Genomic DNA, 55,173 nt, shown 5'->3' with positions numbered 1-55,173 from the left:
TCCAGCGCGCGCTGGGCTTCCTGCAGGCTGTTGCGGATATGTTCGATCATCGCGTCTCAGAACCTCAAGGGAGTTCAGGGCTGGAATAGAAGGCGGTCAGCACTTTCACCAGGTGATCCAGATCATGGCTGCCGGCCAGTTCGCGGATCGAGTGCATGGCGAAGGTGGGCAGGCCGATGTCGACCGTGCGCACGCCGAGCTGGCTGGCGGTGATCGGACCAATGGTGGAGCCGCAGCCCATGTCGCTGCGCACCACGAAACTCTGCACCGGCACTTCGTTTTCCAGGCACAGGTGGCGGAAGAAACCGGCGGTCTCGCTGTTGGTGGCGTAGCGCTGGTTGCTGTTGATCTTGATCACCGGGCCAGCGTTGAGCTTGGGCCCGTGGTTGCCGTCGTGCTTGTCAGCGTAGTTGGGGTGTACGCCGTGAGCGTTGTCCGCCGACACCAGCAGCGAGCGCTGGATAGTGCGAACGAAAGCATCGCCGCCAGGTAGTACGCGGCGCAGCACCTGTTCGAGGAAGGGGCCGTCGGCGCCACAGGCGGAGCAGGAGCCGACTTCTTCGTGGTCGGTGCAGACCAGTACGCAGGTTTCCTCGTCATCGGACTCGATCAGTGCCTGCAGGCCGGCGTAACAGGACAGTAGGTTGTCCAGGCGGGCGCTGGCAATGAAATCCTGGTTGAGGCCGACGATGGCAGCGCTCTGGGTGTCATAGAAGCTCAGTTCGTAGTCCAGCACCGCGTCCGGGTTGAAGTCGTGCTCCATGGCCAACTGCTCGGCGAGCAGGGCGCGGAAATCGGCGGTTTCACTGCTGGCGAGTTGGGCCAAGATCGGCGGCAGTTCGTTCTGCGGGTTGATCGCCCAGCCCTGGTTGGCTTCACGATTGAGGTGAATGGCCAGGCTGGGGATCACGGCGATGGGCTGGTAGAAGTCGATCAGTTGGCTTTCGACCTTGCCGTCGCGGCGGTAGGTCACGCGGCCAGCCAGCGACAGGTCGCGGTCGAACCAGGGGGCGAGCAGGGCGCCGCCGTAGACTTCCACGCCGAGTTGGAAGAAGCCCTGGCGCTGTAGTTCCGGATTTGGCTTGACGCGCAGGCAGGGGCTGTCGGTATGGGCACCGACCAGGCGAATGCCGCCATCGACGGCCGGGCGCTTGCCCAGCTTGAAAGCGATGATCGAGGAGTCGTTGCGGGTCACGTAGTAACGGCCGCCGGCTTCGGTCTGCCAGGGCGCGCGTTCGTCTAGATGGCGGTAACCCGCGGCTTCCAGGCGCATGGCCAGGCTGGTGGTGGCATGGAAAGGCGTCGGCGAGGCGTTGAGAAAATCGAGCAAGCCTTGGATCAGTTCTTCGCGCATAGGGACTCCGGGCAACGATGGCGCGAGTGTAACCAATTTGCATCGCGCTGTGCCGGCTGCGCACTTGTTTGGGGGCGATAGTTTCAGACTATCCGCGGGTAGGGTGCGCTGTGCGTTTGCGGTCTGAGATCGCCCCGTCGCCTTTGCTGGTGCGCATTGCGTACCCTACGGGGCGTGGGGGCGGGAGCTATCAGAACGGCGCTGGGCACTCGAAGCGCAGGCGCTCGCCCGTTTGCGGGTGAGTGAGGGCGAGCATGCTGGCGTGCAGGCACAGGCGCTCATGCGCGGCCAGGGCCTGCCCATGGGCGTAGAGACGATCGCCCAGCAGCGGATGACCGATGGACAGCATATGCACGCGCAACTGGTGCGAGCGTCCGGTGATGGGCGTGAGCTCGACCCGGCACCAGTCGCCGCAGCGCTCGATGATGCGCCAGTGGGTCAGGGCGTGTTTACCCTGTTCATGGTCGACGACATGGCGTGGCTTGGTCGGTGGGTCATAGCGCAGCGGTAGATCGATACTACCGCTGTCGGCCTGCGGCTGGCCCCAGCACAGGGCGGTGTAGGCTTTCTCGGTTTCGCGGTCGTGGAACTGGCGCGACAGCTCGCGGTGGCTGTCGGCATCGCGAGCCAGGACGATGATGCCGGAGGTTTCCCAGTCCAGCCGATGGACGATGCGCGCCTCGGGGTAGCCGTTTTCCTGCAGGCGGGTGACCAGGCAATCCTTGTTGTCATCGGCGCGGCCGGGCACCGACAGCAGCAGGGTGGGCTTGTTGATCACCAGCAAGGCGGCGTCCTGGTGGAGAATTTCGATTTGGCTAAGCGGCATGGTGTGTGGGCTGGTGTAGGAGAGGATTTATCCGCGATGCTGTTTGCCTGAAGAAGCTTCGCGGATGAATCCGCTCCTACAGGTGCGTGTTGCTACAAATAAACACGGCGGCCGAAGCCGCCGTGAGCGCAACTGGACTCGATTAACGATCCGGCAGAGTGATGTTCAACTCCAGAATCGAGCAGCTGCCCTGGTTTTCCAGTGCAACCTGTACCTGGTCAGAGTCGATGTTGACGTACTTGCGGATCACTTCCACCAACTCCTGCTGCAGGGCAGGCAGGTAGTCCGGCTGAGTACGCTGGCCGCGTTCGTGGGCAACGATGATCTGCAGGCGCTCTTTGGCGATGGATGCGGTGGTTTCCTTCTTGCGCGAACGCAAGAAGTCAAAAATATTCATTCTCGACCTCCAAACAGGCGCTGCAGGAAGCCCTGCTTCTTCACATCCAGGAAGCGGTGCGCGACTTCCTTGCCAAGCAGGCGATCAACAGCGTCGCTGTAGGCCTGGCCGGCATCGCTTTGGTCATCGAGGATGACCGGGATGCCCTGGTTGGATGCCTTGAGCACGGCCTGGGATTCGGGGATCACGCCGAGCAGGCGGATGGCGAGGATTTCCTCGACGTCTTCGACGCCGAGCATTTCGCCCTTGGTGACTCGCTCGGGGTTGTAGCGGGTCAGCAGCAGGTGTTCCTTGATCGGCTCTTCGCCTTTCTCGGCGCGGCGCGACTTGCTCGCCAGCAGGCCGAGCATGCGGTCGGAGTCACGTACTGAGGACACTTCCGGGTTGGTCACGACGATGGCTTCGTCGGCGAAATACATCGCCAGGTGTGCACCCTTCTCGATACCGGCCGGCGAGTCGCAGACCACGTATTCGAAATTCTGCGACAGCTCGGAGATGACCTTCTCGACGCCTTCCAGGGTCAGGGCGTCCTTGTCACGGGTCTGGCTGGCGGCCAGCACGTAGAGGTTCTCGAGGCGCTTGTCCTTGATCAGGGCCTGGGTCAGGGTGGCTTCGCCGTTGACGACGTTGACGAAGTCGTACACCACGCGGCGTTCGCAGCCCATGATCAGGTCGAGGTTACGCAGGCCGACGTCGAAGTCGACGATGACGGTCTTGTGGCCGCGCAGGGCGAGACCGGTACCGATGGCAGCGCTGGTGGTGGTTTTACCGACGCCACCTTTGCCGGAAGTGACTACGAGGATCTTGGCCAAGGTGATTCACCCCAAAAAATTAAAAAACGCGGGAATCTGAGGCCATTCGAGGCTTCCAGATGCCCTTTTTGTGTCCGTAAAAAGTGGCGGAAGTATCCGTTAAAGGCGGGTGATGTTCAACACGTCACCCGACAGACTGACCTGTATCGCATCGCCCCACAGCGGGTCGCGGCGCAGGTCTTCGGCGACCTTGTAATGGCCGGCGATCGACAGCATTTCGGCGCCCATTTGCTGACAGAAAATCCGTGCCTTGGTGTTGCCCTTGATGCCCGCCAGAGCGCGGCCGCGCATGGGCGCGTAAACATGGATGTTGCCATCGGCGAGAAGTTCCGCCCCGGCGCTGACCGGCGCCAGCACGATCAGATCGCCACCCTGGGCATAGACCTGCTGCCCGCCGCGCACCGGGCTAGTGATGATGCGGCTGGGTTTGTGCTCGGGTTCGGCGGACTTTTCTTCGATTTTTTTCGGCGCAGGATCGAGAGGGCGTTCGCGTGCGCCGGATGGCGGCAGGACTGGCAGATCCATGGCTTCGGCCGCGGCAACGTCGCTTTCACGTGAGGCGCGGATGGCCAGGGTACGCAGGCCGTGGCGGCGGCAGACGGCCATCAGCTCGGCCAGGTCCAGCTCGCCTTCGCCCTCCGGCAATTTGTCCAGCGCCAGCACCAGCGGCGTGTTGCTGAAGAAGGCCGGGGCCTGGGCGACTTTTTCCGTCAGTTGCGCGTCGAGGCGTTCGAGGTCGTTGTGCGCCAGTTCCATCACGGTGATGGCGAGCATACTGCCCTTGAGCTGGAATACGGGGTCTTGGGCGAGGAGGTCGGCTTGGCTCATGGTGGTGCGATGGGCCTTCTGGCGAGTCGAAAGATGCCCGGACTTATAACGAGATAGCCCGCATGCCGCAAGCCACGTGCGTCAGCCAGGCAGGGTCGAGGTGAAAGCTTGGCTGTCGATTCGCTGTCGTGACCTGCTCTGACGGCTGTGATGCCAGCGAGCCGGTCGGGCAAACTGCGTTAGAATGCGCGGCTTTGTAAGTGATCGGAAACCTTTCATGGATCGCCCCCGCTTTCGCGCCTATTTTCTTCATCCGCGCTTCTGGCCGCTGTGGCTTGGCTTTGGGCTGCTGTGGCTGGTGGTGCAGTTGCCTTATGGCTTGCAGTTGAGACTGGGGCGGGCACTGGGCTGGCTGATGTACCGCACGGCCAGCTCGCGTCGGCAGATCGCTGCGCGCAATCTGGAGCTGTGCTTTCCTGGCAAGAGCACCGCTGAGCGCGAGCGTTTGCTCAAGGAAAACTTCGCTTCCACCGGCATCGCCTTCTTCGAGATGGCCATGAGTTGGTGGTGGCCCAAGGCGCGCCTGGCTCGCCTGGCGCACGTCGAAGGCCTCGAGCATCTGCAGCAGGCGCAAGCCGAAGGGCAGGGCGTGATCCTCATGGCGGTGCACTTCACCACCCTGGAGATCGGTGCCGCGCTGCTCGGCCAGTTGCACACCATCGACGGCATGTACCGCGAGCACGACAACCCATTGTTCGACTTCATCCAGCGTCGTGGCCGCGAGCGCCATAACCTCGATGCCACCGCCATCGAGCGCGAGGATATTCGAGCGATGCTCAAGGTGCTGCGTGCCGGTCGCGCCATCTGGTATGCGCCGGATCAGGATTACGGTCGCAAGCAGAGCATTTTCGTGCCGTTGTTCGGCATCCAGGCGGCGACGGTTACCGCCACTACCAAGTTCGCTCGCCTGGGCAAGGCGCGTGTGGTGCCGTTCACTCAGCAGCGTTTGGCCGATGGCAGCGGTTATCGCCTGGTGATCCATCCGCCGCTCGAAGGCTTCCCGGGTGAAAGCGAAGAGGCCGATTGCCTGCGTATCAACCAGTGGGTCGAGCAGGCGATCAGCACCTGTCCGGAGCAGTACCTGTGGGCGCACCGTCGCTTCAAGACGCGTCCCGAGGGCGAGCCGAAGCTGTACGGAAAGCGCGCGTAGTCCATCTATACTGCAACGAAAAACAGGATCGCCTGATGACCGTGATTGCTCGTCCCGATGCGCCCGTTACCGGGTTGATCCTCTCTGGTGGTGGGGCACGGGCGGCCTATCAGGTGGGTGTGCTGTCGGCCATTGCCGACCTGTTGCCGGACGCCTCGCACAACCCCTTTCCTGTGATAGTTGGCACCTCTGCCGGGGCGATCAATGCCGTCAGCCTGGCCTGTGGCGCGCTGCAGTTCGGCGAGGCGGTACGGCGCCTGACCTCGGTCTGGCAGGGCTTTCATACCCACATGGTGTACCGCAGCGACTGGCCGGGCGTGCTTCGCCAGGCGGCACGCTTCGTTGGACACAGCTTGCTTGGTCTGGGGCGCGATGTGCCGGTGGCCTTGCTCGACAGTTCGCCATTGCGCGAGTTGCTGGAGCGCGAGCTGGATTTCTCCGGTATCGCGGCGGCGGTGCGTCATCGCCAGCTGCGTGCCGTGGCGGTGACGGCCTTCGGCTACGAAAGCGGTCAGGCAATGACCTTCTACCAAGGCCGCGCCACCATCGACCCCTGGTTCCGCCACCGCCGTGTGGGTGTGCCGACGCGGTTGCAACTCGACCACCTGCTGGCTAGCGCGTCGATCCCGCTGATCTTCCCGCCGGTAAAGATCAACCGCGAATATTTCGGTGACGGTGCGGTGCGCCAGGCAGCCCCGATCAGCCCCGCGCTGCACCTTGGCGCCAGCCGCGTGCTGGTGATTGGCGTCAGCGGCAACGCGCACGGTGATCCGCAAGTGCCTGCTCCGGTCAACCCTGCCAACCGTCCGCCGAGCCTGGCGCAGATCGGTGGGCATATGCTCAACAGCACCTTCATCGACAACCTGGAAACCGATATCGAGCTGCTCGAACGACTCAACCAGATGAGCGCGCTGGTGCCGCCGGAGCGGCGTCCGCGCAACCTGGGTTTGAATCCGGTGGATGTGCTGGTGATCGCTCCGAGCCAGCCGCTGGATCAGATTGCCGCGCGCCATCAGCGTGAGCTGCCCAGGGCGCTGCGACTGTTTCTGCGCGGGCCGGGTGCGACCAAGGCGGGTGGGGCGGGCGTGCTCAGTTATCTGCTGTTCGAGCCTGGCTATTGCAGTGAACTGATCGAACTAGGCTACCAGGACGCGATGACGCGCAAGGCCGACCTCTGCCGTTTTCTCGGCTTGACCGAGGTCGTCCAGTCCGCCTGATTCAGCTCAGGCCAGTACACCATCGCGAAAATCACGCAATGCCTGCTCGATTTCCTCGCGGCTGTTCATCACGAACGGCCCGTACTGGACGATGGGCTCGTTCAGCGGTGTGCCGGCGATCAGCAGCACTCGCGCACCCTGGGCGCTGGCCAGGTGCAGCTCACCCTCGTCGGACAGGCGCACCAGGTGCCCGGCACTGACCGGTTGAGCGCTGGCCCCAGGCAGCTCCAGCAAACCCTGGTAGACGTAGAGCATCACCCGCTGACCATCGGCCAGGCGCGGTGAAACCTGGCTGCCGGCTGGCAGGTTCAGGTCGAACAGCTGGGGCTGGGTATGCGGGCGTTGCACGGCGCCGGCCTGGCGGGTCTCGCCGTCATCGAACTCACCGGCGATCACCACCACCTCGGCACCGGACGCTGTGTTGATCCGCGGGATCTCGCTGGCTGGAATGTCGCGATAGCCCGCTTCGCCCAGCTTGTCCTTTGCTGGCAGGTTGAGCCACAGCTGGAAGCCGCGCATAGCACCGGACTCCTGCTCGGGCATCTCGCTGTGGATGATGCCGCGCGCAGCTGTCATCCACTGCACGCCGCCGCTGCCGAGCAGACCGACGTTGCCCAGGTGATCCTCATGGCGCATGCGCCCCTCGAGCATGTAAGTGATGGTCTCGAAGCCACGATGCGGGTGCGGCGGGAAGCCGGCGATGTAGTCGTCGGGATTGTCGGTGGAAAACTCGTCGAGCATCAGAAACGGATCGAAGCGCTCCAGGCCGGGGCCGCCGATCACGCGGTTGAGGCGCACACCGGCGCCGTCGGAGGCAGGTTGGCCGGGCTGGATGCTGATGACGCGGCGTTGCGAGGTCATGGCGAGCTCCTTGAAAGGTAGGAATGACGCCATGCTAGTCGCATTGAATCGATATTTGGGTGGAAAATTTACGGGTTATGCATCGATAAAGTCGATGCATAACCCTGGCTCAGTCGGCAATCTTCAACTTGCGCGACTCGTGATAGAAGAAGCGCAGCTTCTCGTACTCGAATGGCGTGTTCAGCTGGCCGTAGCGGAAACCAGTGTTGGCGCGGGTATCGACCACGCGCAGCACGGTAATGCCTGGGTTGCTGCGGCTGGCGTCGGCCACATCGAGGTAGTTGACCGCATTCTCCAGGCTGTAGTCTGCCACCAGGCCACCTGTGTCACGCAGGTTCGACGGGCCGAGCAGCGGCAGCATCAGGTACGGGCCGGCAGGCACGCCGTAGTAACCCAGCGTCTGGCCGAAGTCTTCGCTCAGACGCGGCAGGCCCATCTTCGTCGCTGGGTCCCAGACGCCGCCCACCCCGAGGATGGTGTTGAACAGCAAGCGAGCGGTGCTATTCATCGCCCGCTTGCCCTTGAGCTGCAGCACGCTGTTGACCAGCGTGGGAATCTCGCCGAGGTTGTTGAAGAAGTTGTGCACGCCGGTCTGCACCAGATTGGGCGTGACGTAGCGGTAGCCGTCGACCACGGGCAGGAACACCCACTGATCGAAACGGTAGTTGAAGTGGTAGACGCGGCGGTTCCACGACTCCAGTGGGTCATAGACCTGCAGGGCGTCGCTGGAGGCGCGTTCGAACTCTTGTTGATCCAACCCAGGGTTGAATTGCAGGTTCTGCAGCGGATTGGTGAAGCCGTCTGCGTCGACCTGGCCTTCGGCCAGTGTCTGCCCGCTGGCCAGCAGCAGGGCGAGGATAAGAGTGCTGTGCTTAACCACGGAAGAACTCCAGCATGGCGTCGCTGTTGACGCGATAGTTGAGGTTGCCGCAGTGCCCGCCACGCGGGTAAAGGGTCAGGCGGTCGCCGAAGGTGCGGCGCAGGAAGCCGATATCGCCCGGGCCGAGGATCAGGTCGTCGGCATTGTGCATCACCGAGACCTTGTCGCTGCCTTTGAGGTAGTCCTCCAGGGCGTAGAGGCTGCTCTTGTCGATCAACTGGTTGAGGCTGCCGCCGTCATAGCGCGCACGCCACATGGGCATCAGTTGTTCGGCGATGTAGCAGTCGAAGTCGCAGCGCAGAGCCATCTGGAAGAACGGCGTGAGGCTGGTGCTCTCGGTGATGCGGTAGTCGCGCGGAGTGATCAGGCCACGGCGGTTGAGCAGGTCCGAAGTGAAGACGATATCAGCCGACGAGAAGCGGAACGAGGTGCCGATCAGCATCGCCATCTGCTCGTCGGAGAGTTTTTCCTTGGATTGCTGGAAGTCGTAGAGCATGGCCTCGTTGATATCGAGGTAGCCCTTGTCGTTGAAGTAGCGAGTCAGCTTGCCCAGCACCAGGTCATAGAAATTGGTGCTGTTGTCGATGCCTTGCACCTTGGTCTGCACCAGCTTGTCCAGGTTGCTGACAGAGGTGTAGAGATTGACCGGCGGGTTGAGCAGCAGCACGCGTTTGAAATCGAAGGCACGCCGGGTTTCGTCCAACTGGCTGACGAAGGCGGCATGCAGCGCCCCCAGGCTGTAGCCGGTCAGCAGGAACTCGCTGACCTCCAGCTTTGGATGCTGAGCACGCACGGCCTGCATGGCGCGGTACAGATCGTCGGCATCATCCGGGCTGTAGCCTGGCGTGGCCGAGCGCGAGGCAGCTGCCATGAAGTCGTAGCTGGTCGGTGACGACAGCTGCACGACATGGAAACCAGCGCCGTAGAACAGCTTCTTCAGGTACTCGGTGGTGCCGCTGGCGTAGTGCGCGCCGGTGCCGGAGATGATGAAAATCAGCGGCGCACGACCGTTCTGCTGGGCCAGGCGGTAACGCAGCTTGGTCACTGGCCAGAAGTTGTCCAGCAATTCAAACTCACGATCCGGGCGCAGGCGTACCGAGTAGTCGCGTTGCCGGATGTCGCCATCGGCCGGCAGCGTCGGGCGCAGCTCCGGCGGCGTGGTGGCGATGGTCGCCTCGAAAGGGTTGGCCAGTGGGTAGCCGTAGCTTTCGGCATCCACGTCGGCGGCCATCGCGGAAGCACAGAAGACCAGGCCGCCGAGCAAGGCGGCGAGTCGGGCAAGGCTGGGCATGTATTAAGTCCCTTTGAATAAGAGAACGTCTGGGTTGAGCAGCTGGCTTATGACAGCAGCAAGCGGGGCAAAGTGCCAGACTATCCTGCCTTATCTCAAGGAAACATGCGTAGCCTCCACCAGAGGCGCGCGACGACTGACTTCAGGCTTTTTCATTCAGGCGTGGTGGTGCAGCCAGGCATGCTTTGGGCGCTCTGCCGCAGGCTGACGACGGCGTTCGAAACGCTGCCAGACCTTCTCGTGAAAGTAGAAGCCCACCGAGTTGCACAGGGGCTCGATGGCCGCCACCATGCCGCTGGCTGCGACACTGCCAGTCAGGGCGTAGGTGACGGCGAAGGCGATGCAGAAGTGCATGATGGTGAAGGTCAGGGTCTTGAGCATGATGCACCTCGTTGAGAATCATTTCTTCATGTAAGAGAGGCTAGTCCTGTTCGTCAGTGTCGGGAAATGTGGCCTTTGCATGGTCTTGATAGTGTTGGTCAATTAATTTTTGTTCCTAGAGAGTCTCTTTCTATTTATTTTGCCTCGGGGTGTCTGCGTTAAGGTGGCGCTCTCTTTCGGTGGAGTTGGGCGATGCAGATCAGTGATATTCCCTTTGGCGTAACGGACTGGGCTGCTATACCAGCGACCGAGCATCCGGGTGAGCGTGGCGTTGCACGTTGGCGTACTTGCCAGTTCGGTGCGCTGCGTGTGCGCATGGTCGAGTATTCGCCGGGCTACCTGGCCGACCATTGGTGCCGGAAAGGGCATGTGCTGTTGTGCCTGGAGGGAGAGCTGACCACCGAGCTTGAGGATGGTCGGGTATTCGTGCTCAAGCCTGGTATGAGTTATCAGGTGGCGGATGGGGCCGAGGCTCATCGTTCATCGACGATGTCTGGCGCACGCCTGTTCGTGGTGGACTGAGCCGCAATGCTTTGGCGCATGGCTGCCGATGCCCTGGTGCTGGTGCACCTGGGTTTCATCCTGTTCGTGCTACTGGGTGGCTTGTTGCTGCTGCGCTGGCCGCGTCTGATCTGGCTGCATATACCTGCAGTGGTCTGGGGCATCGTGGTGGAGTGTTTGCATCTGGGTTGTCCGCTGACGCCCTGGGAAAACCAGTTACGCCGCGCGGCCGGGCAGGCTGGCTATGACGGCGGCTTTATCGAGCATTACCTGATACCGCTGATCTATCCGGCCGGGCTCACGCCAAAGATCCAGCTCTATCTGGGCGCGATCGTGGTGTTGGTCAACCTGACCGTATACGGCTGGCTGATCTGGCGCTGGCGCAACAAGGCTTGATCGCGATTTGCCCTGCCTATTCATAAGTCTGATGAAGGCGCGGGTGCTTTATTGCCTTCGCTACACTGCCAATCATTGCAACCAAACATTGAAGGCAGGGCTGCTATGCAAAACCGCATGATGATCACTGGCGCGGGCTCCGGCCTGGGACGCGAAATTGCCCTGCGTTGGGCACGCGAGGGCTGGCGACTGGCGCTGGCCGACGTCAACGAGGCCGGCCTGGCGGAAACATTGAAACTGGTCCGTGAGGCTGGCGGTGATGGCTTCACCCGACGCTGCGACGTGCGTGACTACAGCCAGCTGACCGCTCTGGCGCAGGCCTGCGAGGAGCAGTTCGGTGGTATCGACATCATCGTCAACAACGCCGGTGTCGCCTCTGGCGGCTTTTTCAGCGAGCTGTCGCTGGAGGACTGGGACTGGCAGATCTCGATCAATCTGATGGGCGTGGTCAAGGGTTGCAAGGCATTCCTGCCGCTGCTGGAAAAGAGTAAGGGCAAGATCGTCAACATCGCCTCGATGGCGGCCCTGATGCAGGGGCCGGGCATGAGCAACTACAACGTCGCCAAGGCCGGTGTGGTGGCGCTGTCGGAAAGTCTGCTGGTAGAGCTGCGTCAACTGGAGATCGGCGTGCACGTGGTCTGCCCATCCTTCTTCCAAACCAACCTGCTGGACTCCTTCCGTGGCCCTACTCCGGCGATGAAGGCCCAGGTCGGCAAGCTGCTGGAAAGCTCGCCGATCAGCGCAGCAGATATCGCTACTTACATTCATGACGAAGTGGCCAAGGGCAGCTTCCTGATTCTGCCGCATGAGATGGGCCGTATGGCCTGGGCACTGAAGCAGAAGAATCCGCAGGCGCTGTACGACGAGATGGCCAGCATGGCCGAAAAAATGCGCGGCAAGGTCAAATCGATCAGCTGACCATAGGGTCAGCTATTTTCGCCGGCAGGCTTGCCTGGTGTGGCCTCCGGGGGTAGGGTGGCCGCCCCGGCCTGCCTGCCGTAATGACTTCGGATACCTCGTGAAACCAGTCCCTCGGGCCCTGCTGCTAGTGGCTCTGGTGCTGGCGGCGATCAATTTGCGCCCCGGCATCACTTCCCTTGCACCGCTGATCGAACGCATCGCTGCAGAGCTGTCGCTGAGTCGCAGCTTCATCAGTCTGACCACGGCCTTGCCGGTGTTGTGCATGGGCCTGCTCGCACCGCTGGCGCCGCGCCTGGCCATGCGCTGGGGGCTCGAACGCACCATAGTGCTCTGCCTTGGGCTGATCGGTCTGGCGCTGCTGGCACGTCTGGCCGCGCACCAAAGTGCGGTACTGATCGGCAGCGCCATTGCCCTGGGTGCTGCCATCGCGGTCGCCGGGCCGTTGTTGTCGGGATTCATCAAGCGTCACTTCGCCAGCCAGATGGGGCGCGTGGTGGGCTGGTATTCACTGGGTATGGCCATTGGTGGGGCTGGTGGCGCAGTGCTCACCGCGCCGGCCACCGTGTTGTTCGGTGACGCCTGGCACCTGGGCCTGGCGGTATGGGCTGCACCTGCGCTGTTCGGGGTCATGCTCTGGCTGTGGCTGCCCAACCAGGCGGGTGCTGCCAATGAGCAGGAAAGCGGTGGCCTGCCCTGGCGGCAGCCGCGCGCGTGGCTGATCAGTTGCTTCTTCGCCATTCAAGCGGGCTTGTTCTATGCCATCGCGACCTGGGCCGTGGCGCGTTATCACGAAGCGGGGCTGAGCATGCTGCGCAGCAACTCGCTGCTTAGTCTGGCCATGCTCATGGGGCTGCCCAGCTCGTTCCTGCTGCCCTGGCTGGCGCAGCGCTACAACGCGCGTTATCCGCTACTGTTGGCTTGCGGTGCGGTCACCTGCGGTTGCCTGGCGATGGTCACCTTTATGCCGCGTTTCGTTCCGGAACTGTGGGCGGTGATCCTGGGTTTTTCGCTGGGCGGCTCCTTCGCCCTGTCGCTGGTGCTACCGCTCTACGAAGCCGGCTCGCCGATGGCTGTCAGCCGCTGGACGGCGATGATGCTGTTCACCGGTTACAGCCTGGGTTGCCTGACGCCCATTCTCACCGGCTTGGCGCGCGACATGTCCGGCAGCTACCGTCTGCCGTTTGCAGTGCTCACTGCATTGGCGCTGGTGATGACGCTGGTGGCGTGGTTGCTGGGGCGTAGCAGACGTCAGCCTCGCTGAAGAATTGGCAGCAGTTCCTTTCTTGCCCAGGCGTGCTGTGTTAGAAGGCGTTCTGCTTTTTCAGGAGTGCCGGTGTGGAGTCCGAATCCATCGTCTATGGCTGCATCCGCGACTGGCCCTCGGATGACCCCGAGCAACGTCGCCTGCGCCGTGAAACCAATCATGGCGTGCTGGCCGAATTGCCGGCCGGTGAGCTCTGGCCGTTTCTTGGTCGTGAAATGTTCTCCTTCTGCGATCTACCCGGTGCCGGCTTGTACCAGACCCAGGTGATCCACTTCGGCGCCAGCTATGGCGCGATCGAGTACGAATGGAACCTGTGGATCGAAGCCTTCGAGGCGCTGCTCAAGCGTCTGTACTGGGCCAGCGCGGTGGTGCATCTGGAAACCGAACTCAACGGCATGCATACCTTTCGCTGGGAGTCCGATAGCGGCTTTCATAGTCCGCAGGAAGGTGGGCTACGCGTGCGTTGCGCCTGGGAGCGCGAAGGCGCTTTGCGCGGTTAGGAGGCGAGGATGATCAACTATCTATGGTTTCTGTTGGCGGCCCTGTTCGAGATCGCCGGCTGTTATGCCTTCTGGATGTGGCTGCGGCTTGATCGCAGCGCCTGGTGGATCGCGCCCGGGCTGCTCAGCCTGGCGCTGTTCGCACTGATTCTGACCCGCGTCGAAGCCTCCTTCGCTGGTCGCGCGTATGCCGCCTATGGCGGTGTCTATATCGTCGCTTCGCTGGTGTGGCTGGCCTTGATTGAAAAGACCCGGCCAATGCTCAGCGACTGGTTGGGTGCTGCGCTGTGTCTGTTGGGGGCCTCGATCATCCTGCTGGGGCCAAGGTTGCATCCCTCTTGATGCTGCTTATAAGTATCGGAAGTAAAAAGTTCCGTTGTCATCAAATCTTTATATATCGGCAACTGCGCTGAAATAACCCCTCGCCAAGATTCCCCCCAACACGAACGAGCCTACAGCTCGGGTGTTTTCAACACTTAAAGTCCAACAGGGGAATCCTCGATGATCCGTAAGCACTTCGCCGGTTTCGCAGCCAGCGCCCTGGCTCTGGCCGTCTCCGCCCAGGCTTTTGCCGGCACCGTCACCACTGACGGCGCCGACCTCGTGATCAAGACCAAAGGCGGCCTGGAAGTCGCTACCACCGACAAGGCGTTCAGCTTCAAGCTGAGCGGCAAGCTGCAGTGGGATGCCACTCAGTTCGACGGTCTGATGGCTGCCGACCAGAACAAGCCGTTCGACGATACCTTCAATACCTTCATCCGCCGCGGTGAGTTTGGCCTGGAAGGTACCGCTTACAGCGATTGGGACTGGGGGCTGCGCCTGAGCTACGACGAGTATGACGACACCAGTGTCGACCGCGCTTTCATTGCCTATACCGGTCTGGATATCGGTACCTTCACCGTAGGGCGTTTCGGCGTCGATTACGGTCTGGAAAACACCACCAGTTCTTCCTGGATCACCGCCATCGAACGCCCGTTCATGTACGATTTCCTCAATGGCGATGAGGACACCCAGTTCGGCGTCAACTTCAAGCATTCGGGCGACAACTACGGCCTGATGGCCCAAGTTGCCACCTATGAAGGCGACAACAACTACAAGGGCGAAGAGAACGACGAGCTGTACGGCTACACCCTGCGCGCTCACTGGGCTCCTTACCTCAACGGCACCGACGTTATTCACCTCGCCGCCAACTACCACAACAGCGAGTCCGACGATAACCGTGCCCGTGCCCGTACCCGCATGGGTATTCGCAGCGACAACGATTTCCGCCTGACCTTCGGCGACGTGCGCGTGGCTGACAAAGACGTCGAGTGGGTGCTGGAGTCCGGTGCTCAGTTCGGTGCTTTCCGTGCTCAGGCTGAGTACTTCCAGCGTCAGATCAGTGGTGAAACCCTGGCCGGTGCGAAGTCCGATGTTGATCTCAGCGGCTACTACGCGCAGGTTTCCTACATGTTCAACGGCGTGCGCCAGTACAAGGCCGCTGACGGCAAGTGGGACAAGCCGGACAACATGAAGGGTTCCTGGGAAGTCTTCGCCCGTTACGAAAGCACCACAATCGATTCCGATGCGGCTGCCATTCCGGGCAACCTGGGTCTTGCCGGTATCGTGGCTGACGACGTCAACGACGAGTTCGAGACCAAGGCCATGGTAGTGGGTGTGAACTACTTCGTTACTCCGTCCGTCCGTACCAGCCTGAACTACATCGATTATCAGGTGGACAACATCAACACCTCTAACCAGGTGGGTGGCAAGAGCGTGCAGGATGACGGCAAGGCAATCGTAGGTCGCCTGCAGTACGTGTTCTAAGCAATACCTTCATCCGTTGCTCCTGATTGAGCCCCGCCAATGGCGGGGCTTTTTTATCGCCAAGTCCTTTGGAGATGTTTCGATGCGTCAAATCACTTTGATACTGGTTGCGCTCGGCCTGAGTTCGACCGTCCTGGCCCAGGATTACAGTGCAGCCAAGCCCGGTGAGTTGCTTCAGGTGCCGCTGCAAGCGTTGCACCCGACCCAGGCTGCGGTTGGGTATGACCAGATCTACTACAAGCTCGGCCGCTTCGCGCAAGAGCGCAATAAACTGTTCGACGAATATTGCGAGGCCAACGGGCAGGGCGAGAGTGCCAATGTGCCAGGTGACGCCGACCTGCGGAAACCGGAAAGTTTCACCTGCCAGGATAAGGTCGGTGCTCGTAGCAGCGAGATGAAAACCGTGGTCATTGGTCCCGAAGGCAAGTTGTTCCTTACCGATGGTCATCACACTTTCACCGTGCTTGTGGAGCATCCCAAGGGCGGCGAAAACCTGAACATGTGGGTGCGGGTGACTGACAACTTCAGCGACAGCGCTGACATGGCCAGCTTCTGGCAACGCATGGCGCAGGCGCGCAAGGTCTGGCTCAAGGACGGCAACGGCCAGGCCATCGATCCTCAACAGATACCGAGCCAGCTCGGTTTGCAGCATCTGGCCAACGACCCCTATCGAGCGCTGGTGTACTTCACTCGCGAGGTGGGTTACGACAAGCCGCGTTCTGGCGAAGTGGCCCCTGAGTTTCTGGAGTTCTATTGGGGCAACTGGCTGCGTTCGGTGATGTCGCTGGATACATATGACCTAAGTGACCGTGGCGATTACCGCGATGCGGTCGAAATTGCTGCGAAGAAGATGGTGGCGCTCGCACCGGAAGACGAAGTCGGCAGCAGTGGATTCAAGGCCCGTGAGTTGGGTGTTTATTCGTCGATGGACCGCAAGGAGCTGAACAAGGTGGCCGGCCGCAAGCTGAACTACGCCACCAGCTACAAGAAGGCTCTGGCCGGGAAAAGTTGAAGGCTGTGATTGAAAAGGCCCAGCACTTGGCTGGGCCTTTTCGCGGTTTGTCAGTTGTTCTTTTTGTAGTTGTCCAGGGCCATCTGGATCATCTGGCGAGCTTCGGCGGCGCTGCCATAGCCGTTGAGTTCGACTTTCTTGCGGCCTTCTGGCAGTTGCTTGTAAACGCGGAAAAAAGCCTCGATGCGCTGGCGCTCGATCAAGGGTAGGTCATCGATGTCCTTGATGTTGTCGTAAGTCGGATCGATATCGCTGCTGGGCACGCCAATGATCTTTTCATCCGCTTCACCGCCGTCGATCATCTTCAGATAGCCGATCGGACGGAACTTGATCAGCACGCCTGGATGAAGAGGCTCGCGAGTTAGCACCAGGCCGTCCAATGGGTCGTTGTCACCACCCAGCGTGCGAGACAGCGAACCATAGTTGGCAGGGTAGACAACAGGCATGGACTGGAAGCGGTCGACGAAAACCAGACCTTCTTCGTTGATCTCGTACTTGGTGAAGCTGCCTGCTGGAATTTCCACCGCCATGTGTACGTTGTTCGGTGCATCTTCTGCCTGGGTCGCGTGAAAAGGATGAGTAATCGACTGCTGGGCGATGGCCGTACCGCTGCCGAGCAATAACGCGATTCCGAGGGCGAGAAGGGACTTTTGCATGGTTAACTCCTATACAGAGCTCAAAGTTATAAGGGTTGGCCTTCTCATATTGCAGGTGCATTGTTAGAGATATATTGCAGTCTGGCTTCTGGAGCTCAGCTCATGTCCGTCACCATCATCGACTCCCTTCACGCAGTGTCGGCAGAGACCTGGGATGCTCTGTTACCGCAACAACAGCCGTTCCTGCGTCATGCCTTCCTCAGTGCGCTGGAGGACAGCGGCAGCGTTGGCGGTCGCAGTGGTTGGCAGCCCTCGCACCGGCTCTGGTGCGATGAGCACGGCAAGGTGCAGGCAGCGTTGCCGGCTTATGTGAAGCAGCACTCTTATGGCGAATACGTATTCGATCACGGCTGGGCTGACGCCTGCCGACGCGCCGGCATCGCCTACTACCCCAAACTGCTGGGCGCCGTACCGTTCTCTCCGGTGACCGGAACGCGTTTGCTCGGCGACGCCGGTGCGGCTGCCGAGCTGCTCGATGCGTTGGCAGCCGAATTGAGCGATGAAGGCTTGTCGAGCCTGCATATCAACTTCACCAGCCCGGCTTGCGACACTGTTCTGATGCAGCGGCAAGGCTGGTTGGAGCGCATCGGTTGTCAGTTTCACTGGCACAACCGTGGTTATCGTGATTTTCAGGACTTTCTCGATACGCTCAGTTCGCGCAAACGCAAGCAGATGCGCAAGGAACGCGAGCAGGTGGCGGGGCAGGGCATTGAATTCGACAGGCGCCTGGGTCATGAGCTGGGCGAGGCGGACTGGGATTTCGTCTACCACTGCTACGCCAACACTTACCACGTGCGTGGTCAGGCGCCCTATCTGACACGGGACTTTTTCAGCCTGCTGGCCGAACGCATGCCCGAGATGATTCGGGTGGTGTTCGCCACGCAGCATGGTCGTGCGCTGGCGATGGCTTTCAGTCTGGTCGATGGCGATACCTTTTATGGCCGCTATTGGGGCTGCCTGGCCGAATTCGACCGGCTGCATTTTGAAACCTGCTTCTATCAGGGCATGGAGTTGGCCATCGCCGAAGGTCTGCAACGCTTCGATGCTGGCGCGCAGGGTGAGCACAAACTGATTCGCGGTTTCGAGCCGGTCATCACTCGCTCCTGGCATTATCTCTGCCATCCTGGGCTGCATGCTGCGGTTGCCGAGTTTCTCGAGCAGGAGCGCTCTGGCGTGCGGGTTTACGCTGAGGAGGCGCGCAGTTATCTGCCTTTTCGCCAGGCCAGCGGGGACTGATCGAGCGATCAGGTTCTCGGCGCAAGGCCGAAACAGCTGTTTGCCGGAAGTTCCCCGTGTCGGAGATTTCTGTAAAAACTCCAGAGCTTTCAGCAAGAAGCACGCTCACGTCTGCCACTAAATTCCGCCCTTCACTTTCGTTACGACCGTTTTTGTCTGCGCCGATTGGTCAGACCAGCTTTGCTGGGCTAGACCGATAATAGAAGTGCATGCAGCCGAAGTAGGGTGGTAACGCGATTCGGTGGCCGCAGGCGCAAGCCAGGGAGGTCAGGGAAAGTGCTCAGGCACGTGCCGATGCTGTGACGAAGTGGTGGAGATTTCACTGCGCCGGTATCTGCCCCTGAACGTGCTCACCAGACATCGGTGTGACGAGGAAGAGAGACCGGAGCCCGCATCCGCAAAAACGGGTGCGCTTTGCCAAGCTGGGCACGGTGCCCAAGAACAACAAACGAGAGGGGAGCCCCCCAAATGACAGCTAGTACTCCAATGCTCGTCACCTTCGTGGTGTACATCGCAGCCATGGTGCTGATCGGCTTGATCGCCTATCTGCGTACCAAGAACCTTTCCGACTACATCCTCGGTGGCCGCAGTCTCGGTAGCTTCGTTACCGCACTGTCCGCCGGCGCTTCCGACATGAGTGGCTGGTTGCTGATGGGCCTGCCTGGCGCGATCTTCGTCGCTGGCATCTCCGAAAGCTGGATCGCCATCGGTCTGGTCATCGGCGCCTACCTCAACTGGTTGTTCGTTGCCGGCCGTCTGCGTGTGCAGACCGAGCACAACGGTAACGCCCTGACCCTGCCGGACTACTTCACCAACCGTTTCGAAGACAACAGCCGCATCCTGCGCATCTTCTCGGCGCTGGTGATCCTGGTGTTCTTCACCATCTACTGCGCCTCCGGTGTGGTGGCCGGTGCTCGCCTGTTCGAGAGCACCTTCGGCATGTCCTACGAGACCGCGCTGTGGGCCGGCGCTGCTGCGACCATCGCCTACACCTTCATCGGTGGCTTCCTGGCAGTGAGCTGGACCGATACCGTACAGGCCACCCTGATGATCTTCGCGCTGATCCTGACCCCGGTCGTGGTGATGATCGCCACCGGCGGTTTCGATCCAGCCATGGCCGCCATCGAGGCAGTCGACGCGACCAACTTCGACATGCTCAAGGGCGCGACCTTCGTCGGTGTGATCTCGCTGATGGCCTGGGGCCTGGGCTATTTCGGCCAACCGCACATCCTGGCGCGCTTCATGGCTGCTGATTCGGTCAAGTCGATCCCGGCTGCTCGCCGCATTTCCATGACCTGGATGATTCTGACCCTGGCTGGCGCTGTTGCTGTCGGTTTCTTCGGTATCGCCTACTTCGCGGCGCACCCTGAAGTCGCCGGCCCGGTCGCTGAGAACCCGGAGCGCGTGTTCATCGAACTTGCCAAGCTGCTGTTCAACCCGTGGATCGCCGGTATCCTGCTGTCCGCCATCCTGGCGGCGGTGATGAGTACCCTGAGCTGCCAGTTGCTGGTGTGCTCCAGTGCGCTGACCGAAGACTTCTACAAGGCTTTCCTGCGTAAAGACGCTTCGCAGACCGAGCTGGTTTGGGTCGGCCGCGCCATGGTGCTGCTGGTGGCACTGATCGCCATCGCTCTGGCTGCCAACCCGGAAAACCGCGTACTGGGCCTGGTGTCCTACGCCTGGGCCGGCTTCGGCGCTGCGTTCGGTCCGGTGGTGATCCTCTCCCTGCTGTGGAAGGGTATGACCCGCAACGGCGCTCTGGCCGGTATGCTGGTCGGTGCTGCCACCGTGATCGTATGGAAGAACTGGATCGGTCTGGGCCTGTACGAGATCATTCCGGGCTTCATTCTCGCCACTCTGGCCATCGTCATCTTCAGCCGTATCGGTCAGGCACCGAGCCAGTCGATGCTGAGCCGCTTCGACAAGGCCGAGAGCGAATACAAGTCGGTGTAACGCTGCTGGCTTGAACCGAAGGCGATGATTGCCAGGCAGTCATCGCCTTTTTCGTTTCTGGCTCTAAGATAGGCGCACTTTTGTTGACGGATGCTCTCATGACCAGCAATGACCCGCTCCATGGCCTGACCTTGCAGGCGATTCTCAACGCCCTGGTGGACCGCATCGGTTGGGATGGCCTTGCCCATCAGGTCGACGTGCGCTGTTTCAAACATGAGCCGAGCATCAAGTCGAGTCTGACCTTCTTGCGCAAGACGCCTTGGGCACGGGCCAAGGTGGAGCAGCTCTACCTGCAGCACTTCAGTTAAGTTCGAGCCCCAGAGCCCGCAAGGCCTGGCGGTAGCTGTTACCGGCCATGCGTAGGCTGTTGTTGTGGTTGGCGCCGTCGATCAGCAGTAACTGCTTGGGCTCGCTGGCCGCGTCGAACAGCGCCTGGCTGAAGCGTGACGGTACGTAGCGGTCATCGCGACCATGAGCGATCAGCACCGGGATGCCGACATCGCCGATCTTGCTCAGTGAATCGAACTCCTGCGACAGCAGCCAGCGCACCGGCAGCGAGGTGTTGGTAACCGCGGCCGCCACATCGCCCAGATTGGTGAAACTGGATTCTACGATCAGGCCGGCGGCCTGCGCGGCTTCCTCTTCGCTCGCCAGCTCGTGCGCTAGGTTGACGGCTACGGCGCCACCCAGTGAATGACCATAGATGAAGCGCTTGTTCGCCTCGGGCTGCAGGCGCACCAGATGCTGCCAGGCGATCAGGGCGTCCTGGTAGACGCTACGCTCGGAGGGCAAGGCGCCACGGCTTTCGCCGAAGCCGCGGTAGTCTACCGCCAAGACCGAGAAGCCCATGGCATGCAACTGTTCGATGCGAAACAGCTGGCCGGTCAGGTTCCAGCGTGAGCCATGCAGATAGAGCAGCGTCGGGGCATCCTTGCGGGCGGCCGGCCACCACCAGGCATGCAGGCTCTCTTCGGCAGTGAGGTCAGGGGATTGCAGTTGCACGTCCTCGACGCCTGCAGGCAGGCCGCTGAACCAGCGGGCGGTGCCGGGCTCGATGCGAAACACCAGCTCGCGTTCGGTCTGCTCCAGTTTGGCGCAGCCTATCGGCAGCAATACCAGTAGGCAGCCCAGAAACATCAGGCTCAGGCGACGACGGCGCAGCAGGGCTAACCAGGGTGAGGGCATCGGCGTACTCATGAACGGCAACGGATAATGCAGCCATGGACTGCATATCCGATGCCGGGTTTCGCCAGGGGCCGGCCGCTGTGGTTACCAGGTATTACCACCGGCTGATCTGTGGTGGGCTCATCGGCGTATCGCACAGGGTGGCGCTGCCGGGTTCGAGGTAGGGCGCAAGGATCGGCGCCATGCCCTTGAGCACCTGCACCGGCAACGCCGAGGTGAAGGTGAAGCGTTCGGCCTCGCGTCCTGGCACGAACGCGGTCAGGGTGCCGTAGTGCCGCGGGCCGAGAAAGAACACGAAGGTCGCCGTGCGGTTCATCGCGCGCGAACTGATTACCCGGCCGCCAGGGCCGACGCTCTCGATGCGGTTGTCGCCGGTGCCGGTCTTGCCGCCCAGCGTCAGGCTATGGCCGTCCTGTAACTGGAAAGTGCCTTGCAAGCGCCGCGCGGTCCCGCCTTCCACCACTTGCGAGAGGGCATTGCGCAATGCCGCAGCCACTTCGGACTGCATCACCCGCTTGCCGACGTGTATATCCCGTTCGACTCGCGTCTCATAAGGCGTATCGGCGGCGAAATGCAGTTCGTCGATGCGCAGCACTGGCTGGCGAATGCCGTCGTTCTGGATGATGCCCATCAGCTCGGCCAAAGCCGCTGGCCGGTCACCGGAGCTGCCCAGTGCGGTGGCCAGCGAGGGCACCAGATATTGGAAGGGATAACCCAGGTTCTGCCAGCGCCGATGAATATCGGAGAAGGCTTCGACCTCCAGCATGATACGGATGCGGCTGTCGCGCGCACTCTTGTGCCGACTACGGAACAGCCAACCATAGACTTCCTGGCGCTCGTCGATGCTGGCGGCCACAGCGTCGCTGAAGGTCGCCTGCGGGTTGCTGATCAGGTAGCCCAGCAGCCAGAGTTCCAGCGGGTGGACGCGGGCGATATAGCCCTGGTCCGGCAGGCTGTAAGCGCCGGGGCCATAGTCCTGATACAGGCGTGTGATGCGTTGGTCGGTGAGTCTCTCCTGGGGCAGTTGCGCCCGCAGAAAAGCAGCAAAGGTGGCTTCGTCAGCCTGCGGCAGCAGGTAACGGTGCACGGCGCTCAGGCGTACCGAGGTCTGGCGCAGGCCGCTGATGAACGTCTCCAGGCGCTGCTGCTGCGGCTGGCCCTGATACTTGCGCCAGAAGCGCAGAAGGAAGGTGCGCCCCTCCTGATCAGCAAAGCGCTGCAGGTATTCCTGGCGGCGTGGGTCCTTGTCGTCCTTGAGCAGTTCGGCGCTGTTCTGGTAGGTGCTATAGCGCACCAGGTCACGCATCAGGCGTACAAAGGGCAGGTTGATCGACTCGCGCAGGGATTCGCGCAGGGTCGGGTTACGACCGTTGTCCTCGCGGCGGAAATTGCCGAAGGTGTGCAGGCCGCCGCCAGTGAAGAAGCGCTCGTTCGGGTTGGCCGAGTAGCGTCGCTCCAGCGCGGCGTCGAGCATGCTGGCCAGATCTGCCCCCGGGTTGGCTTGCAGGTAGCCCACGGACCAGCGGCTCAGGTAGTCCTGCTCGGCGATGTCCACTTGGCGCAACTCGGTCGGGCTCTTGTTCGCGTGGCGCTGATGCAGCTCGGCGATGATCTCCAGATAGGTGGCCAATACGCGCAGTTTGGCGGTGGAGCCAAGCTCCAGCTTGCTGCCCTCGTTGATGTCGAAGGGTTGGTCGGTACTGTCGGTCTGCACCCGTACCCGGCTGCCGGTTGGGGTGCGTTCGAACAGGGTGAAGCTATAGCGCACTTCCGCGGTTTTCTCCGGTGACAGCAGGCGCTCGCCGAACAGGCCGATCTTGCCGGCGAACTCTGGATCGGCCAGGTTCTGCAGGTAGGTACTGGTCTGCTGCTGCAGCTCGCGTTGCAGGGTGCTGCGTGCGGACAGGTCGAGGCGATCGAGATCGTAGAGTGGCATGCCCAGCAGATTGGACAGGCGCGAGCGCGCCACGCTGATGCCTTTGTCGCTCTCCACGGCGCGCAGGTTGGGCTCCTGTTGCCAGTCGCGGTACTGCAGTTTCTGTGTGAGGGCGGCATCGCGCAGGTCGGCATCGATCAGACCGCCGCTGGCGAGCAGGCGTATGTGGCTTTCGGTCAGTGCCTCCATGTCACGGCGCCCTTGTGCGAGGTAATAGGAGGGCCGGCGTTGGGCGATCATCAATGACAGCATCTGCCGCAGGGCCAGGCCGCGCTCGGCAAGGCTGGTGTCGGGCGAGCGACGCGGATCGAGTAGGGCGTTACTGCGCTCGAAGTCGGCGCCGTACCAGATGCGCAGGCCGTCAGCCAGGCCGTTCACCTCACCATGACCGGGTGCTGCAGACAGCGGCACGCTATTGAGGTAGTCGCGGACGATGCGTTGACGCGCTTCGAGCGTTTCCGGGCCGTGCTGATAAGCGCGCACGCTGGCGGAAATCATCTGCCGCAGCTTTTCCCCGGCGGACAGCGTCAGCCCATCCGGGGAGTGGCGGTATTTCTCAAGCTGCGTGGCCAGGGTGCTGCCCCCGGCGGACTGGTCCTGCACGTCGAGCATCTTGCCAAGCTGCGACAGCGCCGCCATGGCGAAGCGCGGCCAGTCCACCGCCGGGTTGGCCAGCGGTTGCGCGGGGTCGAGCAGCTCACGGTTCTCGATGAACAGCAGGCTGCTGACCACCAGCGGCGGGATGCTGGCGAAGTCGGCATAACCCTGCTGCGGGTAGCGAAATTCGTAGAACGGCGTGCCACGGCAATCGCTGATGCTCAGGCCACTCTGGCTCTTCTCGGTAAAGGGCGGGAACAGGCCGCGGCGGCTGTAGGCCATCAGTTGTTCGGAGAAGCGCGACTGCTCGGTGACCTGATAATCGCGCTGCTGCAGGCGCTCCAGCATCAGTGGCAGGTAGGCATAGCCCTGGCGTTTGTCGAAGGGACCATCGGTCGGGTAGATGATGCGCTCGCTGGGGCCTGGTTCGACCTTGTACGTGAGGTCAGCAGCATAGCGACTGAGCTCGCGTGACTGAAAGTGGGCGCTGCGCGACTCGAACACCAGCAGGGCGGTAACCGCGAGCACCAGCAGGACCAGTAACAGATAGATTGTCAGGCGCCAGTGATGCCTTCCAACATTGGCCGACTTCGTCCTGCCCTGCGTGCTCGCCGAGGAGGTGAGGTCAGGTTGCTGTGGATTACGTTGCCATGATGCGCCCATAAATCACCGGCCTGGCCTGTCAGCATCATTCAAAGCCGCGAGATTGCCTCTTGCCGGATGCTGACCTTGGGCCGGCTGGGCTGCGGTTGTCTCGTCTGTCTTGTTATCAGCTTAGACCCTTGCGCGCCGTCTGGCTGGCCGTTTCCACTCATTGCCTGGGTTGTACCTGGATGATGGACTGGCCTGCTAGACTCGCTGCAACGCACAGATGCAGGGAATCGGCATGCAGCGCGACCATCGAGAACAGCTCCAGCAAAGCTGGCAGGCCAATGCCGATGCCTGGGCTGCCGCAGTGCGTGAACAGCGCATCGAAAGTCGCCGCCTGGTCACCGATGCTGCGATCATCCAGGCTGTGCTGGCGCTGCAACCCAAACGCGTGCTGGATATCGGCTGCGGCGAGGGTTGGCTGTGCCGCGGGCTGGCCGAACATGGTATCGAACCGGTCGGTGTGGACGCTTCGGCGCCGTTGATCGAGGCGGCTCGTGCAGCCTGCGACGGGCGCAGTCAGTATCGCGTCTGCGGCTATGCCGAACTGGAAGAACACGCCGAGCAACTCGGGCGTTTCGAGGTGCTGGTCTGCAACTTCGCCCTGCTCGAAGAGCCGCTACAGCCTATTCTGCGCAGCCTGCAAAAGTTACTAGTGCCTGGCGGCAGCCTGCTGATTCAGACACTGCACCCCTGGCGTGCCAGTCATGGCGAGCCTTACCAGGACGGTTGGCGGGTGGAGGACTTCGTCGGCTTCGGAGAGGGCTTTCAGGCGCCCATGCCTTGGTTCTTCCGCACTCTGCAATCCTGGCTGACGCTGATCGCTGAAACCGGCTGGCGTCTCGAATGGCTGCAGGAGCCGCTGCACCCCGAGAGTGTTCAGCCGGTGTCCTTGCTGCTGTTGCTCAAGCCGCTCTGATCATGCAACTGCTGCTCAACCTCGATGTTCCCGATCTGCCAGCGGCAGTTGCCTTCTACCAGCAGGCGCTTGGCTTGAGCGTCGGGCGCAGGTTGTTCGACGGAACGGTGGTGGAGATGCTAGGCGCTGCCGTGCCGCTCTATCTGATACACAAGGCGGCTGCCAGCCAGGCGTGCGCAGAGGCGCACGTGCGGCGCGATTACCATCGTCACTGGATGCCGCTGCATTTGGACCTGGTGGTCGATGATCTTGACTCTGCATTGGCGCGGGCAATCGCTGCTGGCGCTCGGCAGGAGGGTGACATTCATGAATATGACTGGGGACGGCTGGTCACGCTGAGCGATCCCTTTGGCCACGGCTTGTGTTTCGTGCAGTGGCGCGATGAGGGGTACGACCTGGTAACGACCTGTACGGGAGAAATCGATGCGCAAAATTGACTTGGCCGGCGTACAGGTGCCGGTGATAGGCCAGGGGACCTGGCGCATGGGCGAAGACCGGCACCAGCACGCGCGTGAGGTGGCAGCACTACGCGAAGGACTGGACCTGGGCTTGAGCCTGATTGACACCGCCGAAATGTATGGCGAGGGTGGCGCCGAGCAGGTGGTGGGAGATGCCATCGCCGGTCGTCGTGACGAGGTGTTCCTGGTCAGCAAGGTCTACCCGCACAACGCCAGCCTGCAGGGCGTTCAGGCCGCCTGTGAGCGCAGCCTGAAGCGCCTGGGATGCGAGCGTATCGACCTTTACCTGTTGCACTGGCGTGGGCGCTATCCGCTTGCCGAGACGGTCGAAGGTTTCGAGTTGCTGCGAGCGCAGGGCAAAATAGGCGCTTGGGGCGTTTCCAACTTCGACCTGGATGACCTGCTGGAGCTGGACCAGCCGGCATGCTGCGCCAACCAGGTGCTGTACAACCTGGAGGCGCGTGGCATCGAGTATGACCTGATGCCCTGGCAACAGCGTGCCGTTATGCCGCTGATGGCCTACTGTCCGCTTAGCCAGGCTGGCGCAATGCTGCACGAGCCCGCATTACTCGAGGTGGCCCAACGGCATGAGGTGACGCCGGCTCAGCTGGCATTGGCCTGGACGATCAGGCAGGAGGGCGTAATAGCCATCCCCAAGGCTGTCGGCAGCGCGCACCTGCGCGATAACGCAGCGGCAGCTTCGATAACCTTGAGTGTGGATGACCTGGCCCTGCTCGACGCGGCCTTCCCGCCGCCGCGTCGCAAGCAAGCATTACAGATGGTATAGCGAGCAGCGCTGCCCGGTTGTATGCGCCATGCGCATCGAGTCTAGGTGAGGGCCTGGATTGCCCTGCGATGACCTAAGAGCCGGGGTGGGGCACTCAGTTGGCTGGGTCGGCGGCCAGACGTCCTGCATCCTTGAGCAGAGCCTTGAGGAAGGCATCCTGTAACTCAGGGTCGTTGCGGGTCAGTTCGATCAGGCTCTGCTCCAGCTCGCTGGCTTCCTCTTCCAGACCCAGATCAGAAAGGCGCTTGACCCGGTGTACCCACTGGGCGACATCGCCACCCTCGAGGTCGTCGAAGATCAGGTCATGCGCTTCACGCAGCTTACCGCGCAAGGTATGACTGACCATGAGGGTCGTATCGGCGCGTGCGACATCGTCACCAAGGCGGTCTTCGACGCTTAGCTGCAGCGTGTTCAGGCGCGTGATGTCTTGTTCGGTGAAGGGGCTGTCCAACAGATTGAGGCGCAGCACGCCGCTGCTGTCGGTGAGCAGCTCGAACTGCTGGTCACCTGCCTTGACCTGCACAGGACGCTCGGACCAGGGCAGGTTGGTGTATTCCATGCGACGGTCGCGCTGCAGCTCATCGATACTCGCCAGGTTCTGTTCCGCGCGGCCGTTGGACTCGACGTTCATGAACGGGTTGAGGCCGGCCATGCCGTAGCTGATCCAGTCACGGGTCGCGGTTTCCGGCAAGCTGCCGAGCAACACCACGTTGAGTATGTTGGCGCCCACGCCGGCCACCACCGCGACTGCCCCCATCGGCACTTCATAGATCTCGCGCCAGGGCTGGTAAGGCGTGTAGCGGTCGTAGCGACGGGTCACTTCGAAAGCTGTGACCTCGTAGCTCTTTTGATCATGCACGCGCACGCGGCGCTGCGGTAGCTCCAGCACCTTGGGTTCGCCAGCATCAATCTGCAACTGGTGATCCAGCAGCTTGCGCTCGACGCGCTCCTCATGCTCGCTACGCTGCGGCAGCTGGTTGGCGCAGCCGCTGAGAAAGAGGGCGCCGCACAGGGCGGCGCCGATGAGGCGAAGGTTGTTGCTCGTGTGCATGATGTCTCGGTAAGGCGTTATCAGCGGCTGATACGGGCTTGCAGGAAGGACAGAATGTCGGCCAGCGGCACCGCTTGCGCGTCGGTTTCGGCGCGGCTCTTGTACTCGAGGTTACCCTCGGCCAGGCCACGGTCGCTGACGACCACGCGGTGCGGAATGCCGATCAGCTCCATGTCGGCGAACTTGATGCCGGGGCTGGTTTTCTTGTCGCGATCATCCAACAGCACTTCGTAACCGGCGGCAGTCAGCTCGGCATACAGCTTGTCGGTGGCTTCGCGAACCTGCTCGGTTTCATAGCGCAGAGGCACCAGGGCGATCTGGAAGGGCGCCAGGGCGTCGTTCCAGCGAATGCCGCGCTCGTCGAAGTTCTGTTCGATGGCAGCAGCCACGACGCGGGATACACCGATGCCGTAGCAGCCCATGGTCAGGGTTACAGGCTTGCCGTTCTCGCCCAGCACCTGGCAGTTCATCGCCTCGCTGTACTTGGTGCCGAGCTGGAAGATGTGACCGACTTCGATGCCGCGCTTGATTTCCAGGGTGCCCTGGCCATCCGGGCTGGGGTCGCCCGCGACGACATTGCGCAGGTCGGCAACCTCAGGCAGCGGCAGGTCGCGCTCCCAGTTGACGCCGAAATAGTGTTTGTCTTCGATGTTGGCACCGGCAGCGAAATCGCTCATCAGCGCTACGCTGCGGTCGATGATGCAGGGGATCGGCAGGTTGACCGGGCCCAGCGAGCCAGGGCCTGCACCGATGGCCGCACGGATCTCTGCTTCATTGGCCATCTGCAGCGGGCTGGCAACCAGCTCCAGGTTGGCAGCTTTGATCTCGTTCAGCTCGTGGTCACCACGGACGATCAGGGCGATCAGCTTGCCTTCTTCGGCAGCGTGCACCACCAGGGTCTTGATGGTCTTCTCGATGGCCAGGCCAAAACCCTGAACCAGTGCGTCGATGGTCTTGGTGTCGGGCGTGTCGACCAGGCGCATGTCTTCGGTAGCCGCGCTGCGCGCTGTCTCACGAGGGATGGCTTCGGCCTTCTCGATGTTGGCGGCGTAGTCGGAGACATTGCTGAAGGCGATATCGTCTTCGCCGGAGTCGGCCAGTACGTGGAATTCGTGCGAGCCGGTGCCGCCGATGGAGCCGGTATCGGCCTGTACCGGGCGGAAGTTCAGGCCCAGGCGGGTGAATACGTTGCAGTAGGCCTGGTGCATGCGGTCATAGGTTTCCTGCAGGGAAGCCTGGTCGGCATGGAAGGAGTAGGCGTCCTTCATGATGAACTCGCGGCCACGCATCAGGCCGAAGCGCGGACGGATCTCGTCACGGAACTTGGTCTGGATCTGGTACATGTTGATCGGCAGCTGTTTGTAGCTGTTCAGCTCGTTGCGGGCCAGATCGGTGATCACTTCCTCGTGGGTCGGGCCGACGCAGAACTCGCGATCGTGACGATCCTTTACCCGCAGCAGCTCGGGGCCGTATTGCACCCAGCGACCGGACTCTTGCCACAGTTCGGCAGGCTGGATGGCTGGCATCAGCACTTCCAGTGCGCCGGCTGCATTCATTTCTTCGCGCACCACAGTCTCGACCTTGCGCAGCACGCGCAGGCCCATCGGCAGCCAGGTGTACAGGCCGGAGGCCAGCTTGCGGATCATGCCGGCACGCAGCATCAGCTGGTGGCTGATCACCACGGCATCGGAAGGGTTTTCTTTCAGGGTCGAGAGCAGGAACTGACTGGTACGCATGTTTGGCCGTTCTGTCGGTTGCTAGGGCTTGGAATAGGCCGGCATTGTACGGTGCCTATACAGTGGCGTACAGGACGGGTGCAGGCGCGAAAGTGCTACTGCGCGTGCCGGGAGGATTGAAGAGTGGGATTGACTGCACTTGAGGTTCAGAACCTGATTCGTATGGGGCTGCCGATGGCCGAGGATATCGATCTGCGGATCGACCGGCTGGACGAGGAGGGTGTGCTGGCACGCGTGCCTTTTCACGCCAAATTGGTGCGTCCGGGCGGCACACTTTCCGGTCCGACCATCATGGCGCTGGGGGATGCGGCGATGTATGCGGTGGTGCTGGGGCGCCTCGGCCGCGTGGAGATGGCGGTGACGTCCAATCTCAATATCAACTTTCTGGTCAAACCTCAGCCGGTGGATTTGTTGGCAGAGGCGCGAATACTGCGCTTGAGCCGGCGTCAGGCGGTTTGCGAAGTTTCGTTATATTCGGCCAGGAATGAGGATGAACTGGTAGCGCATGTGACGGGGACTTACGCGTTGCCTATGTGATTACTAAAATTTTTGAAAAAAGAAAAGGCCCGGTTTCCCGGGCCTTTTTTATTCGACTATCAGCTGATTCCTGAAATTACAGGATGCTCAGCGGGTACTCGAGGATTACGCGAACTTCGTCGATGTCGCCGGAGCCGTAGTAAACGCCATCGCTGCTACGATAGGTGGCCTGACGTACGCGCATGTTGAGGTCTTTGGCTGGGCCGTTCTGAATAGTGTAGCCGACCTGAAGGTCACGCTCCCACTCTTTACCGTTGTTGGTAGCGCCAGTGTCAGCACCCGAACCGCTGATGTATCGAGCCATAAATTTCAGGCCAGGTACGCCGAAATCAGCAAAATCCAAGTCGTAGCGGAGCTGCCAGGATTTCTCGTCTTTGCTATTGAAGTCCGAACGCTGTACGGAGTTGGCGAGCCAAACAGTACCGCCGCCGTCAACGCCATAGTCGTAGCCACGAGTTTCGGCATCACCGTCATCGTTGATGAAGGTATAGCCGCCGTGGGACTTCTGGTACGCCGCGGTCAAAGTGTGAGCGCCCAGGTTATAGGCCGCAGCGAGACTCCAAATGGTGTTGTCTTCGCTCTTGCCGGTGTTGGTGTACTCTTTGTCGTAGTCAGTCTTGTAGATATTGAAGTCGAAGTTCAGGGACTGGCCTTCGCTAATACCGAAAGTGTAGTTGACGTTGCCGTAATACTTCTTGAACGAGTCTTCTACGTCGGAGTAGTACAGCGAGGTAGACAGGTCATCGGTGAAACTGTACGTGCCGCCGAATACGTCAGCGCCTTTCAGGCCGAGGCTGTCGTGGTAGGTCTGGTTCTGTGCGTTGATCGCGGTGAACCGGCCGGCATTCAGCTCAAGGCCTTCAATCTCGTTGCTGGTTACCAGGAAACCTTCAGCAACTTCAGGCAGCAGACGGCTGTCGTCAGTGCTCAGAACTGGGAGAGCGGTGAACTGATCACCATATTTCACCACAGTGTTGGACAGACGCAGTTTTACTGCACCGCCTGCTTCGGAATAATCATCCTGCGAGCGTCCATCGCTACCGGTAGGGAACAGACCCGAACCAGCGCGGCCCTTGCCGCTGTCCAGCTTGATACCCAGCAGACCAATAGCGTCAACGCCAAAGCCGATGGTGCCTTGGGTGAAACCCGACTCATAGGTAGCGATGAAACCTTGACCCCACTCTTGTGGATCGTCACTGCGAGACGGATCGTTACGGAAGTCGCGGTAGAAATACAGGTTGCGGCTCAGAACGTTCAGGCTGCTGTCTTCAACAAAGCCATTCGACTCGGACTGGCTGGACGCCACGGCCATTTGGCTGGTGCCCGCGGCTACTGCCAGGGCGATTACGCTCCACTTCATCACTTGCATCGTGATTGCTCCTTGGGTTTAGAAGAGTTGCGCTGTCCACTGTTTTGTTATATGGACAGCTCTTTCTTTTTGTGTCGGCGATAACTTATAGCACGCAGCCAATATTGGCGATAGTTGCAGTCTATTCGTTACGACTTCGTTCATGCTTGTGTCGCATCGAGTGAAGAAAAATGTCGCAAATCTATAGTTCTGCACTTGCGTCTTGTCGCACCGACGTTTTTGCGGTTCTGAGGTGCCTGGGACCGCTTGATTGATCGACTGCACGGCTTGCCGGGCATTGCTTTCACAGTTAGCAAAAGTCGTGCTCAAAACCTGCCTGTCTTGCTAAAACCTTGATTTTTAGGCGCAGAGCAGCGCTCGCGGTGGCGCCGGCGCTGCTTTTGGTGCTGATTCGTCAGGGGTTGTCGAGGTCTGCGGTTGGCTGTCAGCAGGTGCCGTTAGCTCATTGCCTGCGCATTAACCGGTAACGCTTGGCACTGTCCATTACGGGAAGAAACAAAATGGTGCACGCCTGCGGTGCGTATGTGTTCAAGCTGCCTTGGGGTGGTGCGTGGTCGTCGGGTGAACTCTCGGCTGAGCCAGCGTATGCTGCGCGCCATTGCTCCCCTCCCGCTGGGGTTACGCTTTATTAATAAGGAAGCTCATCATGTTCGCTCTGGATTCACGCCTTCAGCAGGATTGCCTGGTGATCGGGGACTTTCCCCTGTGTCGTTTGCTGCTGATGAATGACTCCAATTACCCTTGGTTCATCCTTGTTCCTCGGCGTGAAGAGGTCAGCGAGTTGTTTCAGCTCGACGCTGATGATCAGCGACAACTGTGGCAGGAAACCACGCTGCTGGCCGAAACGCTGAAGGACATCTTCGCGGCCGACAAGATGAACGTCGCCACGCTTGGCAATGTCGTCAGCCAGTTGCATATGCATGTGATCGTGCGTCGACGTGAGGATGCTTCCTGGCCTGCTCCGGTATGGGGGCGGCATCCGGCGCAGCCTTATAGTGAGCAGCAGGCGGGTCAGGTCGTCGATAAGCTGCGCTCTGTGTTGGCGGAGGACCTTCAGTTCGCCGGAGCCTTTGCATGAGCCTTGAATCGCGAATCATGGAGCTGGAGAGCCGTCTGGCTTTTCAGGATGACACCATTCAGGCGCTGAACGATGAGCTGGTCGAGCAGAGCAAGCGCATCGAGCGGATGCAGTTGCAGTTGACGGTTCTGGCGCGACGCCAGGAAGAGCTGAGTAGCCAGGCCGGTACTGCCGAAGATGAGGCCCCGCCACCGCACTATTGATATGAAAAAGCCCGGTTTCCCGGGCTTTTCTTTGCGTACCGCTCAGCGCCGCGAAGGGGCTGCTGCGATCACGTCTTCAGCCTGCAGACCTTTGTCGCGCTGCATGACCGAGAACTCCACGCGTTGGCCTTCGACCAGGACGCGGTGGCCCTCGCCACGAATGGCGCGAAAGTGAACGAAGATATCGTCACCCGAGTCGCGGGAAATGAAGCCGAAGCCCTTGGAGGTATTGAACCACTTGACCGTGCCGGTTTCGCGATCATCCTGGGGAGCGCTGGTGCTGGCGCTAGCTTGTGGTGCGGACGGGCGTTGCTCTGTGCTACGCGGCTGCCTGCTCAGTTGTGCTGCAAGGCTCAGCGCCACGGCGATAACCAGGGTCAGCAGCGGCAGCCAGATGGCGGGCTGGCTGCCGATGCTGGGCAGCGGGGCAAGCAGGATCAAGCTCTGTACCACGGCAGCCAATATCAATAGAGCCGAGGACAGCCCCAGTAGTTGTTGGCGCGCGGCGGGGAGAGTCTGTTGCTGCGATGCGGCAAGCAGGTTGAGCAAGCCGGTCAGGGCCAGATAGATGGCATCCGGCGTGGTAAGAAAGGAAGTGGACAAACCGGGTACGGCAGACAGCAGTAGGGCGGCGAACCCTGTCACGAGATGGGCAATCTTCAACATCTTTGATGAACTCACTGATCGAATGATGACTCACGGTGTTGCGGAGAGAGCGCACGTTGCTAATGGCCAGCTGAACGGCCGTGGCGCGCCTGTAAACAAGGTTGGTGGCGCCGCAGGATGGTAGCGCGGCGCGCGAGGCTATTTAACAGCAAAGCCGAGGGCTTCTCAAATCAAGCGCTTAGCATCGTTTCGCTGGTAATCGGGTGAACCTGATTGCGCCCGGCGCGTTTGGCCTGATAAAGGGCGTCATCGGCGCGCGTGAGCAGCGATTCGAATGTGTCGTCTTCTTCGGCCATGGCGCAGCCGAAGGACGCAGTGATGCTGTCCAGAACCTGGTCTGTGCGCCTGACCTTGATTCTCAGCGACTGAATCTTGTGGCGCAGTTGCTCAGCGAAATCGAGAACTTCGTTGAGGTTGGCGCAGTTGCGCAGCACCACGCAGAACTCTTCGCCGCCGTAGCGTGCGGCAAACGCCTGCGGTGGCAGCAGTTCGCGCAATAATTGTCCGACGTGTTGTAGTACGCGGTCACCCAGTGGGTGGCCGTACTGGTCGTTGAACTGTTTGAAGTGGTCGATATCCAGAATCACCAGGGCCAGGCCCTGTTGTGATTCGTCCAGTGCGCGTTCCAGTAAGCGGGTAAAAGCATGGCGGTTGAATACGCGGGTCAGGCTGTCGAGCGTTGCTGCAAGATGGGCGCGCTCCAGCTGGCTGCGCAGGTGAGTGATTTCTTGCTGTGCGGCGCGCAGGCGATAGAGGAATTTTTCCTGCTGGTCTTGCATCAGCTGGGTGCTTTCCTGCAGTTCGCTGAGCACGCTGGGTAGGTCATCGATGATGGGCTCCTGCAGTGCGCTCAGGCCATGGTTCAAGCTCTGCTGGTAATGCTGGCCACCGATCACGCTGCGTGAGACGTCGCCTTCGATGTCATCGACCAGTTCGATTACCTGCTGCTGGCCTGCGCGAGCTTCTTCCAGCTCGCCGCGGATAATGTAGTCGCGGAACAGCCGGCTGGCGGTTTCCGGCGGGAATACGTCGAAGTCTTCGACCACCTTGTCCAGGCGGCGGTTGAGCTCGGGTTCGCTGCCTCTGCTGTAGGTGTACCACAGTGCATAGTGCACCGGGTTTGGTGGGATGTCGTGACGCATCATCAGTGGCACGGCTTGCTTCAGGAGTTCGGCCGCCTCGCGGGTTTCCTCCGGATACAAATCGATGATGCTGGGCGGTTTGGCTGGCTGACTCATGAATGTCGGAAACTCAATGACGATTGGCCAGAGCATAGATCAGGGCAGGGCTGCATGCCTAATGAAAAGGCCCGGATTACCGGGCCTCTGAGCATCTCAAGCAGCGAGCAGGCTGCGCAGCATCCACGCGGTTTTCTCGTGCACCTGCATGCGTTGGGTCAGCAGGTCGGCAGTCGGCTCGTCGCTGACCTTGTCCAGCAGCGGGAAAATGCCGCGCGCAGTGCGTACGACAGCCTCTTGGCCCTGTACCAGTTTCTTGATCATTTCGTCCGCGCTGGGTACGCCTTCCTCTTCCTTGATCGAGGACAGGCGGGAGTACGCGGCGTATGTGCCTGGAGCGGGGAAGCCCAGAGCGCGGATACGTTCGGCGATTGCGTCAACCGCCAGGGCCAGCTCGGTGTACTGACCTTCGAACATCAGGTGCAGGGTGTTGAACATCGGGCCGGTGACGTTCCAGTGGAAGTTATGGGTCTTCAGATACAGGGTGTAGGTGTCAGCCAGCAGGCGCGAGAGGCCTTCGGCGATGGCGGCGCGATCCTGTTCGGCGATTCCGATATTGATTTCCATGGCTTTTCTCCTTTCAGGTGAGCCCAGGGTGTCTATCCCGCAATGTTGATGAGAGCCTAACACGCAGGGCGTCGGGGTGATCTTGGCTTATATCAATGAAAGCGATGGTTAGAGGCTATTGATAGCGTACGGTTCAGCTGGGGCCAATAAAGCTTGCCCTGGCTGGGCGTCAATCTTGTGTGCGGCAAAATGCTTGCTGCGCTGAAACTACATTGGCTGGGGCAGGGCTGAAACCCTCCTGCAGAGCGCTGGGGTTGCTCGTTGCGAGGGGCTTGGTCCATGGTCTTTCTCTAGGCGAGAGGCGCTCTTCATTTATAGAAGGCATCTGCCGGGCGGCTGCGTCATGACGATTTACGCTATATAATCCCGCTCTTTATCGAAGCGCGGCGTACGGTTGGACGTTCGCTGCGGTGTAGCTCCTGCCCAGGGCGTTGGGGGCTGCCTGACCTATCCAAGACCTCAGAGAAGCGAAACACGATCATGATGCGCAGCCACTATTGCGGCCAGTTGAACGAGAGCCTGGATGGCCAGGAAATCACCCTTTGCGGCTGGGTACACCGTCGCCGTGACCATGGCGGGGTGATTTTCCTCGATATCCGTGATCGTGAAGGCCTAGCTCAGGTGGTATTCGACCCTGATCGTGCCGAGACCTTCGCCAAGGCCGACCGTGTACGTAGCGAATATGTAGTCAAGATCACTGGCAAGGTGCGCCTGCGTCCGGAAGGCGCGCGCAACGCCAACATGGCCAGCGGTGCCATCGAAGTGCTGGGCTACGAGCTTGAAGTGCTCAACGAGGCGGAAACCCCGCCGTTCCCGCTCAACGAATACACCGACGTCGGCGAAGAAACCCGCCTGCGCTATCGCTTCATCGATCTGCGTCGTCCGGAAATGGCCGAGAAGCTCAAGCTGCGCTCGCGCATCACTTCGAGTATCCGTCGCTACCTGGACGACAATGGCTTCCTTGACGTCGAAACGCCGATCCTGACCCGCGCTACCCCTGAAGGTGCGCGCGACTATCTGGTACCGAGCCGCACCCACGCCGGCAGTTTCTTCGCCCTGCCGCAGTCGCCGCAGCTGTTCAAGCAGTTGTTGATGGTCGCTGGCTTCGATCGCTACTACCAGATCGCCAAGTGCTTCCGCGACGAAGACCTGCGTGCCGACCGCCAGCCGGAATTCACCCAGATCGACATCGAGACCAGCTTCCTCGATGAAAAAGACATCATGGACATCACCGAGACCATGGTGCGCAACCTGTTCAAGGAAGTGCTGGGCGTCGAATTCGGCGAACTGCCGCACATGACCCTGGCCGAAGCCATGCGCCGCTTTGGTTCGGACAAGCCGGACCTGCGCATTCCGCTGGAACTGGTGGATGTGGAAGATCAGCTCAAGGACGTCGAGTTCAAGGTATTCGCCGGCCCGGCCAACGATCCGAAATGCCGCGTCACCGCGCTGCGCGTTCCGGGCGGGGCGAGCATGCCGCGCAAGCAAATCGACGACTACACCAAGTTCGTCGGCATCTACGGTGCCAAGGGCCTGGCCTACATCAAGGTCAATGAGCGCGCGGCTGGCGTTGACGGTTTGCAGTCGCCGATCGTCAAGAACATCCCGCTGGACAACATCAATGTCATCCTCGATCGCGTTGGCGCTGTCGATGGCGATATCGTGTTCTTCGGCGCCGACAAGGCCAAGGTCGTCAGCGAGGCCCTGGGCGCGCTGCGTATCAAGCTGGGTCATGATCTGAACCTGCTGACCTGTGAGTGGGCGCCGCTGTGGGTCGTCGACTTCCCGATGTTCGAGGAAAACGACGATGGCAGCCTGACCGCCATGCACCACCCGTTCACCTCGCCGAGCTGCAGCCCCGAGGAACTGGAAGCCAACCCGTCCGCCGCGTTGTCGCGTGCCTATGACATGGTGCTCAACGGCACCGAGCTGGGTGGCGGTTCGATCCGTATCCACGACAAAGCCATGCAGCAGACCGTGTTCCGCGTGCTCGGCATCAGCGAAGAGGAGCAGCAGGAGAAGTTCGGCTTCCTGCTCGACGCACTGAAGTACGGTGCGCCGCCCCATGGTGGCCTGGCCTTTGGCCTGGATCGTCTGGTGATGCTGATGACCGGTGCTTCGTCGATTCGTGAAGTGATCGCCTTCCCGAAAACCCAGAGCGCGGCCTGTGTCATGACCCAGGCGCCGGGCATCGTCGACAACAAGTCTCTGCGCGAGCTGCATATCCGTCTGCGCGAGCAACCCAAGGCCGAATAAGCCTGCAAAAGAAGCCTGGAGATCCCAGGCTTCTTCGTTATGGGGTGTGGAGACTCTAGCGCTCTCGCCCCGGGAATTGTGAAAACCGTATAGATGGAGTGAGTTATGGCCGGTCATTCCAAGTGGGCCAACATCAAGCACCGCAAAGGGCGTCAAGACGCCAAGCGCGGCAAGATCTTCACCAAGCTGATTCGTGAGCTGACGGTCGCCGCCAAGCACGGTGGCCCGATTCCTGCGGACAACCCGCGCCTGCGTCTGGCCGTGGACAAGGCGCTGACCAACAATATGTCGCGTGACGTGATAGATCGCGCCATCGCTCGCGGTGCCGGCAACAACGAAGCCGACAACGTCGTCGAGTTCAGCTACGAAGGTTACGCGCCAAGCGGCGTGGCGATCATCGTCGAGGTGATGACCGATAACCGCAATCGTACTGCCGCCGAAGTGCGCCATGCCTTTACCAAGTGCGGTGGCAACCTGGGCACTGATGGTTCGGTCGCCTACATGTTCTACCGCAAGGGTCAGATCAGCTTCGCGCCGGGCGTCGATGAGGATGCCCTGATGGAAGCTGCGTTGGAGGCTGGTGCTGACGACGTGGAAATGGGCGAAGACGGTTCAGGCCTGGTGTCGACCAGCTTCACCGAATTTCATGCCGTCAACGAAGCGCTGAGTGCAGCTGGTTTCAAGGCCGAGGAAGCGGAGATCGCCATGATCCCTTCGATCAGTGCGCCGATCGCCGATCTGGAAACCGCGCAGAAGGTGTTCAAGCTGATCGACATGCTCGAAGATCTGGACGATGTGCAGAACGTCTACCACAACGCCGACGTGGCCGACGAGATCATGGAGCAGCTGAGCTAAGCAGCTTATCGCCTGGATGCTTGGGGTGGGCCGGGCAAGCCCGCCATGCAGCGCGACCCAGGTGGGCTGAAGCGGATCGCCGCCCGGCCCACCCTGCGGTTTTCTCTGGTTTCACCAGTGCTCCACGAGTGACGGCGCATTGGCAGCCCCGTATACTCGCCAACTGGATAAATAGACAGTTGCTGATATGACCCTGATTCTAGGCATCGACCCGGGTTCGCGTATTACCGGCTATGGCGTGGTGCGTGATACCGGGCGCGGTTGCGAGTACGTGGCGTCGGGTTGCATTCGTACCGGCAACGGGCCGCTGGCTGAGCGCCTGCAGATCGTCTTTCGCGGCGTCAGCGAAGTTATTCGTACCCATGGACCGGTGACCATGGGCATCGAGCAGGTGTTCATGGCGCGCAATGCCGACTCGGCGCTCAAGCTCGGGCAGGCGCGAGGCGCCGCCATCGTCGCCGCAGTGGAAGCTGGGTTGGAAGTCAGCGAGTACACCGCCACTCAGGTCAAGCAGGCCGTGGTCGGTACCGGGGCAGCGGACAAGCAGCAGGTACAGATGATGGTCATGCACCTGCTCAAGTTGGTGCAGAAGCCGCAGATCGACGCTTCCGATGCCCTGGGTATCGCCTTGTGCCATGCGCACCATCGACAGAGTCTCATTCCTCATGGGCTGGCCGGCGCCAAGCGGCGCGGTGGTCGCCTTCGTTTGTAATCGAATCAAAGGAAACAGCGGTGATCGGACGTTTGCGCGGCACCCTGGCGGAGAAGCAGCCGCCGCATTTGCTTCTGGATGTGAATGGCGTCGGTTATGAGCTGGAAGTACCGATGACGACCCTTTATCGTCTGCCTGCGGTGGGCGAGCCGGTAACCCTGCATGCCCACCTTGTGGTGCGTGAAGATGCGCATTTGTTGTATGGCTTCTTCGAAAAGCGCGAGCGTGAGCTGTTTCGCGAGCTGATTCGTCTCAATGGTGTCGGCCCCAAGCTGGCGCTTGCATTGATGTCGGGGCTGGAGGTCGATGAGTTGGTGCGTTGCGTACAGGCTCAGGACACCGCAGCGCTGGTCAAGGTGCCTGGAGTCGGCAAGAAAACTGCAGAGCGTCTGCTGGTCGAGCTCAAGGATCGCTTCAAGGCCTGGGAGTCGATCCCGTCCATTGCGCCCTTGGTGGTTGAACCTCAACTGGCTCAGGCAGTCTCAAGCGCGGAGAATGACGCCGTCAGCGCGCTGATCTCCCTCGGTTACAAACCGCAGGAAGCCAGTCGAGCCGTTGCTGCCGTCAAGGAAGATGGCATGAGCAGTGAAGATTTGATCCGACGCGCGCTGCGCGGCATGGTTTAGTGGAACCCTATTGATGATCGAAGCCGATCGCCTGATTACCGCCAGCCCACGTGAGCGCGAAGAACAGCAGGATCGTGCCATTCGCCCGTTGCGCCTGGCCGATTACATCGGTCAGCCCGTCGTGCGTGAACAGATGGCGCTGTTCATTCAGGCTGCGCGGGGTAGGGCCGAAGCGCTCGACCACACGCTGATCTTCGGCCCGCCAGGGCTGGGCAAGACCACCCTGGCCAATATCATCGCCGAAGAAATGGGCAGCTCGATCAAGAGCACCTCAGGCCCAGTGCTTGAACGCCCGGGCGATCTGGCTGCGCTGCTGACCAACCTGGAAAGCGGCGATGTACTGTTCATCGACGAGATTCACCGCCTGTCGCCGGTGGTCGAGGAAGTGCTGTATCCGGCGATGGAGGATTTTCAGCTTGACATCATGATTGGCGAAGGCCCAGCGGCCCGCTCGATCAAGCTGGATCTGCCGCCCTTCACCCTGGTTGGCGCCACCACCCGTGCCGGCATGCTGACCAATCCGCTGCGTGACCGCTTCGGTATCGTTCAGCGCCTGGAGTTCTACGGTATCGACGACCTGGCCACTATCGTCTCGCGCTCCGCGGGGATTCTCGGCCTGCCCATCGAAGCCAAGGGCGCCTATGAGATCGCCCGTCGCGCGCGTGGCACTCCGCGTATCGCCAACCGCCTGCTGCGTCGTGTGCGCGACTTCGCCGAAGTGCGCGGCAATGGCCACATCTCTCAGTCGACCGCCGATCAGGCGCTGAATCTGCTGGATGTCGACGAGCGCGGCTTCGACCATTCCGACCGCCGCCTGCTGCTGGCCATGATCGAGAAGTTCGACGGCGGTCCGGTGGGGCTCGACAGCCTGGCTGCAGCGATAGGTGAAGAGCGCCATACCATCGAGGATGTGCTCGAGCCGTATCTGATTCAACAGGGCTACATGATGCGCACGCCGCGCGGGCGCGTGGTCACTCGTCATGCCTATCTGCACTTCGGGCTGAACATCCCCAAGCGTGCTGGCGAGCAGGTCGCTGGTGATCTTTTCGCGGCAGGTGACGAATGACGAAAAAATTGTTACCAGCCCGGATTGGCAAGCAGCAGGCCGGGGACTAGAGTATGCGCGCGCAAAACGGAGTCCAGCCGTTCAGCCACCATTGCCGGGTCTATTACGAAGACACCGATGCAGGCGGCATCGTCTACTACGTCAACTATCTCAAATTCATGGAGCGGGCTCGCACCGAGCGCCTGCGTGAGCTGGGTTATGCCCAGTCGACGCTTGCCGGTGAGGGCCTGTTGTTCGTCGTGCATTCGGCCGAGGCGCGCTATCACGCGCCGGCGCGACTGGATGACGAGCTGGTGATCAGCGCCGATGTGATCGAATTGAACCGTGCCAGCCTGCGCTTTCGTCAACAGGTCAGGCGGGCTACGGATGATGTGCTGCTCTGTGAAGGGCAGTTTCTGGTGGCCTGTGTGCGCGCCGACAACTTGAAACCCCGGGCTATCCCCGAAACCCTGCGACATGCGTTCGCCGGGACGCAGGCGCCGGGTTTAATTGCAGCAGGAGAGTAAGCGTGGAAGCTAACGCCGTTGACCATATGTCGATGTGGAGTCTGATCAGTAACGCCAGCTTTGTGGTGCAGCTGGTCATGCTGACCCTGGTGGCCGCCTCGGTCATTTCCTGGGTGATGATCTTCCAGCGCAGCAATGCCATCCGCGCCGCCAAGCGTGCGCTGGACAACTTCGAAGATCGCTTCTGGTCCGGCATCGACCTGTCCAAACTGTACCGCCAGGCGGGCAGCAACCCGGACCCGGATTCCGGTCTGGAGCAGATTTTCCGTGCCGGCTTCAAGGAGTTCTCCCGTCTGCGTCAGCAGCAGGGCGTCGACCCGGATGCGGTGATGGACGGTGTGGCGCGCGCCATGCGTGTGGCCATCTCCCGTGAAGAGGAAAAATTGGAGACCGCTCTGCCGTTCCTGGCAACCGTCGGTTCCACCAGCCCCTATATCGGCCTGTTCGGCACCGTATGGGGCATCATGAACTCCTTCCGCGGTCTGGCTCAGGTGCAGCAAGCCACGCTGGCTACCGTGGCACCGGGCATTGCAGAAGCGCTGATCGCTACCGCCATCGGCCTGTTCGCAGCAATCCCGGCGGTCATCGCCTACAACCGCTTCTCTGCCCGCAGCGAAATGCTGATCGGCCGTTACTACACCTTCGCCGACGAGTTCCAGGCCATCCTGCACCGCAAAGTGCACACCTCGGAAGACTAAGGCGAGCGAAGAGGACAGGTTTTAACCATGGCGAGAATTCGCAACAGACGCAAACCGGTCGCCGAGATGAACGTGGTGCCCTACATCGACGTGATGTTGGTACTGCTGGTCATCTTCATGGTCACCGCGCCGATGCTCAATCAGGGCGTCAAGGTCGATCTGCCCAAGGTCAGCAGTGAAGCGCTGCCGCAGGATAACGACGCCCAGGTGCTGACCATTTCCATCAAGGCTGACAAGACCTACTACTGGAACATGGGCAGCGAGGTCGACGTCGATACCGAGCAGGAACGTGCTTCGACCCTCGAGCAGATGACTCAGGCCGTGTCGGCGATCATTGCCGAGAACCGTCGTCAGGGTAAGCAGGTGCAGGTATTCGTGCGTGGTGATCGCACGGTCGATTACGGCACTGTGATGTCGGCCATGGGCGGTCTGCAGCAGGCCGACGTGGGCAACGTCGGACTGATTACCGAGGCTCCCTGATGCAGCAAACCGAGCGTTCGCAATCGGAAAGCTACTTCTGGCCCGTGGTTTGGGCGGTGGGTCTGCACGTCCTGATGTTCGCGATGCTGTTCGTCAGTTTCGCCTTCACCCCGGAACTGCCACCGGCACGCCCAGTGGTGCAGGCTACGCTGTATCAGTTGCAGTCGCAGAGCCAGGCCACCACGCAGACCACGCAGAAGGTTGCAGGCGAAGCGCAGAAGACTTCGGCGCCACAGTTCGAGACCGAAAGGCTGGAACAGAAGAAAGCCGAAGAGCAGAAGCAGGCCCAGGCCGAAGCGCAGAAGGTAGCCGCGGCCAAGAAAGCCGAGGAACAAAAGCAGGCCGAAGAAGCTCGAAAGGCCGAAGCGGCGAAGAAAGCCGAGGCCGAGAAGGCCGCCGAGCAGAAACGCCAGGCCGATATCGCCAAGAAGCGCGCCGAGGAAGAGGCGAAGAAAAAAGCCGCTGAAGAGGCCAAGAAAAAGGCCGCTGCAGACGAGGCTAAAAAGAAGGCGGCAGCCGCCGAGGCAGCGAAGAAGAAAGCTGCCGAGGATGCCAAGCGCAAGGCTGAAGATGCCCGACGCAAGGCGGCAGAAGACCAGAAAGCGGCAGCGTTGGCCGAGTTGCTGTCGGACAACGTACAGAACCAGCAGGCGCTGGCTGAAACCCATGGGGATCAGGTGGCCGGTAACCTCGATGATCTGATCATCAAGCTGATTACCGAGAACTGGCAGCGACCGATGTCGGCGCGCCGCGGCATGAGTGTCGAGTTGTTGATCCAGATGCTGCCCGACGGCACCGTGACCAACGCCAGCGTATCGCGCTCCAGTGGCGATGCACCGTTCGACAACTCGGCCGTTGCAGCTGTACGTAACGTCGGGCGTATTCCCGAGATGCAACAATTGGATCGCGCTACCTTCGACAGTCGGTACAGGCAGCGTCGCGTCATTTTCAAACCGGAGGATTGAGCTCTGTGAATACCCTGATTCGTATCGCCCTGCTGGGGCTGGTCATGCTGGTCGGTAGTGTCCAGGCGGCCGATCCGCTGGTGATTTCCCAAGGCGCTGACCGTGCCACCCCGATTGCCGTCGTGCCGTTCGGCTGGCAGGGTGGTTCGGTGCTGCCCGAGGACATGTCGCAGATCATCGGCAACGACCTGCGCAACTCCGGCTACTTCGAGCCCATCCCGCGGCAGAACATGATCAGCTTGCCTACCCAGGCCAGCGAAGTCATTTACCGTGACTGGAAAGCACTGGGTGCCCAGTACGTGCTGGTCGGTAACATCGTGCCCAACGGCGGCCGGTTGCAGATTCAGTACGCGCTGTTCAACGTCAACACCGAGCAGCAGGTCATGACCGGAAATGTCGGTGGTGGTACCGACCAGCTGCGCGACATGGCTCACCATATCGCCGACCAGTCGTTCGAGAAGCTCACCGGCGTCAAGGGAGCATTCTCCACGCGCCTGCTGTACGTCACTGCCGAGCGCATGGGCACCAACAACACCCGTTACACCCTGCAGCGCTCCGACTACGACGGTGCCCGTGCGGTAACCCTGCTGCAATCGCGCGAGCCGATCCTGTCGCCGTCGTTCGCGCCGGATGGCCGCCGTATCGCTTACGTCTCGTTCGAGCAGCGTCGCCCGCGCATCTTCGTACAGCACATCGACACCGGGCGTCGTGAGCAGATCACTAACTTCGAAGGCCTCAACGGTGCGCCGGCGTGGTCGCCAGACGGCAACCGCCTGGCCTTCGTGCTGTCGCGCGATGGCAACCCGGAAATCTACGTGATGGATATGGGCAGCCGGCAGATGCGCCGCATTACCAACCATTACGCCATCGATACCGAACCCTTCTGGGGTAAGGACGGTCAGACCCTTTACTTCACTTCGGATCGTGCGGGTCGTCCGCAGATCTATAAGACCAATATCAATAGCGGGGCAGTGGAGCGTGTGACCTTCGTGGGTAACTACAACGCCAACCCGAAATTGTCGGCTGATGAGAAGACCCTGGTGATGATTCATCGTCAGGACGGCTTCACCGTGTTCAAAGTGGCTGCACAGGACCTGGAAACCAACCGTTTGCGCATACTTTCAGACACAAGTTTGGATGAGTCGCCCACTGTTGCGCCCAATGGCACCATGCTAATCTACGCCACCCGCCAGCAGGGCCGGGGAGTCTTGATGTTGGCGTCCACCAATGGACGCGTGAGGCTCCCTCTTCCTACCGCTCAAGGCGAAGTTCGAGAGCCTTCTTGGTCCCCTTACCTGAACTGATGCGGCGCTACACCTTTTTTGCTTAACACAACTGGGGTTCATTAGGAGTTATATGATGGAAATGCTGAAATTCGGTAAGTTCGCTGCACTGTCCCTGGCTCTCGCCGTTGCTGTAGGCTGCTCCTCCAAAGGCGGCGACGCTGCTGGCGAAGGCGCTGTTGACCCGAACGCTGGCTACGGTGCCAACACTGGCGCTGTTGATGGCAGCCTGAGCGAAGAAGCTGCTCTGCGCGCTATCACCACCTTCTACTTCGAGTACGACAGCTCCGACCTGAAAGCCGAAGCCATGCGCGCTCTGGACGTACACGCCAAGGACCTGAAAGGCAATGGCGCTCGCGTCGTTCTGGAAGGCCACGCTGACGAGCGCGGTACCCGTGAGTACAACATGGCTCTGGGCGAGCGTCGTGCCAAGGCCGTTCAACGCTACCTGGTTCTGCAGGGCGTTTCCCCGGCTCAGCTGGAACTGGTTTCCTACGGCGAAGAGCGTCCGGTTGCCACTGGCAACGACGAGCAGTCCTGGGCTCAGAACCGTCGCGTAGAGCTGCGTAAGTAAGCTGCCATGCGAGATTGCCGCCGTATCCTGACCCTTCTGACACTCGCCTTGCCGCTCGCGGCGATGGCGGAGGTTCCCGTACTGGAAAGCAGCTCCATGCAACAGGGCAGCAGCTATCCACCGGCGGGTTATGGTACGGCCGGCTCCTCCGCCGGAGCGGGTGCGCAAGCACCCGCTTCTGCGCAGGGTATGCTGTTCAACCAACTCGAGCAGATGCAGCAGGAAATTGCGCAACTGCGGGGCATGGTCGAAGAGCAGCAGAATGAAATCCAGCGCCTCAAGCAGGAAGGCCTGGAGCGTTACCAGGATCTGGATCAACGCATTTCTTCCGGTGCTGCTGCCGGTGGAGCTCCTGCACAGAATTCAGCCGATGGCGTGGTAAACGCCAATGGCACCCCGACGCCACCTGCCGCACAGCAGCAGGCCAGCGCCGAGCCGGGTGATCCGGCCAAGGAAAAACTCTATTACGACGCCGCCTTCGACCTGATCAAGGCCAAGGATTTCGACAAGGCGTCGCAGGCGTTTGGCGCCTTTCTCAACCGTTATCCCAGCAGCCAATATGCGGGTAACGCCCAGTACTGGTTGGGTGAGGTGAATCTGGCCAAGGGTGACTTGCAGGCAGCTGGTCAAGCCTTTGCCAAGGTCAGCCAGGCTTATCCGAGCCACGCCAAGGTGCCGGATTCACTGTTCAAGCTGGCCGATGTCGAGCGTCGCCTGGGTCACAACGACAAGGCTCGTGGCATTCTTCAGCAAGTCATCGCGCAGTACCCGGGTAGCTCGGCCGCCCAGCTGGCTCAGCGCGATCTGCAAAGGCTGTAAGCCGAACTCGATGAATGAACCCGCGCATGTCGCGGGTTTTTCTTATCTGGCGTCGCGTGATCCATTAGAATGCGCGCTCGCATGCGAGGCGGGGTTTCAGCTCGGCTGATGTCCTTGTCGCCATGCCTTGTCGAATGTCGGTCGACGCCGGCGTTCCTGTCTTTCACGCAACGGAGGCGGATGGCCTGTTTCGTCATCACGCCCGTGGCTACCATGCAAGAAACCCTGCGCATCACCGAGATTTTCTACTCGTTGCAGGGGGAAACGCGTACCGCCGGCTTGCCGACGGTATTCGTGCGCCTGACCGGCTGCCCCCTGCGCTGTCAGTACTGTGACACCGCCTACGCCTTCAGTGGCGGCGAGATCGTCACCCTGGGCAGTATCCTCGACCAAGTGGCTGCCTATCGGCCGCGCTACGTCTGCGTGACCGGCGGCGAGCCGCTGGCCCAGCCGAACTGCATCCCCTTGCTCACGCATCTGTGCAATGCCGGTTACGAGGTATCACTGGAAACCAGTGGCGCGCTCGATGTATCGGCAGTCGATCCGCGCGTCAGCAAGGTGCTCGACCTGAAGACCCCGGGCTCTGCCGAAATGCCGCGCAATCGCTACGAGAACATCCAGTGGCTGACGCGCAACGATCAGGTCAAGTTCGTCATCTGCTCGCGTGAAGACTACGACTGGGCAGTATCCAAACTGATCGAATATGACCTGGCCGCGCGTGCCGGCGAGGTGCTGTTCTCACCCAGTCACAAACAGGTCGATGCACGTGCACTGGCCGACTGGATCGTGACCGATAACCTGCCAGTACGCCTGCAACTGCAGCTGCACAAGATTCTCTGGAACGACGAGCCGGGACACTGAATATGAACGACAAGAAAGCGGTCATCCTCCTTTCCGGTGGCCTGGACTCGGCCACCGTGGTCGCCATGGCCAAGGCCGAAGGCTACAGCTGCTACAGCATGAGTTTCGATTACGGGCAGCGCCATCGTGCCGAGTTGCAGGCCGCCGAGCGCGTGGCGCGGCAGCTGGGTGTGGTAGAGCACAAGGTGATCGGCCTGAACCTCAACGGCATCGGCGGTTCGGCGTTGACCGATAGCAGCATCGCCGTGCCCGAATCGCCCACTGAAGGTATACCCGCCACCTACGTGCCAGCACGCAACACGGTGTTCCTGGCGCTGGCGTTGGGCTGGGCCGAGGTGCTTGAGGCGCGCGATATCTTCATTGGCGTCAACGCGGTGGATTACTCGGGCTACCCGGATTGCCGCCCCGAGTTCGTCGACGCCTTCGAGCGTATGGCCAACCTGGCGACCAAGGCGGGTGTGGAGGGGCAGGGCTTTGTCATTCGCGCACCGCTGCAGCAGATGAGCAAGGGCGAGATCATCCACGCCGGTATGCGCCTGGGCGTGGATTACGCACTCACGGTCTCTTGCTACCAGGCCGATGATGACGGCCGCGCCTGTGGCAAGTGCGACAGCTGTCGCCTGCGTGCAGCCGGTTTCACCGCAGCCGGCGTGCCTGACGCTACGCGCTATGTGTGAAAAAGTTTTCGCGAAGTGTTGATTTCCTGAATTAAATCAGTATCATGCGCCTCGCGTTGGGTCGTTAGCTCAGTTGGTAGAGCAGTTGGCTTTTAACCAATTGGTCGTAGGTTCGAATCCTACACGACCCACCAGATCGCAAAAGCCAGTCGTGAGACTGGCTTTTTTTTGCTCTCGGAAAAGCCCTCTGGCCGATGTTGCCCTGCCTGTGGCGATGGTCAGCCAGGGGGTATACTCGCAGCTCGCTCAAGAGCGCCGCAGGTTCGATGATATGACGCAGATTTCCGAACGCCTTCTGGTTCAAGCCCACCTCGATGCAAAGCAGCCCAAACCGCTAACTGCCGAGGAGGAAGCTTTCTATCGCCGTGAAATCGCCGCCGAGCTGAAGAAGCAGAATGCGGTGCTGGTGGCGCACTATTACTGCGATCCGGTCATCCAGGCGCTGGCTGAGGAAACCGGTGGCTGCGTTTCCGACTCTCTGGAAATGGCCCGCTTCGGCAATCAGCACCCGGCGCAGACCGTCGTGGTGGCCGGGGTTAAATTCATGGGCGAAACGGCGAAGATCCTCAACCCGGAAAAGCGCGTGTTGATGCCGACCCTGGAGGCGACCTGCTCGCTCGACCTGGGTTGCCCGGTGGACGAATTTTCGGCCTTCTGCGACCAACACCCGGAGCGCACCGTGGTGGTTTACGCCAACACCTCGGCCGCCGTGAAGGCGCGCGCCGACTGGGTGGTGACGTCCAGCTGCGCGCTGGAGATCGTCGAGAGCCTGATGGACAACGGCGAGACCATCATCTGGGCACCGGACAAACACTTGGGCAACTACATCCAGCGCGAGACCGGTGCCGACATGCTGCTGTGGGACGGCGCCTGCATCGTGCACGAGGAGTTCAAGTCCAAGCAGCTGTTGGACATGAAAGCCCTGTATCCGGGCGCCGCCATCCTGGTGCACCCGGAGTCGCCGCAGAACGTGGTGGAGCTGGCCGATGCCGTGGGTTCCACCAGCCAGTTGATCAAGGCGGCGCAGACCCTGCCGAACTCGACCTTCATCGTCGCCACCGACCGCGGCATCTTCTACAAGATGCAGCAGCTGTGCCCGGACAAGACCTTTATCGAAGCACCCACTGCCGGTAACGGTGCCGCCTGCCGCAGTTGCGCGCACTGCCCGTGGATGGCGATGAACACCCTGGAGCGCGTACTGACCGGCTTGCGTCAGGGCTCTGGCGAGATTCATGTTGATCCGGCGCTGATCCCCAAGGCGATCAAACCGCTCAAGCGTATGCTGGATTTCACCCAGGCTGCGCGAATGAACGTCGCGGGCAACGCCTGATCAGCATGTAGTACAAAAGAAGCCCGGCACACGCCGGGCTTTTTGCTTTTCAGGGTTCGAGTCAGCTCGCCCAGTTATCCGGTTCATTGACCACATTGAGCAGCGCGCGCAGGCGGCCGTAGTCGCGGCCGTTGAAGGCAAAGGCGAGGCGGGTCAGATCGCACAGTTCCGGCTCGTCGCGTTCCTGCTCGCAGTAGGGTTGCTGGGTAAAGCCGCCTTCCTTGCACAGGCTGGCGAAGTCGCTGTCCAGCTTGGCAAGAGCCGCCTCGTTGAGCGGATGATTGAGGCGAATCACGAAGCGATCCTTGAGCCATCGGGTCGAGTGGAAGTTGCGGTAGAAGCGGGCGATTTCGTCCACCGCTTCTTCGGCGCTGTAGACCAGGTGCATCAGGTTGAGATCGGTGGGCAGGATGTAGCCGTTATCGCCAAGCTGGCGACGGATGAAGCCCAGTGCATCTTCCCAGTAGCTACCGCCCGGTTGGTCGAGCAGTACCACGGGCACCAGCGGGCTCTTGCCGGTCTGGATCAGGGTGAGCACTTCCAACGCTTCGTCGAGGGTGCCGAAACCGCCGGGGCACAGCACCAGGCCATCGGCCTCCTTGACGAAGAACAGCTTGCGCAGAAAGAAGAAGTGGAACGACAGCAGGTGATGGCTACCACGCATGGTCGCGTTGGCGGTTTGTTCGAAGGGCAGGGTGATATTGAAGCCCAGGCTACTTTCCGCGCCGGCGCCCTCATGAGCGGCGGCCATGATGCCGCCACCGGCACCGGTGACCACCATCAGATCGCGGTGTGCCAGTAATGCGCCGAGCTCGCGAGCCTGCCTGTACAGGGGATGATCGGGTGGCGTTCGTGCCGAGCCGAATACCGTGACCTTGCGCCGCCGTTTCAGTTGTTCCAGCACGCCGAAGGCATGTTCCATCTCGCGCAGGGTCTGCATCATGATCTTGGCGTCCCAGCGGTTCCGATCCGCCTGGGCCATATGGATCACCGTGGTGAGCATCTCGCGGTACAGCGACAGGTTGGGGCTGTTGCTCGGGGTTGCCAGAGCGACCAGCTCTTCCACCTTGCTGCTCAGGTCGACCTCGCTGGTTTGCACATGGCGCGACAGATAGTCGTCCGGTTCAAAGGGCATGGAAACTCTCCTCTTCTTGGCCTGTGAGGGGCGATTAGCCTCTCGCTTTGGCCGGTTCCTTGATTATGGAGTGTTGAGCAGCTTGCCACAGGCAGTCTGCCGTTTCGTTGCCACCTTTTCGTAAGAACTTGTTCACGATCTGCTGCGCGTCGGCCCTGCGGCGTTAAAAACTGGCTGGAACGCCAGCCCGGTCAAATGCTCATTTACAACTCGTAAAGTCGCACGCGACTCCGACCGTTCCTCGTCTATTTTTGCGGGGCCGCCATCGGTGTTGCAGTGCTCTAGCTCGCGAGATCGTGAACGGGTTCTAAGCACCGGTTACAGGGCGATCTGTTCACCCGGTTCGGGAATGTTGGCGATCCAGTTGAGGCGTTCGCGCAGAGTGGCTTGCAGGGCCTGCATCTTCTCCAGCTCGCCATGCACGAGATACAGCTCGGGGTGATGCTCGAACTGGCTGGCCCAGTCGAGCAACTGCGATTGCCCGGCATGGGCGGAGAAGCCGCCCAGAGTATGCACCTTGGCTTTCACCGCGATGCGCTGGTGCAGCACCTTGACGGTTTCGGCGCCGTCGACGATCAAACGGCCTAGCGTGCCCTTGGCCTGGAAGCCGGGGAACACCAGATGGCAGTTCTCGCGCCAGAGGTTGTGCTTGAAGTGATGAACGATACGCCCGCCATTGCACATGCCGGCACCGGCGATGATGATCGCGCCGCTCTTGATCCGGTTGATCGCCATCGACTCTTCGGCCGTCGGCGTGCAGCGCAACATTGGCAGCCAGTCCTCGACTCGCTTGACACCCTTGGCTGCCAGCGCCGCGCGATCGGTAGCCGCGAACTGGTCATGAAAGCGGCTGTAGATGGCGTTGGCGCGGATCGCCATGGGGCTGTCGAGGAACACGGCCTGCTGTGGCAGACGGCCTTCCTGATAAAAGCGGCCGAGGTAATAGATCAGGTCCTGGGTGCGGCCAACGGCGAAGGAGGGGATCAGTACATTGCCGCCCTCGCTATGGGCTTGCTGCAGGATGTCGGCCAGCTCTTCCAGGGTCTCGTCGCTGGGTCGGTGATTGCGGTCGCCGTAGGTCGACTCCATCAGCAACACGTCCGCCTGATTCAGTTGGGTCGGTGCCTGCATCAGCGGAGAGCAGGTATTGCCCAGGTCGCCGGAGAACACCAGATGGCGGTGCAGGTGGTGATCCTCTACCTGCATCTCGACGATGGCCGAGCCGAGGATGTGGCCGGCATTGTGGAAGGTTACCTGCACGCCCTTGGCAACCTCGACCGCTTCGCCGTAGGCATGCGCGCGGCGCTGGCTGAGCGCCTGCTCGGTATGGGCAATGGTGTAGAGCGGTTTGATTGCTGCCTTGCCCTGGCGTGCGCGCCAGCGGTTTTCCCATTCGGCGTCCTTCTCCTGCAGGAAGGCCGAATCCAGCAGCATCAGTTCGAGTAGTTCGCAGCTGGCTTCGGTGGCGTGGATCGGGCCTCGATAACCTTCGGCGACCAGGCGCGGCAGCAGCCCGCTGTGATCGAGGTGGGCGTGGGAGATCACCACCGCATCCAGGCTGCGCGGGTCGAAAGGAAATGCACTGCGGTTCAGATCCTCTTCCTGGCGGCGTCCCTGGTGCATGCCGCATTCGAGCAGCACCTTGGCGCCATCGCGACTTTCTATCAGGTAGCAGGAGCCCGTGACATGCTGGATCGCGCCGATGAAGGTGAGCAGGGCCATTGTTCTATCCTCGTCGTGATGATGAGGCGAGTCTGTCGTTTTTGTCCGTTGCTGGCCTTGATGCAGGTCAGCCAGCCTGCGGGGCGGTTTTCTCAGCATAGTTGGCCTATGCCCTGCCGTTTGTCTGAGCGCACAAGCTCGGGTCAGGCTTCTGATTTACTTGTACAGAGCAGGCTGTGTTTAGTGCTGTGATCGCTGCAGCGCAGCCATGGCGCTGGGCTCAGTGTTATGCATCAATCGCTCATCAACTGCTGCTGAGGTGCTTCGCTCAAGACTGGTGGGCGAAAAACAAGTGGCCCCGACGGGCTGGTGGAACCTCACCAGCCAGGTCGAGTCTGCTGTGTGGTTAATAGGAAGGGAGGGGCAGGTATGCCCAAGCTGATTCTGGAGATCGAAACAGACCTCTATCGCATGCTGCAACAAGCTGCACGAACCAACCAGTTGAGTCTGGAGGATGAGTGCATGCGTCGCCTTGAGGGCGGCGTACGGCGCTCGCGTTATATGGAGGCTTTGCTCGCCGAGCTGCGCGCCGATGACGCGCAGCGCCGAGCGGAAAGAAACTGATGTCAGCCCCGGGTCAGAGGCCGCAGTCGCTCTTGTCGAACACTTCGACGGTCACCGGACGGTTGTTGCGGTATTCGCTGAACTGGTAGCGCAGTTGTGCCCCCTGGGCCAACAGGTTGCGATAGCCGGGATTGCGGCAGACGCTGGCGGCCAACTGAGCGCGCACGGTGTCGGGGTTGCCGCGCATCTGCGCCGCATGCGCTTCACGCACGCTGAGATGGTTGATCAGCGTGTGCCCTTCCACGGTATAGCCCTGATCGAGAATGTCCTCGTTGATCGCCCGCGGCGTGCCCTCGCTGCTCTGTCGGGCGACTTGCTCCAGGGTGCGAGTCAGTTCCATCTCCTTCAACGAGGCTGCCTGGGCAGTGGGAAGCATCAGGCTGAACGCGAGAGCGGGGAGGATGTAACGCAGCATGTCTTGTGACTCCTGAAGGCGTGAACGTGGGTTGGACAGGGGCTCGCGGCGAATGTTCGCGCCGCTGGCTATTTGCCCGCGTGAAACAAAGTGTTACCGATAGGGACATGCTGGCCTTTGGCCGCTGCCCGTCATCACGACCAAAGGCCGGGGATCATCGGCCAAACCTGCACGTCACAGACTCTGAGCCGCCGTTGTAGTCGGATGTCGCCAGTACGGACCTGCCTGAAGTCTGCCTCTGGTCATCGCCGAGCTGCACGGTGTTCAAGCAGCGTGCAGGAGAATAACAATGACAATGCTCTTTCGGCGCTGGCCATCGCATGTGGTGGTCGGCAGTTTACTGTTTTTGCCCGTTATGCAGGTGCAGGCATCCGGTTATCACTTTGGTTCGCAGTCGGTGGCGGCGCAGGGTTCGGCGCATGCCAACGGTGCCGAGGCCGCCGACCCCTCGACCATTTTCTACAACCCGGCCGGCCTGGCACGGCTCAAGGGCACCCAGGTCACCTCCGGATTGAGCATTCTGCTCCCGGATGGCAAGTACGAAGACAAGGGCAGCAGCGATGTATTCGGCAATCCTGTATCGGGGGATGCGGGCGAGTTTCTGCCCGATGCCGCCGCCGCCCCGAACTTCTATTTTTCCCACGAGATCAACGACCGGGTGACGATCGGCTTGGGTATCTTCACCCCGTTCGGCGCCAAGCTCGATTACAAGGAGGACTGGGCCGGACGCTACGGCATCCAGTCGGCCAGCCTGGAGACGGTGACCTTCAACCCAAGCATTTCCTACCGTTTCAACGAGCACCACAGTGTCGGCTTCGGCGTGTCAGCGCAGTACATCAAGTCCATTCAGCGCGGTGCGGCGGATGTCAAAGGTGCTTCGCGGCAGTTGGCGGGGCAGTTCGTCACGGCCAATCAGGATCTGACCGAGTTGGCCGCATCACCGCTTGGTCAGTTCGCCATTCCGTTGTTGTACGGCATCGATGTGCCCAGTGAGATCAGCAGTTGCGACGGTCAGGCCGGTGATGCTTTCGTCGACTGCGTGGCGAAGAATTTCTCTGACAACGTTCAGGGTGATGGCTACTTCCGGGTCAAGGGGGATGATTGGGGATTCGGCTGGAATATCGGCTACATGTGGGAGCCGACCGAGTCGACGCGCTTTGGCGTGTCCTATCGCTCCAACATTCGCCACACCTTGGAAGGTGAGACCAAGTGGAGCTTCTCTGGCGTATCGGGCAGCGTGCCTTCACCCGATACCGATCTGAGTGGCGGTATCGACCTCGGCATCATCACCTTGCCGCCTGCCGACGCGTTGGGGCAGGTGCTGGACCCGGACAACTGGATCAACCCCGGAGATTTCGCCGGCTCCAGGTTGCATCCCAACTCCAAGGGCAAGACCGCTATCGATACGCCGGAAATGCTTTCCTTCAATGCCTTCCACCAGCTCAACGACAAGGTGGCGCTGATGGCGGATGTGACCTTCACTCGCCATTCACGGCTGGACGAAGTACGCATTGGCATCGATCAGGTCGCCGGTTATCCCTACTTCAATGGCGTTACCGAGGGCGACCTGAACGTCAAGCAGGACTGGAAGGACAGCTACAAGATCTCCCTTGGCATGAACTACCAGTACAGCGATGACCTGCTGTTGCGTACCGGTGTTGCCTACGACCGCTCGCCGGTCAATTCGCCGCAGTTGCGTCATCCGGCCTTTCCCGATGCGGACCGCTACTGGCTGTCGTTCGGTGCCAACTACAAGGTGATGCGCGATACCTCGCTGGACTTCGCCTACAGCTACGTGCAGTTTTCCAGCGGCAAGATGGACTACCAGGACGGCTGCTCCCCGGCCGGCTGGGTGCCAGGTTCCGGCGGGCTGTACCAGGACAGTGGCGTACGCTGCACCGGCAACGGTGGCAACTTCAAGGGCGAGTACGAGACGCGTATCCACTTCATCGGGCTGGCGTTGAACCACACCTTCTGAGTCGCCTTGACAGCGAACGGGGATGCTAGACTCGCGCCCCCGTTCGTTGTCGCTCCCGCCATGACCCATCCAGCCCCACATGCCGTCGCCCGCCTGCGCACAGAGCGCCTGGCGCGCAGTCTCAAACCCTTCGTTGCCCGTGGTTCGCGTGCCGAGCGTTGCCCGCACTGCCGGGTGCAGCCGACCCATTGCCTGTGCGCCTGGCGCCCGCAGGTCGAGGCCAATGCCGCCATGTGCCTGGTGATGCATGACATTGAGGCGCTGAAACCGAGCAATACCGGCTGGCTGATTGCTGATGTGGTGCCAGAAACCCACGCCTTTGGTTGGACGCGCACGGCCGTCGATCCGGCGCTGCTGGAGCTTTTGGCCGATCCGCAGTGGCAGCCGTATCTGGTCTTTCCCGGTGAATACGTAGCGCCGCAGCGCGTGGTCGA

General features: G+C 61.0%; 59 protein-coding genes and 1 tRNA gene (2 of these 60 cut by a window edge). 38 read left to right on the top strand and 22 right to left on the bottom strand.

Annotated elements, in window-relative coordinates:
- The 6 genes from lpcA to minC form a co-directional block, all read right to left on the bottom strand.
- Nucleotides 1-50: the 5' portion of a D-sedoheptulose 7-phosphate isomerase gene (gene lpcA, locus CDO35_RS01410; protein ID WP_037003644.1), read on the bottom strand. The gene continues 538 nt to the left of window position 1, outside the view; only the first 50 of its 588 coding nucleotides appear in the window; it begins with the start codon at nt 48-50; the stop codon falls past the left edge of the window.
- Between the two features lie 14 nt (nt 51-64).
- Nucleotides 65-1,354 carry a M18 family aminopeptidase gene (locus CDO35_RS01405; RefSeq protein WP_099522234.1) on the bottom strand — a complete coding sequence of 430 codons (1,290 nt, stop codon included), beginning with the start codon at nt 1,352-1,354 and terminating at the stop codon, nt 65-67.
- Nucleotides 1,355-1,544: 190 nt separating this feature from the next.
- Nucleotides 1,545-2,180 (bottom strand): RluA family pseudouridine synthase, encoded by a 636-nt coding sequence (locus tag CDO35_RS01400; protein WP_099522233.1) that lies wholly within the window; start codon nt 2,178-2,180, stop codon nt 1,545-1,547.
- A 142-nt stretch (nt 2,181-2,322) separates the two neighbouring features.
- Nucleotides 2,323-2,577, bottom strand: a complete 255-nt coding sequence (minE, locus tag CDO35_RS01395) for a cell division topological specificity factor MinE (protein WP_004423407.1) — start codon at nt 2,575-2,577, stop codon at nt 2,323-2,325.
- A complete protein-coding gene (gene minD, locus CDO35_RS01390; protein ID WP_037003648.1) occupies nt 2,574-3,389 on the bottom strand; it encodes a septum site-determining protein MinD in 816 nt (271 codons plus the stop codon). Before minD ends, minE begins: the two co-directional genes overlap by 4 nt.
- A gap of 99 nt (nt 3,390-3,488) precedes the next feature.
- A complete protein-coding gene (gene minC / locus CDO35_RS01385; RefSeq protein ID WP_099522232.1) occupies nt 3,489-4,217 on the bottom strand; it encodes a septum site-determining protein MinC in 729 nt (242 codons plus the stop codon).
- 217 nt (nt 4,218-4,434) lie between these two features.
- Here minC and CDO35_RS01380 point away from each other — a divergent pair, with 217 nt between their 5' ends.
- Together CDO35_RS01380 and CDO35_RS01375 are read left to right on the top strand one after the other, a co-directional pair.
- Nucleotides 4,435-5,367, top strand: a complete 933-nt coding sequence (locus CDO35_RS01380; protein ID WP_099522231.1) for a lipid A biosynthesis lauroyl acyltransferase — start codon at nt 4,435-4,437, stop codon at nt 5,365-5,367.
- A gap of 35 nt (nt 5,368-5,402) precedes the next feature.
- The gene (locus tag CDO35_RS01375) at nt 5,403-6,584 is read left to right on the top strand and encodes a patatin-like phospholipase family protein (RefSeq protein ID WP_099522230.1); all 1,182 of its coding nucleotides are present in this window, start codon (nt 5,403-5,405) and stop codon (nt 6,582-6,584) included.
- 6 nt (nt 6,585-6,590) lie between these two features.
- Here CDO35_RS01375 and CDO35_RS01370 read toward each other — a convergent pair whose 3' ends face one another.
- The 4 genes from CDO35_RS01370 to CDO35_RS01355 all read right to left on the bottom strand — a co-directional run bounded on the left by CDO35_RS01370 (nt 6,591) and on the right by CDO35_RS01355 (nt 9,997).
- On the bottom strand, nt 6,591-7,445 hold the full coding sequence (locus CDO35_RS01370; RefSeq protein WP_099522229.1) for a pirin family protein: 855 nt from the start codon (nt 7,443-7,445) through the stop codon (nt 6,591-6,593).
- Nucleotides 7,446-7,554: 109 nt separating this feature from the next.
- Nucleotides 7,555-8,325, bottom strand: a complete 771-nt coding sequence (locus CDO35_RS01365; protein WP_099522228.1) for an MlaA family lipoprotein — start codon at nt 8,323-8,325, stop codon at nt 7,555-7,557.
- Nucleotides 8,318-9,616, bottom strand: coding sequence for an alpha/beta fold hydrolase family protein (locus CDO35_RS01360; RefSeq protein WP_017677988.1), 1,299 nt, complete (start codon nt 9,614-9,616; stop codon nt 8,318-8,320). Before CDO35_RS01360 ends, CDO35_RS01365 begins: the two co-directional genes overlap by 8 nt.
- Before the next feature lie 156 nt (nt 9,617-9,772).
- Nucleotides 9,773-9,997 carry a DUF2061 domain-containing protein gene (locus CDO35_RS01355; protein WP_099522227.1) on the bottom strand — a complete coding sequence of 75 codons (225 nt, stop codon included), beginning with the start codon at nt 9,995-9,997 and terminating at the stop codon, nt 9,773-9,775.
- Nucleotides 9,998-10,189: 192 nt separating this feature from the next.
- Here CDO35_RS01355 and CDO35_RS01350 point away from each other — a divergent pair, with 192 nt between their 5' ends.
- The 8 genes from CDO35_RS01350 to CDO35_RS01315 all read left to right on the top strand — a co-directional run bounded on the left by CDO35_RS01350 (nt 10,190) and on the right by CDO35_RS01315 (nt 16,397).
- Nucleotides 10,190-10,519 carry a DHCW motif cupin fold protein gene (locus CDO35_RS01350; protein ID WP_017677986.1) on the top strand — a complete coding sequence of 110 codons (330 nt, stop codon included), beginning with the start codon at nt 10,190-10,192 and terminating at the stop codon, nt 10,517-10,519.
- A gap of 6 nt (nt 10,520-10,525) precedes the next feature.
- Complete coding sequence (locus tag CDO35_RS01345) at nt 10,526-10,894, top strand: DUF2784 domain-containing protein (RefSeq protein ID WP_099522226.1); 369 nt, start codon at nt 10,526-10,528, stop codon at nt 10,892-10,894.
- Between the two features lie 105 nt (nt 10,895-10,999).
- Nucleotides 11,000-11,812, top strand: coding sequence for an SDR family oxidoreductase (locus tag CDO35_RS01340; protein ID WP_017677984.1), 813 nt, complete (start codon nt 11,000-11,002; stop codon nt 11,810-11,812).
- Between the two features lie 100 nt (nt 11,813-11,912).
- Entirely contained in the window at nt 11,913-13,076 is a 1,164-nt protein-coding gene (locus tag CDO35_RS01335) for an MFS transporter (RefSeq protein WP_099522225.1), read from the top strand.
- Between the two features lie 74 nt (nt 13,077-13,150).
- Nucleotides 13,151-13,579 carry a hypothetical protein gene (locus tag CDO35_RS01330; RefSeq protein WP_017677982.1) on the top strand — a complete coding sequence of 143 codons (429 nt, stop codon included), beginning with the start codon at nt 13,151-13,153 and terminating at the stop codon, nt 13,577-13,579.
- Nucleotides 13,580-13,588: 9 nt separating this feature from the next.
- Nucleotides 13,589-13,921: a YnfA family protein gene (locus CDO35_RS01325; protein ID WP_099522224.1), complete on the top strand. Its 333-nt coding sequence runs from the start codon at nt 13,589-13,591 to the stop codon at nt 13,919-13,921.
- 159 nt (nt 13,922-14,080) lie between these two features.
- A complete protein-coding gene (locus CDO35_RS01320) occupies nt 14,081-15,385 on the top strand; it encodes an OprO/OprP family phosphate-selective porin (protein ID WP_099522223.1) in 1,305 nt (434 codons plus the stop codon).
- Nucleotides 15,386-15,467: 82 nt separating this feature from the next.
- Complete coding sequence (locus CDO35_RS01315) at nt 15,468-16,397, top strand: ParB/Srx family N-terminal domain-containing protein (RefSeq protein ID WP_099522222.1); 930 nt, start codon at nt 15,468-15,470, stop codon at nt 16,395-16,397.
- 50 nt (nt 16,398-16,447) lie between these two features.
- Here the strand turns inward: CDO35_RS01315 and CDO35_RS01310 are convergent, their stop codons facing one another.
- Entirely contained in the window at nt 16,448-17,053 is a 606-nt protein-coding gene (locus CDO35_RS01310; protein WP_099522221.1) for an inorganic diphosphatase, read from the bottom strand.
- A gap of 102 nt (nt 17,054-17,155) precedes the next feature.
- Here CDO35_RS01310 and CDO35_RS01305 point away from each other — a divergent pair, with 102 nt between their 5' ends.
- The 3 genes from CDO35_RS01305 (at nt 17,156) to CDO35_RS01295 (ending at nt 20,550) form a co-directional block, all read left to right on the top strand.
- Nucleotides 17,156-18,289 (top strand): GNAT family N-acetyltransferase, encoded by a 1,134-nt coding sequence (locus CDO35_RS01305; RefSeq protein WP_099522220.1) that lies wholly within the window; start codon nt 17,156-17,158, stop codon nt 18,287-18,289.
- Nucleotides 18,290-18,757: 468 nt separating this feature from the next.
- Nucleotides 18,758-20,242 (top strand): sodium/proline symporter PutP, encoded by a 1,485-nt coding sequence (gene putP / locus CDO35_RS01300; protein WP_099522219.1) that lies wholly within the window; start codon nt 18,758-18,760, stop codon nt 20,240-20,242.
- A 98-nt stretch (nt 20,243-20,340) separates the two neighbouring features.
- Nucleotides 20,341-20,550, top strand: coding sequence for a VF530 family protein (locus CDO35_RS01295; RefSeq protein WP_099522218.1), 210 nt, complete (start codon nt 20,341-20,343; stop codon nt 20,548-20,550).
- Here the strand turns inward: CDO35_RS01295 and CDO35_RS01290 are convergent.
- Both CDO35_RS01290 and CDO35_RS01285 read right to left on the bottom strand, forming a co-directional pair.
- Nucleotides 20,543-21,427, bottom strand: a complete 885-nt coding sequence (locus CDO35_RS01290) for an alpha/beta hydrolase (RefSeq protein ID WP_099522217.1) — start codon at nt 21,425-21,427, stop codon at nt 20,543-20,545. The genes CDO35_RS01295 and CDO35_RS01290 overlap by 8 nt on opposite strands.
- A 94-nt stretch (nt 21,428-21,521) precedes the next feature.
- Complete coding sequence (locus tag CDO35_RS01285) at nt 21,522-24,623, bottom strand: transglycosylase domain-containing protein (protein ID WP_099522216.1); 3,102 nt, start codon at nt 24,621-24,623, stop codon at nt 21,522-21,524.
- Nucleotides 24,624-24,846: 223 nt separating this feature from the next.
- On the opposite strand from CDO35_RS01285, the gene CDO35_RS01280 reads away from it, so the two are divergent.
- Genes CDO35_RS01280 through CDO35_RS01270 form a run of 3 tightly spaced genes read left to right on the top strand, consistent with a single transcriptional unit; the run spans nt 24,847 to nt 26,772 of the window.
- A complete protein-coding gene (locus CDO35_RS01280; protein WP_099522215.1) occupies nt 24,847-25,527 on the top strand; it encodes a class I SAM-dependent methyltransferase in 681 nt (226 codons plus the stop codon).
- A gap of 2 nt (nt 25,528-25,529) precedes the next feature.
- Nucleotides 25,530-25,964: a VOC family protein gene (locus CDO35_RS01275; RefSeq protein ID WP_099522214.1), complete on the top strand. Its 435-nt coding sequence runs from the start codon at nt 25,530-25,532 to the stop codon at nt 25,962-25,964.
- Entirely contained in the window at nt 25,951-26,772 is an 822-nt protein-coding gene (locus CDO35_RS01270) for an aldo/keto reductase (protein WP_099522213.1), read from the top strand. The genes CDO35_RS01275 and CDO35_RS01270 overlap by 14 nt, the downstream gene beginning before the upstream one ends.
- Nucleotides 26,773-26,866: 94 nt before the next feature.
- On the opposite strand, the gene CDO35_RS01265 is transcribed toward CDO35_RS01270, so the two are convergent.
- On the bottom strand, nt 26,867-27,823 hold the full coding sequence (locus tag CDO35_RS01265) for a hypothetical protein (protein ID WP_099522212.1): 957 nt from the start codon (nt 27,821-27,823) through the stop codon (nt 26,867-26,869).
- Nucleotides 27,824-27,843: 20 nt separating this feature from the next.
- Entirely contained in the window at nt 27,844-29,559 is a 1,716-nt protein-coding gene (locus CDO35_RS01260; RefSeq protein WP_099522211.1) for a proline--tRNA ligase, read from the bottom strand.
- Nucleotides 29,560-29,688: 129 nt separating this feature from the next.
- On the opposite strand from CDO35_RS01260, the gene CDO35_RS01255 reads away from it, so the two are divergent.
- Complete coding sequence (locus tag CDO35_RS01255; protein ID WP_099522953.1) at nt 29,689-30,096, top strand: PaaI family thioesterase; 408 nt, start codon at nt 29,689-29,691, stop codon at nt 30,094-30,096.
- A 76-nt stretch (nt 30,097-30,172) separates the two neighbouring features.
- Here CDO35_RS01255 and CDO35_RS01250 read toward each other — a convergent pair whose 3' ends face one another.
- Nucleotides 30,173-31,465, bottom strand: a complete 1,293-nt coding sequence (locus CDO35_RS01250; protein WP_099522210.1) for an OprD family porin — start codon at nt 31,463-31,465, stop codon at nt 30,173-30,175.
- A gap of 646 nt (nt 31,466-32,111) precedes the next feature.
- Between CDO35_RS01250 and CDO35_RS01245 the strand changes: the two genes are divergently transcribed.
- Together CDO35_RS01245 and CDO35_RS01240 are read left to right on the top strand one after the other, a co-directional pair.
- The gene (locus CDO35_RS01245) at nt 32,112-32,543 is read left to right on the top strand and encodes an HIT family protein (protein ID WP_099522209.1); all 432 of its coding nucleotides are present in this window, start codon (nt 32,112-32,114) and stop codon (nt 32,541-32,543) included.
- Entirely contained in the window at nt 32,540-32,746 is a 207-nt protein-coding gene (locus CDO35_RS01240) for a SlyX family protein (RefSeq protein ID WP_099522208.1), read from the top strand. Before CDO35_RS01245 ends, CDO35_RS01240 begins: the two co-directional genes overlap by 4 nt.
- Nucleotides 32,747-32,788: 42 nt before the next feature.
- On the opposite strand, the gene CDO35_RS23135 is transcribed toward CDO35_RS01240, so the two are convergent.
- The 3 genes from CDO35_RS23135 to CDO35_RS01225 all read right to left on the bottom strand — a co-directional run bounded on the left by CDO35_RS23135 (nt 32,789) and on the right by CDO35_RS01225 (nt 35,217).
- On the bottom strand, nt 32,789-33,412 hold the full coding sequence (locus CDO35_RS23135) for a cold-shock protein (RefSeq protein WP_099522207.1): 624 nt from the start codon (nt 33,410-33,412) through the stop codon (nt 32,789-32,791).
- Nucleotides 33,413-33,582: 170 nt separating this feature from the next.
- Nucleotides 33,583-34,650 carry a GGDEF domain-containing protein gene (locus tag CDO35_RS01230; RefSeq protein WP_208019925.1) on the bottom strand — a complete coding sequence of 356 codons (1,068 nt, stop codon included), beginning with the start codon at nt 34,648-34,650 and terminating at the stop codon, nt 33,583-33,585.
- Nucleotides 34,651-34,746: 96 nt separating this feature from the next.
- Complete coding sequence (locus CDO35_RS01225) at nt 34,747-35,217, bottom strand: Dps family protein (RefSeq protein ID WP_099522205.1); 471 nt, start codon at nt 35,215-35,217, stop codon at nt 34,747-34,749.
- 480 nt (nt 35,218-35,697) lie between these two features.
- Between CDO35_RS01225 and aspS the strand changes: the two genes are divergently transcribed.
- The 16 genes from aspS (at nt 35,698) to nadA (ending at nt 48,925) form a co-directional block, all read left to right on the top strand.
- Nucleotides 35,698-37,473 (top strand): aspartate--tRNA ligase, encoded by a 1,776-nt coding sequence (gene aspS, locus CDO35_RS01220; RefSeq protein ID WP_099522204.1) that lies wholly within the window; start codon nt 35,698-35,700, stop codon nt 37,471-37,473.
- A gap of 105 nt (nt 37,474-37,578) precedes the next feature.
- Complete coding sequence (locus CDO35_RS01215) at nt 37,579-38,328, top strand: YebC/PmpR family DNA-binding transcriptional regulator (protein WP_099522203.1); 750 nt, start codon at nt 37,579-37,581, stop codon at nt 38,326-38,328.
- Nucleotides 38,329-38,515: 187 nt separating this feature from the next.
- Nucleotides 38,516-39,040 (top strand): crossover junction endodeoxyribonuclease RuvC, encoded by a 525-nt coding sequence (gene ruvC, locus CDO35_RS01210; RefSeq protein WP_017361755.1) that lies wholly within the window; start codon nt 38,516-38,518, stop codon nt 39,038-39,040.
- A gap of 20 nt (nt 39,041-39,060) precedes the next feature.
- Nucleotides 39,061-39,666, top strand: coding sequence for a Holliday junction branch migration protein RuvA (ruvA, locus tag CDO35_RS01205; RefSeq protein ID WP_017677959.1), 606 nt, complete (start codon nt 39,061-39,063; stop codon nt 39,664-39,666).
- A gap of 13 nt (nt 39,667-39,679) precedes the next feature.
- Nucleotides 39,680-40,732 carry a Holliday junction branch migration DNA helicase RuvB gene (gene ruvB / locus CDO35_RS01200; protein ID WP_099522202.1) on the top strand — a complete coding sequence of 351 codons (1,053 nt, stop codon included), beginning with the start codon at nt 39,680-39,682 and terminating at the stop codon, nt 40,730-40,732.
- Between the two features lie 53 nt (nt 40,733-40,785).
- The gene (ybgC, locus tag CDO35_RS01195; RefSeq protein WP_055983695.1) at nt 40,786-41,238 is read left to right on the top strand and encodes a tol-pal system-associated acyl-CoA thioesterase; all 453 of its coding nucleotides are present in this window, start codon (nt 40,786-40,788) and stop codon (nt 41,236-41,238) included.
- 2 nt (nt 41,239-41,240) lie between these two features.
- On the top strand, nt 41,241-41,936 hold the full coding sequence (tolQ, locus tag CDO35_RS01190; RefSeq protein ID WP_099522201.1) for a protein TolQ: 696 nt from the start codon (nt 41,241-41,243) through the stop codon (nt 41,934-41,936).
- 27 nt (nt 41,937-41,963) lie between these two features.
- Nucleotides 41,964-42,416 carry a protein TolR gene (gene tolR / locus CDO35_RS01185; protein ID WP_021488348.1) on the top strand — a complete coding sequence of 151 codons (453 nt, stop codon included), beginning with the start codon at nt 41,964-41,966 and terminating at the stop codon, nt 42,414-42,416.
- A complete protein-coding gene (gene tolA / locus CDO35_RS01180; RefSeq protein WP_099522200.1) occupies nt 42,413-43,381 on the top strand; it encodes a cell envelope integrity protein TolA in 969 nt (322 codons plus the stop codon). Before tolR ends, tolA begins: the two co-directional genes overlap by 4 nt.
- Before the next feature lie 5 nt (nt 43,382-43,386).
- On the top strand, nt 43,387-44,685 hold the full coding sequence (tolB, locus tag CDO35_RS01175) for a Tol-Pal system beta propeller repeat protein TolB (RefSeq protein WP_099522199.1): 1,299 nt from the start codon (nt 43,387-43,389) through the stop codon (nt 44,683-44,685).
- A gap of 55 nt (nt 44,686-44,740) precedes the next feature.
- A complete protein-coding gene (pal, locus tag CDO35_RS01170; protein WP_003241687.1) occupies nt 44,741-45,238 on the top strand; it encodes a peptidoglycan-associated lipoprotein Pal in 498 nt (165 codons plus the stop codon).
- A gap of 6 nt (nt 45,239-45,244) precedes the next feature.
- Entirely contained in the window at nt 45,245-46,057 is an 813-nt protein-coding gene (gene ybgF, locus CDO35_RS01165) for a tol-pal system protein YbgF (RefSeq protein WP_099522198.1), read from the top strand.
- A gap of 213 nt (nt 46,058-46,270) precedes the next feature.
- Complete coding sequence (gene queE, locus CDO35_RS01160; protein ID WP_099522952.1) at nt 46,271-46,918, top strand: 7-carboxy-7-deazaguanine synthase QueE; 648 nt, start codon at nt 46,271-46,273, stop codon at nt 46,916-46,918.
- A gap of 2 nt (nt 46,919-46,920) precedes the next feature.
- Nucleotides 46,921-47,595 carry a 7-cyano-7-deazaguanine synthase QueC gene (gene queC / locus CDO35_RS01155; protein ID WP_099522197.1) on the top strand — a complete coding sequence of 225 codons (675 nt, stop codon included), beginning with the start codon at nt 46,921-46,923 and terminating at the stop codon, nt 47,593-47,595.
- A gap of 58 nt (nt 47,596-47,653) precedes the next feature.
- Nucleotides 47,654-47,729, top strand: a tRNA-Lys gene (locus tag CDO35_RS01150).
- Between the two features lie 137 nt (nt 47,730-47,866).
- Complete coding sequence (gene nadA, locus CDO35_RS01145) at nt 47,867-48,925, top strand: quinolinate synthase NadA (RefSeq protein WP_158233719.1); 1,059 nt, start codon at nt 47,867-47,869, stop codon at nt 48,923-48,925.
- A 61-nt stretch (nt 48,926-48,986) separates the two neighbouring features.
- On the opposite strand, the gene CDO35_RS01140 is transcribed toward nadA, so the two are convergent.
- Nucleotides 48,987-50,060, bottom strand: a complete 1,074-nt coding sequence (locus CDO35_RS01140; RefSeq protein WP_099522195.1) for an LOG family protein — start codon at nt 50,058-50,060, stop codon at nt 48,987-48,989.
- A 318-nt stretch (nt 50,061-50,378) separates the two neighbouring features.
- Nucleotides 50,379-51,782: an MBL fold metallo-hydrolase RNA specificity domain-containing protein gene (locus CDO35_RS01135; protein ID WP_099522194.1), complete on the bottom strand. Its 1,404-nt coding sequence runs from the start codon at nt 51,780-51,782 to the stop codon at nt 50,379-50,381.
- A gap of 369 nt (nt 51,783-52,151) precedes the next feature.
- Here CDO35_RS01135 and CDO35_RS01130 point away from each other — a divergent pair, with 369 nt between their 5' ends.
- On the top strand, nt 52,152-52,346 hold the full coding sequence (locus tag CDO35_RS01130; RefSeq protein WP_099522193.1) for a hypothetical protein: 195 nt from the start codon (nt 52,152-52,154) through the stop codon (nt 52,344-52,346).
- Between the two features lie 13 nt (nt 52,347-52,359).
- Here CDO35_RS01130 and CDO35_RS01125 read toward each other — a convergent pair whose 3' ends face one another.
- Nucleotides 52,360-52,761, bottom strand: coding sequence for a quorum-sensing-regulated virulence factor family protein (locus CDO35_RS01125; RefSeq protein ID WP_099522192.1), 402 nt, complete (start codon nt 52,759-52,761; stop codon nt 52,360-52,362).
- A 289-nt stretch (nt 52,762-53,050) separates the two neighbouring features.
- On the opposite strand from CDO35_RS01125, the gene CDO35_RS01120 reads away from it, so the two are divergent.
- Nucleotides 53,051-54,739 carry an OmpP1/FadL family transporter gene (locus tag CDO35_RS01120; protein WP_099522191.1) on the top strand — a complete coding sequence of 563 codons (1,689 nt, stop codon included), beginning with the start codon at nt 53,051-53,053 and terminating at the stop codon, nt 54,737-54,739.
- Nucleotides 54,740-54,799: 60 nt separating this feature from the next.
- Nucleotides 54,800-55,173, top strand: partial view of a tRNA-uridine aminocarboxypropyltransferase gene (locus tag CDO35_RS01115; RefSeq protein WP_099522190.1) — the 5' portion only. Its footprint extends 349 nt past the window's final position; the window shows 374 of its 723 coding nt (coding positions 1-374); its start codon is at nt 54,800-54,802; its stop codon lies beyond the right edge, outside the window.

The sequence above is a fragment of the Pseudomonas sediminis genome (assembly GCF_002741105.1).
In the GTDB taxonomy this organism is placed as follows: Bacteria; Pseudomonadota; Gammaproteobacteria; order Pseudomonadales; family Pseudomonadaceae; genus Aquipseudomonas; species Aquipseudomonas sediminis.
Note: the sequence above shows the minus strand (reverse complement) of the source record. Positions and strands in the feature narration are given on the sequence as shown.

Coding starts and splice junctions, on each gene's coding strand:
- CDO35_RS01405 (WP_099522234.1), bottom strand. CDS start 1,354: ATGCGCGAAGAACTGATCCAAGGCTTGCTCGATTTTCTCAACGCCTCG.
- CDO35_RS01400 (WP_099522233.1), bottom strand. CDS start 2,180: ATGCCGCTTAGCCAAATCGAAATTCTCCACCAGGACGCCGCCTTGCTG.
- minE (WP_004423407.1), bottom strand. CDS start 2,577: ATGAATATTTTTGACTTCTTGCGTTCGCGCAAGAAGGAAACCACCGCA.
- minC (WP_099522232.1), bottom strand. CDS start 4,217: ATGAGCCAAGCCGACCTCCTCGCCCAAGACCCCGTATTCCAGCTCAAG.
- CDO35_RS01380 (WP_099522231.1), top strand. CDS start 4,435: ATGGATCGCCCCCGCTTTCGCGCCTATTTTCTTCATCCGCGCTTCTGG.
- CDO35_RS01375 (WP_099522230.1), top strand. CDS start 5,403: ATGACCGTGATTGCTCGTCCCGATGCGCCCGTTACCGGGTTGATCCTC.
- CDO35_RS01370 (WP_099522229.1), bottom strand. CDS start 7,445: ATGACCTCGCAACGCCGCGTCATCAGCATCCAGCCCGGCCAACCTGCC.
- CDO35_RS01360 (WP_017677988.1), bottom strand. CDS start 9,616: ATGCCCAGCCTTGCCCGACTCGCCGCCTTGCTCGGCGGCCTGGTCTTC.
- CDO35_RS01355 (WP_099522227.1), bottom strand. CDS start 9,997: ATGCTCAAGACCCTGACCTTCACCATCATGCACTTCTGCATCGCCTTC.
- CDO35_RS01350 (WP_017677986.1), top strand. CDS start 10,190: ATGCAGATCAGTGATATTCCCTTTGGCGTAACGGACTGGGCTGCTATA.
- CDO35_RS01345 (WP_099522226.1), top strand. CDS start 10,526: ATGCTTTGGCGCATGGCTGCCGATGCCCTGGTGCTGGTGCACCTGGGT.
- CDO35_RS01340 (WP_017677984.1), top strand. CDS start 11,000: ATGCAAAACCGCATGATGATCACTGGCGCGGGCTCCGGCCTGGGACGC.
- CDO35_RS01325 (WP_099522224.1), top strand. CDS start 13,589: ATGATCAACTATCTATGGTTTCTGTTGGCGGCCCTGTTCGAGATCGCC.
- CDO35_RS01320 (WP_099522223.1), top strand. CDS start 14,081: ATGATCCGTAAGCACTTCGCCGGTTTCGCAGCCAGCGCCCTGGCTCTG.
- CDO35_RS01315 (WP_099522222.1), top strand. CDS start 15,468: ATGCGTCAAATCACTTTGATACTGGTTGCGCTCGGCCTGAGTTCGACC.
- CDO35_RS01310 (WP_099522221.1), bottom strand. CDS start 17,053: ATGCAAAAGTCCCTTCTCGCCCTCGGAATCGCGTTATTGCTCGGCAGC.
- CDO35_RS01305 (WP_099522220.1), top strand. CDS start 17,156: ATGTCCGTCACCATCATCGACTCCCTTCACGCAGTGTCGGCAGAGACC.
- putP (WP_099522219.1), top strand. CDS start 18,758: ATGACAGCTAGTACTCCAATGCTCGTCACCTTCGTGGTGTACATCGCA.
- CDO35_RS01295 (WP_099522218.1), top strand. CDS start 20,341: ATGACCAGCAATGACCCGCTCCATGGCCTGACCTTGCAGGCGATTCTC.
- CDO35_RS01290 (WP_099522217.1), bottom strand. CDS start 21,427: ATGCCCTCACCCTGGTTAGCCCTGCTGCGCCGTCGTCGCCTGAGCCTG.
- CDO35_RS01285 (WP_099522216.1), bottom strand. CDS start 24,623: ATGGGCGCATCATGGCAACGTAATCCACAGCAACCTGACCTCACCTCC.
- CDO35_RS01280 (WP_099522215.1), top strand. CDS start 24,847: ATGCAGCGCGACCATCGAGAACAGCTCCAGCAAAGCTGGCAGGCCAAT.
- CDO35_RS01275 (WP_099522214.1), top strand. CDS start 25,530: ATGCAACTGCTGCTCAACCTCGATGTTCCCGATCTGCCAGCGGCAGTT.
- CDO35_RS01270 (WP_099522213.1), top strand. CDS start 25,951: ATGCGCAAAATTGACTTGGCCGGCGTACAGGTGCCGGTGATAGGCCAG.
- CDO35_RS01265 (WP_099522212.1), bottom strand. CDS start 27,823: ATGCACACGAGCAACAACCTTCGCCTCATCGGCGCCGCCCTGTGCGGC.
- CDO35_RS01260 (WP_099522211.1), bottom strand. CDS start 29,559: ATGCGTACCAGTCAGTTCCTGCTCTCGACCCTGAAAGAAAACCCTTCC.
- CDO35_RS01250 (WP_099522210.1), bottom strand. CDS start 31,465: ATGCAAGTGATGAAGTGGAGCGTAATCGCCCTGGCAGTAGCCGCGGGC.
- CDO35_RS01245 (WP_099522209.1), top strand. CDS start 32,112: ATGTTCGCTCTGGATTCACGCCTTCAGCAGGATTGCCTGGTGATCGGG.
- CDO35_RS01240 (WP_099522208.1), top strand. CDS start 32,540: ATGAGCCTTGAATCGCGAATCATGGAGCTGGAGAGCCGTCTGGCTTTT.
- CDO35_RS23135 (WP_099522207.1), bottom strand. CDS start 33,412: ATGTTGAAGATTGCCCATCTCGTGACAGGGTTCGCCGCCCTACTGCTG.
- CDO35_RS01230 (WP_208019925.1), bottom strand. CDS start 34,650: ATGAGTCAGCCAGCCAAACCGCCCAGCATCATCGATTTGTATCCGGAG.
- CDO35_RS01225 (WP_099522205.1), bottom strand. CDS start 35,217: ATGGAAATCAATATCGGAATCGCCGAACAGGATCGCGCCGCCATCGCC.
- aspS (WP_099522204.1), top strand. CDS start 35,698: ATGATGCGCAGCCACTATTGCGGCCAGTTGAACGAGAGCCTGGATGGC.
- CDO35_RS01215 (WP_099522203.1), top strand. CDS start 37,579: ATGGCCGGTCATTCCAAGTGGGCCAACATCAAGCACCGCAAAGGGCGT.
- ruvC (WP_017361755.1), top strand. CDS start 38,516: ATGACCCTGATTCTAGGCATCGACCCGGGTTCGCGTATTACCGGCTAT.
- ruvB (WP_099522202.1), top strand. CDS start 39,680: ATGATCGAAGCCGATCGCCTGATTACCGCCAGCCCACGTGAGCGCGAA.
- ybgC (WP_055983695.1), top strand. CDS start 40,786: ATGCGCGCGCAAAACGGAGTCCAGCCGTTCAGCCACCATTGCCGGGTC.
- tolR (WP_021488348.1), top strand. CDS start 41,964: ATGGCGAGAATTCGCAACAGACGCAAACCGGTCGCCGAGATGAACGTG.
- pal (WP_003241687.1), top strand. CDS start 44,741: ATGGAAATGCTGAAATTCGGTAAGTTCGCTGCACTGTCCCTGGCTCTC.
- ybgF (WP_099522198.1), top strand. CDS start 45,245: ATGCGAGATTGCCGCCGTATCCTGACCCTTCTGACACTCGCCTTGCCG.
- queE (WP_099522952.1), top strand. CDS start 46,271: ATGCAAGAAACCCTGCGCATCACCGAGATTTTCTACTCGTTGCAGGGG.
- queC (WP_099522197.1), top strand. CDS start 46,921: ATGAACGACAAGAAAGCGGTCATCCTCCTTTCCGGTGGCCTGGACTCG.
- nadA (WP_158233719.1), top strand. CDS start 47,867: ATGACGCAGATTTCCGAACGCCTTCTGGTTCAAGCCCACCTCGATGCA.
- CDO35_RS01140 (WP_099522195.1), bottom strand. CDS start 50,060: ATGCCCTTTGAACCGGACGACTATCTGTCGCGCCATGTGCAAACCAGC.
- CDO35_RS01135 (WP_099522194.1), bottom strand. CDS start 51,782: ATGGCCCTGCTCACCTTCATCGGCGCGATCCAGCATGTCACGGGCTCC.
- CDO35_RS01130 (WP_099522193.1), top strand. CDS start 52,152: ATGCCCAAGCTGATTCTGGAGATCGAAACAGACCTCTATCGCATGCTG.
- CDO35_RS01125 (WP_099522192.1), bottom strand. CDS start 52,761: ATGCTGCGTTACATCCTCCCCGCTCTCGCGTTCAGCCTGATGCTTCCC.
- CDO35_RS01120 (WP_099522191.1), top strand. CDS start 53,051: ATGACAATGCTCTTTCGGCGCTGGCCATCGCATGTGGTGGTCGGCAGT.